This window comes from Pseudomonas sp. PS01301 (assembly GCF_029960215.1).
GTDB classification, from domain to species: domain Bacteria; phylum Pseudomonadota; class Gammaproteobacteria; order Pseudomonadales; family Pseudomonadaceae; genus Aquipseudomonas; species Aquipseudomonas coleopterorum.
In genome coordinates this window covers 1-41,977 of sequence record NZ_JASCPM010000041.1, presented here as the reverse complement: position 1 = coordinate 41,977, position 41,977 = coordinate 1, and the positions used below count along the sequence as shown (strand labels likewise).

Sequence of the window (41,977 nt, the reverse complement as noted above, 5' to 3'; positions counted from 1 at the left end):
TAGCAGCACCCCGCAATGGGGCAGGCGAGCACCGCTCCACTGTGGGAGCGGGCTCTGCCCGCGAAGGCTTCACCGCGGTACGCCTGACACACCGCAGCGCTCCTTTCGCGGGCAGAGCCCGCTCCCACAATTTGTTGGTGCTCAACAGGTTAGCAGCATCCCGCAATGAGGCAGGCTAGCACCGCTCCACTGTGGGAGCGGGCTCTGCCCGCGAAGGCTTCACCGCAGTACGCCTGACACACCGCAGCGCTCCTTTCGCGGGCAGAGCCCGCTCCCACATTTTGTCGGTGCTCCACAGGTTATCAGCACTGCGCAATGGGGCAGGCTAGCACCGCTCCCACAGATGGCTGCTCTCACATATGGTTGCTCTCACATATAGCTGCTCCCACAGATGGCGGGCTCTACAGATGGCCGGCTGCACCGATAGCCGGTCCCATAGACAGTCAGAAGCCGACCGTGGCGGAAACCAGATAGGTTCTCGGGGTAGCAAGAGTCAAACCAGGCTCGCTGTCGTCGGAGGCGCCGGCCGAGGCCCAGTAGCGTTTGTCCAGCACGTTCTCGACATTGGCGCGCAGGGTGACTGCCTTGCCCTGCACCTTGAATGCATACCGGGCACCCACATCGAAGCGCTCCCAACTGTCGATTTCCTTGCTGTTGGCCTGATCCAGGTATTGCGAGCTGGAATAGATACCGCGCCCGGTGAGGGTCAACCCGGGCAATGCCGGAACGTCCCACTCCGCCCCCAAATTGACATTGAGCTCGGGCGTGGCCGGTGCGCGGTTGCCATCGAAGGCCCCTGCGCTGGTGCCCGTCAACTCGCTGTCGATGTACATCACCCCGCCCAGCAGGCGCACGCCCGTCAGCGGTTCGCCGAACACACTCAATTCCACGCCATTGTTCTCGCGCTTGCCATTGGGGCCGAAGGTGCGGGTGAGCGCGTTGGTTTCGTACGCCGGCTGCTTGATGCGAAAAGCAGCGGCGGTGATGGCCAGGCTGCCGAGATCGTACTTCGCACCTACCTCGACCTGCCGGCTGATGAAAGGCGGGAAGATCTCGTCTTCGTTGATCGACGTGGAAGGCGCAATCTTGCCTTGGCTCAGACCTTCCAGATAGTTCGCATACAACGACAGCTCGTCGGTGAGCTTGTAGAGCACGCCCGCAGACGGTGAAAACTTTTCCTCGTCGTAAGCCGTATCGCCTTTCACCCCATCGCTCCAGTCATCCACCTTGACCCGCTGCCAGCGACCACCGAGGGTCAACAGCAGCCGATCGTCGAAGAAGCCAAGAGTGTCGGACAGGGCCACGCCGTCGAACCGGTTCTCGGTATAGACCTTGGGGTCCTGACGGGTGGGGTTGGACGGCGTCGCCGTGGCAACGGGCGCGTAGAGATTGCTGCGCCCCCTGGCGTAGCGCGCGCCGCCATTGGTGAAGTCCATGTAGAAATGACTGACAGCCAGGTTCAGCTCGTGGCTGACCGGGCCGGTCTGCAGCCACTTGCGCGCGCCCAGGGTGGCCGTGCGTACGCTTTCATCACGGGTGAAGTCGCGGGGCAGCACGTCGAAATCGCCGGCATCATTGACGACCGACACGTTGTGCCGAAGGAAATCATGATTACTCTCCCGGGCACCGACGCTGCCGTACAGCATCAACGAATCGCTCAGATCATACTCACCATTGAACGCCCCGAAGGTATCCTGGGTACGCGCCTTGCTCCAGCCCTGCGCATAGTTGTCGCGCACATGGTTGGCACCGGGCACGCGGGCATTGGCGCCGACCTGAACACGCTCCTGAGGCGCATCGGTATCACGCTCGGTATGCCCAACATCGGTAGACAGCCGCAGGCGTTCGCCGCGGAAATCCAGGCCGATCACGGCCATTTCCCGGTCCACGCTCTGCTTGTCCCAGGTAGTGTCGCCCGCCTGTTTCACCGCGTTCAGGCGCAGGCCAAACTGGTTGTCCTGGCCAAAGCGTCGGCCGATGTCCACGGCGCCACCGGCCTGGCTGTCGGAGGCATAGCTGGCGGTGAACTCGTTGATCGGCGTGTCGGTGGCGCGCTTGGGCACCACGTTGATACCGCCGCCGACGCTGCCCCGAGGGGAAATGCCGTTGATCAACTGGCTGGGCCCACGGAGGATATCCACCCGCTCGGCCATCTCCATGTCGATGGAGTACGTGGGCAGTATTCCGTATAGCCCGTTGTACGACACATCGCTGTTGAACAGGCTGAAGCCGCGGATGGTGAACTGCTCGAAACGCCCGCCGGCCGGGTTGGTGGTACGCACCGCCGGGTCGCTGGCTACCAGATCGCCCAGGGTGCGGGCCTGCTGATTTCGGGCGGTCTCGCTGGTGTAGCTGGTCATGCTGAAGGGCGTGTCCATGAAGTCACGTGCGCCGAGCAAACCTTGGGCGCCACTGCGCGCGACCTGCCCACCGGCATAGGGCTGCTCCGTCACGCTGCCTTGTGCGGCACCGGTCACGGTGGTAGGCGTGATCTCCAGCACGTCGGCACCCAAGGGCGCAGCCACGAGCGTATAGGCATCCCCCCCCACCGCTTGCAGGCGCAGACCGCTGCCGGCCAGCAGTTGAGCGAAGCCGCCCTCCACGCTGTACTCGCCGACCAGACCGGCGCTCTGCCGACCGTTGACCAAGGCAGGCGCCACCGACAGGCTGACGCCCGCCTGGCTGGCAAAGCGGGTCAGCGAGGCGGCGAGTTCGCCTCGGGGTATGTTGTAGACACGCGCCATGTCGTCGGCAAAGGCCATCTGCATGGGCATCGGTGCAAGGCCGATCAGCAGGCTGAGGGGCAAGGCGCGCGCGTAGTGCGCCGAGGATGTGCAGCCGTAACGGAGAAACGAACGAGGGGGCCGTGGGGGCATGGCTGAAGGCTCTTTGAGTGTGCTTACCTCTCCATGACAAGCGAGCGCGAAAAAGGGGACACGCGCTAGGCAGGTTTTTCCTGTGGCACCAGCGTGGCCCAATAGCGTGTGCGCCACTGGACCCGCAGCGGCAGACTGACAGCCAGCAGGTTCAGCACCTGATCCGGATCTTCCAGACGAAAACTGCCCGTGACGCGCAGCGCTTCCAGCTCCGGCTGCCAGCGCAGGATGCCGGGACGATAGCGATCCAGATCGCGCAGAAAATCCCCAAGAGGCTGGTCCAACGCAACGATCACGCCCTCGCGCCAGCCAGGCTGGCGAGGGTCGAAGCGCTCGATCGGACCTGGACCGGTGCCGGACAACTGAACGTGCTGGCCCGCGCGCAAGGTGAGCGGCGCAAAACCGGTAGGCCGCACATCGGCCTGCCCGGTGAGTACCGACAGCCGACAGAGGCCGTCGTCCTGGCGCACATTGATTTCACCCTGGTCCAGCCTCACGCTGCCAAGCGGCGTATGGATGTCGAACGGCATGGCATTGGCCAGACGCAACCGAATCTCCCCGCGCAGCAGCGTGAGTTGCCGTTGGCCAGGGTCGATATCGACCGCAGTGGCGGTATTGATGTGCAACACGCTGCCATCGGCCAAGGTCAATTGGCGTCGCTCGCCGGTGGCGGTGGCCACGTCGGCGCGCCAGGCATCGATGGGCAGCTCACGCGCAACCCACCAGGCGGCCGGCGCAGCCACGGTCAGCCCCAACAACCCCTTGAGCAGGTCGCGGCGGCCGTGGCCGGGACGATCGAGGCTGGCCATCGCCAGCGCCGGCGGCAGAACCTGGAAGCGGCCCTTGAGCGCCGCTACCCGGCGCCAGGCGGACTCATTCGCCTCGCTGGCTTGGCGCCAGCATTGCAGGCGGGCGAGGTCCTGTTCCGTGACGGCGCCAGACTCCATGCACACCCACCAGCGGGCCGCCGAGCGGGCGGCTTGGCGTGCTTCGTCACTCGGCTCGGCATTCAGCACAGTTCGGCCAGCAGGCAATGTTCGTAGGCCTGGGCCATGTAGCGCTTGACGCTGCGCTCGGTAACCTTCAAGCGCTCGGCGATTTCTCGGTAGCCCAACCCTTCGAGCTGGCTGAGCAGAAAGGCCCGGCGAACCTTGGCCGGTAAGCCATTGAGCAGTTGATCCAGAGCGTGCAGGGTTTCCAGCACCTGCCAGCGCTGTTCCGGCGCAGGTGCGACATCGGCGGGCAAGGTGGCGAGCGCGTCGAGATAGGCCTGTTCCAGACTGCGCCGACGGTAGAAATTGATCAGCAGCCGTTTGCCGACCGTCTTGAGGTAAGCACGCGGCTCCTGCAACTCGGCCACCGACTGGGAACTGGCCAGCACCCGGATGAACGTATCCTGGCTCAGGTCCGCCGCATCCCACGCACTGCCCAGGCGCCGGCTGAGCCATTGCTCCAGCCAGCTGCGATTGTCGCGATAGAGCGTCTCGAACGCCCGAGCGTCCACCCTCGCCGGCTCGACCATCATCGGCACCCTGTCAGATGTAAATGAGATCGATTGTATTTTAAAAAGGGTTTGCAGCGGAACCGTTAGTTACGCCCTCGATGCTGCATTCGGCCGCAATGCGCTCAGCCAGACAAACCGCGTGCGCCGCCGACGCGGCTCGCGCCGCTGCTACAGAGACCGCATTCCGTGCACCAGCGGCGCAAGCCACGTCCGGCAACAACGCATTCGCGTGCACCAACGGCCAACCCGCGTCCAGCATCAACGCATCCCCTGTAGCAGCGGCGCGAGCCGCGTCAGCGATCAACGCGATATTGCAGATCGATCAACCCGAGGCAGGCGCTGACTGAACGCGCCGATAGGTCGTGTGCCAACACAGAAGCAGACCCGCCCCTGCCATCAACGCGCCAACGAGGCCGATGTTGGCCACGCCCACCTGGGTGATCACCACACTGCCCAGCAACGCCCCACCGCCGATACCGACGTTGTAGATCCCCGAATGCAGCGCCATGGCCACGTCCGTGGCATCCGGGGCCAGCTCCAGGACCTTGGACTGCATCGCCAGGCTGAAGCACATGATCGAAATGCCCCAGACCACACTCACCCCACTCAGATAGGTGGCGTAGCGCGCCAACGGCAGCAACAGCATCAGACAGAGGGCCAGCAACGCGATCGACGCCACCATGAAGCCACGCGGATAGCGACCGCTGTAGCGGCTGAACACCAGCGAGCCGATCACCCCGGCACCGCCGAACAGCAACAGCAGCGTCGTGGTCATTTCCCCGCTCATCTGCGCCGCGGCTTGCACGAACGGCTCGATGTAGCTGTACGCCGTGTACTGCGCGGTGATCACCAGCGCGGTCGTCACATACAACGCCACCAGTACTGGCCGCTTGAGCAGCATCGGCAAGCTGCGCAGCGAACCCGAATTCTGGCTGGGCAGCGCCGGCAGGCTTTTCGCCAACCACAGCGCCACTAGCGTAGCCACCACGCCGATTCCCACGAATGTGGTGCGCCAGCCCAGCGCTTCACCCACCACCCGCCCCAATGGCACGCCCAGCACCATGGCCAGGCACGTGCCGGTGGCCAGCAGGCCCAGCGCCTGAGTGTGCTTGCCCGGTGGCGCCAGCCGCACCGCCAGCGATGCCGTGATCGACCAGAACAAGGCGTGGGCGAACGCGATGCCGATACGGCTGGCCAGCAGCACGCCATAGCTCCAGGCGATGCTGGACACTGCATGGCTGGCCACGAACAGGATGAACACCCCGATCAGCAACCGACGCCGCTCGATGTTGCGCGTGAGCAGCATGATCGGCAGCGACATCAGCGACACCACCCAGGCATACACCGTCAACATCAGCCCCACCTGCGCCGTCGGCATCGCAAAGCTCAGACCGATCGAGGTCAACAGCCCAACCGGCGCGAACTCCGTGGTATTGAAGATGAAAGCCGCCAGCGCCAACGCAATCACGCTGGACCAGCTGCCTGTGGGTGTATTCGAAGGCGTATTCATTGGATGGCTTCAGCGACTCTCGAAAATAGTGGGAACGGTGGCGCCTTAACAAACACCACGCATGCGTGTGCCGCCTGACCCTCAAGCCAAGCGGAGCATGCAATGAATGATTGTTATGAGTTTGAGGGGCGACGCCAGATGCGGCGGATTCTACGCCCCGCATACGGTAGGCACAATGCGGTCGCCCACCCGGCCCATTAAGTAGAAGACGATACCTGGAAACGTCGGTACACAGTTTCGGGCTTGTCCTCGGAACCAGCGATCAAGAAAATTTGTATCCCATGGGATACGGATCTATGCTGATGATGATCGCAACTAAAGATGTAATCGACACAGTCCTCCGACATTGCTACCGCCAAGCGCATGGCACAACAACTTCAGGAACAGGAACGATGAAAATCAAGCTATGGGAATGGGATAGCGCCGAACATCTCAAAACCGATCAAGACATGATCATGTACTTCGATGCTTGCATGGCCGAAGCGGGTGATGACGCGGCATTCATTGCCAAGGCGCTGGGCAACATTGCGCGCGCCAAGGGCATCGCCCAGGTGGCGAGGGACACCGGGCTGGGTCGGGAAAGTCTGTACAAGGCTCTTTCGGAGGACGGCAATCCAAGCTTCGCGACGATACTGAAGGTGACGCGTGCACTGGGTATCTCGCTGCATGCAGGGCTGCTTGCATCACCTTCCCGCCCTGCCCCCACTATCGGCTAGCGATCTGGGCGCGCGCACCCAACCGACTCAACCAGACCGAGAACAAGATCACACCACCGCCGAGGAACAGTCGTCCCAAAGGCTCGTCCTGGTTCCAGATCAGCAGGTTGAGCAGCAGGCCGACCGGCACGTGGAGATTGTTCATCACCGCCAGTGTGGCGCCCGGCACGCGGCTGGCGCCCTTGTTCCACCAATACATGCCAAGCGCCGTTGACACCAGCCCCAGGAACGCCAGCACGCTCCACTGTACCGGCGTCTGCGGCAGATTGTGGGGGTTGCCGAACAGCAGGAAGGCCGGCAGCACCACCAGCAAGGCACCGACGTAGAAGTAGCCGAAGCGTCGGTACTGTGGCTGGTCGCTGGGGTGGCGTGCCAGCAGATGCTTGTACAGCACCTGTCCGGCCGCATAGGTGAAGTTGGCCAGCTGCAGCAACAGGAAACCGATGAAGAAGTCCGGGCTGACGCGGTCGAAACGAATCACTGCAGCCCCCGCCACCGCGACCAGCGCCGCCACCAGCGCCCAACGGTTGAAACGACGGTTCAACGCGTCCTCGATCAGCGTCACGTGCACTGGCGTCAGGATGGTGAACAGCAGCACCTCCGGCACGCTCAAGACCCGAAAGCTCAGGTACAGACAGACGTAGGTGATGCCGAACTGCAGCGCGCCGATCAGCAGCATGGCGCGCAGGAAGCGCGGTTCGACCTGACGCCAGCGCGTCAGCGGCAGGAATACCAGCCCGGCGAGCAGCACCCGGGCGAGCACAGCAAAGTAGCTGTCGACGTGGCCAGCGAGGTATTCGCCGATCAAGCTGAAAGAGAAAGCCTGGATGAGGGTGACGATCAGAAGGTATTGCATGGTGCGTCCCGAATTGGCGAGGCGCGGACCTTAGCGCATGTGGGCCGGGTCAGGCCAGTGAAGCGCACCGCGGATCGCTACCGTGATTCATCAAATGAGTTGTCTTGTCCGATCATTGCTCTACCCTGTGTCGCATCTGTGCCGGTGGCTACACGCTCGGCTGGCATTGCACCTCGATTCGCAACCTGAGAATGCTGCGCTTGAAGCTGGCCACCGCGTCGGCCGACGCCCCTGCGGCGACGCTGACCCGCCGGGTCCGCACCGGCTCGGGGCCATTGCGAAAGCGCACACTGCACTGCGCCGCGCGGGCTCCGTAGTTCTGCAGGGTCACGGCGGCCATGTCGGGGGCGGTGTCGTGGGCCGTGACCAGAATGTCGGTGTCGTCGAGCTGCTTCTGCACGTCGATGGGGTAGGCGAAACACACGCCTGGCAGCAGGGCCAGCACTACAACGCAGCATTTGATCATCGAGCAGTCTCCGTGGCGGGCTGCCAGCTTAGGACACCAGGAGTCGAAGATGAAAGCGCCCCGCGTCACCCTTGAGCAATGGCGAACCCTGCAGGCCGTGGTCGACCACGGCGGCTTCGCCCAGGCTGCCGAAGCCCTGCACCGTTCGCAGTCGTCGATCAGCTACACCGTGGCGCGCATGCAGGACCAGCTCGGCGTGCCGCTGTTGCGCATCGACGGCCGCAGGGCGGTGCTCACCGACGCCGGCGCGGTGCTGTTACGCAGGTCCCGCCAACTGGTCAACCAGGCCAGCCAGTTGGAAGACCTCGCCCACCACATGGAGCAGGGCTGGGAAGCCGAAGTGCGCCTGGTGGTCGACGCAGCCTATCCCAATGCACGGCTGATCCGCGCCCTTACCGCGTTCATGCCGCAGAGCCGCGGCTGTCGCGTGCGGCTGCGCGAAGAAGTGCTGTCGGGGGTCGAGGAAGTGCTGCAGGAAGGCGTCGCCGACCTGGCGATCAGCGGCTACGGCATACCGGGCTACCTGGGCACCGAACTGAGCGCCATCGAATTCATCGCCGTGGCCCACCCCGAGCACGCCTTGCTGAGCATGGGTCGCGCGCTCAGCGTGCAGGATCTGCACGGCCACATGCAGGTGGTGATTCGCGATTCGGGCCGCCAGCAACCGCGTGACGTCGGCTGGCTGGGCGCTGAGCAGCGCTGGACGGTCGGCAGTCTGGCCACGGCGACCAGTTTCGTCGGCAGCGGCCTGGGCTTCGCTTGGTTGCCGCGGCACATGATCGAACGCGAACTGCGCGAGGGTACACTCGCCGCCTTGCCGCTTGAGCAAGGTGGCAGTCGGCACCCAACGTTCTATCTGTATTCGAACCGGGACAAGCCCTTGGGTCCGGCCACACAAATTCTCGTCGAATTGCTACGCACCTTCGACACCGCGCCCCTGGACGTGCCGATTCCGGCTCTTGAACAGGCCAATGCCCTCATGGGGCATGACGACTGACCGTCTTGCGAACATTAAGTAACATTCATTTTTTCCATCCCCGCTCGCCTGGGCCGCCCTTTGGCGGCACGCTTGCTACATTGCCCCGAACGCTTGCGCCACTTACGGCTCAAAGCCTATGCCTTCCCCCCTCAAGGACCTCGTACCGATGCTGAAGAAAATCCTCCTGACCGCCTGCTCCCTCTCCTTCGCAGGCCACCTGATGGCTGCCGATGCCCAGCACCCCCATGTGTTGCTCGACACCAGCATGGGCGCAATCGAAGTCGAACTGGACGCGGTCAAGGCGCCGATCAGCACCGCCAACTTCCTCGCCTACGTCGACAAGGGCCATTACAACAACACGGTTTTTCACCGCGTGATCCCGGGCTTCATGGTGCAAGGCGGTGGCTTCGACGCCAACATGCGTGAGAAGCCCACCCAGGCCCCGATCAAGAACGAGGCCGACAATGGTTTGCACAACGTGCGGGGAACCCTCGCGATGGCGCGCACTCAAGTAAAGGACTCGGCCACCAGCCAGTTCTTCATCAATCAGAAGGACAACGATTTCCTCGACCATGGTGGTCGCGATTTTGGCTACGCGGTCTTCGGCAAGGTGGTCAAAGGCATGGAAGTGGTCGACAACATCGCCAACACGCCGACGACCACCAAAAGCGGCATGCAGAACGTGCCCAGTGATCCGATCATGATCAAATCGGCGAAACGCGTGGACTAAGCCGCGCGCCCTGCCGGCCATGTCTCAGCCAGGACCGTCAACCCGCACAGGAGAGCACGCTTGAGCATTTATCGCCGCTTCGAACAATGGATCGATATCTTCCGCGAAGCGCCTACGGAAACGCCTCCCAACAAGGTCCTGGCCTTCTACATCTACTACCTCAAGCAGGTCTGGCCCAGCTTCGCCACGTTGCTGGTGGTCGGCCTGATCGGTGCGCTGATCGAGGTTGCGCTGTTTCGCTACCTCAGTCGCATCATCGACATGGCCCAAGGCACGCCCAACGTGCACTTTTTCAGCGACAACGCGCTGGAGCTGACCTGGATGATGGTGGTGGCGCTGGTCCTGAGGCCCATCTTCATCGGCCTGCATGACCTGCTGGTGCACCAGGCGATCAGCCCGGGCATGACCAGCCTGATCCGCTGGCAGAACCACAACTACGTGCTCAAGCAGAGCATGAACTTCTTCCACAGCGACTTCGCCGGACGCATCGCTCAGCGCATCATGCAGACCGGCAACTCCCTGCGCGACTCGGCGGTGGCGGCAGTCGATGCGCTGTGGCATGTGCTCATCTATGCGATCAGTGCCCTGGTGCTGTTCGCCGAAGCCGATTGGCGGCTGATGATTCCGCTGATCCTGTGGATCATCGCCTACGTGATTTCGCTGTACTACTTCGTTCCTCGGGTCAAGGAACGTTCGGTGGTGTCCTCCGACGCCCGCTCGAAGTTGATGGGGCGTATCGTCGACGGCTACTCCAACATCGCCACGCTCAAGCTGTTCGCCCACACCAGCATGGAGCAGCAATACGCCCGTGACGCGATCAGCGAGCAGACCGAGAAAACCCAGCTGGCCAGCCGGGTGATCACGGCCATGGATTTCGCGATCACCACCATAAACGGTCTGTTGATCGTCGGCACTACGGGCCTGGCCCTGTGGCTGTGGACGCAGTCGCTGATTTCCGTGGGGGCAATCGCTCTGGCAACGGGCCTGGTGATCCGTATCGTCAACATGTCCGGCTGGATCATGTGGGTGGTCAACGGCATCTTCGAAAACATCGGCATGGTGCAGGACGGCCTGCAGACCATCGCCCAACCGGTCAGCGTGACCGACAAGAAGGGCGCGCCACGGCTCAAGGTCGACCGCGGCAACGTGCGTTTCGAAGACGTGCATTTCCACTACCCCAAGGGCGACAGCATCATCGAGGGCCTGACCCTGGATATTCGTCCGGGCGAGAAGATCGGGTTGATCGGGCCTTCGGGTGCAGGCAAGTCGACGCTGGTCAACCTGCTGCTGCGTCTCTACGACCTGCCCAGCGGGCGCATCCTGATCGATGGCCAGGACATTGCCGACGTGACCCAGGAAAGCCTGCGCGAGCAGATCGGCCTGATCACCCAGGACACGTCGCTGCTGCACCGTTCCATCCTCGACAATCTGCGCTACGGCAAGCCCAATGCCACCGAGGAGCAGGTCTGGGAAGCGGTGCGCAAGGCGCGAGCCGATGATTTCCTGCCGTTGTTGTCCGATAGCGAAGGTCGTCGCGGTTTCGATGCCCATGTCGGCGAGCGCGGCGTGAAGCTGTCCGGTGGCCAGCGCCAGCGCATCTCCATCGCCCGCGTGCTGCTGAAGAACGCACCGATCCTGATCATGGACGAAGCGACTTCGGCGCTCGACTCCGAAGTCGAGGCGGCGATTCAGGAAAGCCTGGAAACCCTGATGAAGGGCAAGACCGTGATCGCGATCGCCCACCGCCTGTCGACCATCGCCAAGATGGATCGCCTGGTGGTGTTGCAAAAAGGCAAGGTGGTGGAGATCGGCAGCCATACCGAACTCCTGGCGCAGCAGGGCCTGTATGCACGCCTCTGGCACCATCAGACCGGCGGCTTCGTCGGGATGGATTGATCCTGGCGCTCCCATGGCTCACGGGGCCATGGGAGCCCCCTGTAGGAGCGGTCATCGGCCGCGAAGACGTCACCGCGGCTCGCCTGACACACCGTAGCGCTCCCTTCGCGGCCACTGGCCGCTCCTACAGTCAGGCACCTAGTAATGAATGACTCAGGCCTGTCGATACGGCAACGCTTCCCGCGCCTGCTCCGCGTACCTCAGCACCCCCACCCGCTCCTCTTGCAGAAAATTCTCCACCGCAGCCCGCAGCCCCGGATGCCGCAGGTAGTGCCATGACCGCGTGATCACCGGCTCGAACCCGCGGATCAACTTGTGCTCACCCTGCGCCCCGGCATCGAAACGCTGGATACCGTGGGCAATTGCATAGTCCATGCCCTGATAGAAACAGGTCTCGAAGTGCAGCCGGTCATACTCGGCCAGGCATCCCCAATAGCGACCATAGAAACTGTCGCCACCCAACAGACTGAAAGCCATCGCCACCGGCCGACGTTCGTGGGTCGCCAACACCACGCGAATCGCCTCGGGCATGCGCTCGGCCAGCAGACTGAAGAAATCACGCGTCAGGTAAGGCGAGCGCCCACGCACATGGTAGGTGTTGGCGTAGCAGGCATAGACGAAATCCCATTCGGCCTCGCTGACCTGCCCGCCCTCGCGCCATTCGAACTCGATGCCTTGCGCCCGCACCTGTTCACGTTCCTTGCGCATCTGCTTGCGCTTGCGCGAGCTGAGCGCATCGAGAAAATCCTCGAAATCCCGATAGCCGCGGTTATGCCAGTGATACTGGCAACCCAGCCGTTCCATCCAGCCTTCCTCGGCGCCGATCAGCGCATCGAAGGCAGGATCGGTGAAATTGACATGCGCACCACTGAGTCCTTCCAGCTCCAGGTACCCCGGCACACTGCGCAGCAACTCGACGCCATGCTCGGGCCGATGCATCAACAGGCGTGGGCCGCTGACCGGACTGAACGGCACCGCCCCCAGCAGCTTGGGGTAGTAGTCGATACCGGCCCGCGCGCAGGCGTCGGCCCAGCCGTGATCGAACACATACTCCCCATACGAATGCCATTTACGGTAGCTGGGCAAGGCCGCCACCAGTTGCCCCTCTTCGATCAGCACCAAGTGCTCCGGCGCCCAACCGGAGCGCTCGCCCAGACTTCCACTGTCTTCCAGCGAGCTGAGAAAGCCATGGCGCAGGAACGGTTGGGATTCGGGCAGCAGCGCGTCCCATTGCGTGGCGTCGATGGCGGACAAGCTGGCAGCAACATGCAACGGCATCGGTAGGCTCCAATGGATGAGACGTGCCGAGCAGTATCGCGCAGCCTCTGCCTGCGGTCACCCGCCAATACGGTGCCATCACTCGGCGAGCGCTCTGGATCAATGCATACCGTCTTTTCAATGTCATCACTAAGCCATTGTTCTGACATTGTTTTGTCATCACCCCTCGCAATACTTGCGCCAGTTTTTCGGGGTCTGCCACGCCATCTGCCAGGCGTGTCCGAAAGCACTTTCAGGTTCGGCGCTTGCCGGCCTTTTTTTGCGATAGGGAGAATGTCATGCTTCGTGTTTCAACACTCACCAAGGTCAGCCTGAGCGCCACCGTTCTGATGGCCATCAGCAGCCAGGCCAGTGCTGCGGTCGATGCCAAGCTGCTCGACATGCTGCGCGCCAACGGCTCGATCAACGCCGCGCAATACGCCGAATTGAAGACCGAGCTGGACAGTGAGAAACAGGCCCAACAAGTGGCTGCCGCCGAACAATCGAAGAAGATGAGCGCATTCGACCAGAAAGTCGCCTGGGCCGCGAAGACCCAGATCAAGGGCGACGTGCGCCTGCGTCATGAAAGCATCAACGTCGACGGCGAACGTGATGGTTCCAGCGGCGATCGCAACCAGGACCGCCAGCGCATCCGCGCACGTCTGGGCGTCTACAGCGAGATCAACCCGCAGGTCGATGCCGGTATCCGCGTCGCCACCGGCAGCAGCGCCGATGCCCGCTCCACCAACCAGAGCCTGGATGGCGCCTTCAGCAAGAAATCCATCTGGCTCGATCAGGCCTACCTGGACTGGCACCCAACGGCCGTCAAGGACCTGCACCTGATCGGCGGCAAGATGAGCCAACCTTGGGTCAGCATGGGCGACGTGATCTGGGACGGCGACATCAACCCCGAGGGTGTGGCCGCCACCTACAAGCTGCCATTGGGCGGCGCCGAACTGTTCGGCAGCACCGGCTACTACGTGCTGACCGACAACATCGACGGTGAAGGTCGTCAGTTCGAACATGACCTGCGCATGTACACCGGCCAGGCCGGCGCGCGCTTCGCGCTGGGCGACAACGTCAAGATGACCCTGGGCGGCAGCGTCTATTCCTACGACAACGACAACGCGACCAACGCCGCTGCCGTACTGGCCGTCAACGGCAACGCCTCGACCGAATTCACCCTGTACGAAGGCTTCGGTCAACTGGACATCACCGGCCTGCCCCTGCCGCTGTCGATCTATGGCCAGTACGTGGTCAACGGCGATGCCGAAGCCACCGCCACCGTCGGCAAGCAGGACACCGCATGGCTGACCGGCTTCAAGACCAAGTTCGCCGGTTTCGGCCTGGACTACAACTACCGCGACGTGCAACGCAATGCCGTGGTGGGCGCATTCACCGACTCCGACTTCGCCAACGGTTTCACCGGCTCGCGCGGCCACAAGGTCAAGCTGGGCTACGAGATCGACAAGAACTTCGCCGTCGGTGCCACCTACTTCCTCGCCGAATCCGATGTCGCCAGTCGTACCCGTACCGATGCCGACGTGAACACCCTGCAGCTGGACCTGGAAGCCAAGTTCTAAGCCTGCTCTCCTCGCTTCAGACAAAAGGCGCAAGCTGCGAGTGCATCGCAGGTTGCGCCTTTTTCATTGCCACTGCCGCCGTCGATCAGCGCTTGCGCAGAATCACGCTACCAATCGAATAGCCTGCACCGAACGAGCTCAGCACGCCGAGCGAACCCGCTGCCAGGTCGTCCTGATGGGTATGCAAGGCGATCACCGAGCCGGCCGAACTGGTGTTGGCATAGCGGTCGAGAATCACCGGCGCCTCCTCGACGCTGGCATCGCGGCCCAGCAGCTTCTTCACGATCAAGTGGTTCATGCTCAGGTTGGCCTGGTGCAGCCAGAACCGCCTGACGGCCTGCACGGCAATGTCGTTCTGCGCCAGGTGGGCGGCGATCAGCTCGGCGACCATCGGGCAGACTTCCTTGAACACCTTGCGGCCTTCCTGGACGAACAGTTTGTCCTCTCCACCAGGCCCCAGCGCCTCCGCCCGATTCAGAAAACCGAAGTTGTTGCGGATGTTGTTGGAAAACTGGGTCTGCAGACGAGTGCTGACGATGTCGAACTGATGCGCCGATGTAGCCAGGTCCGCACGCTCCACCAACACGGCAGTGGCCGCATCGCCGAAGATGAAGTGGCTGTCGCGGTCGCGGAAATTCAGGTGCCCGGTGCAGATCTCCGGGCTCACCACCAGCACCGCCCGCGCCTGTCCCAACTGCACGCTGTTGCTCGCTTGCTGGATACCGAAGGTGGCCGACGAACACGCCACGTTCATGTCGAAACCGAAGCCCTGGATACCCAGCGCCTGTTGCACCTCGATGGCCACCGCCGGGTAAGGCCGTTGCAGGTTGGAACAGGCAACGATCACTGCGTCGACGTCGGCAGCCGTGCGACCGGCGCGTTGCAGCGCCTGCTCCGCTGCAGCCACGGCCATCTGGCACAGAATCGACTGCTCTTCGTTGCTGCGCTCGGGCAGGTTGGGTTTCATCCGCTGCGGATCGAGAATGCCCGCCTTGTCCATGACGAAGCGGCTCTTGATGCCGCTGGCTTTCTCGATGAAGGCCGCGCTGGAGGGGGCCAGTGCCTGCACGTCGCCGCGCTCGATGGCCGCAGCGTTGTCCTGGTTGAAGGCGGCTACATAAGTGTTGAAAGACTCGACCAGCTCCTCGTTGGAGATGCTCTGGGCCGGTGTGTACAGGCCGGTGCCGCTGATGACGACGTTATGCACGGTCGTTCCTCTATTGTTAGGGGCAACTCAATCAGATGAATGCCACGCAAGCCCGAGTCGAAAGACCGGGCCGCACTCAGGCGTCCACTGCACTCCACTGCTTGCTCAAGCGCTTGTCCGACACGGGCACCTTGGTGCCCAACTGTTGCGCGAACAACGACACTCGATACTCCTCCAGCAGCCAGCGGTATACCTCCAGCTGTGGATCACGCTTGCCCTCCTGGCTATGCTTGTTCAGGCGTGTCTGATAATGGCTCCAGAGATTGGCCAACTCGCCGCTCCAGACCCGATCTTTCTGCACCTGACTCGGCAGTTTCTCCAAGCGTAGCTCGACCGCCTTGAGCAGGCGCGGCATTTCCTTGAGCCAGGCTGCCGGGGTATCGCGTACGAAACCGGGATAGACCAGATGGCTCAACTGCTGCTTGATATCGTTCAGCGCCACGGCATGGGTCAGATCGATCTTGCCCTTGAAGCGCTTTTGCAAGCCATGCCACAACTTGAGGATATCCAAAGTCAGGCGCGCCAGGCGTTCGGCGTGCTCTGCCCAGGCGCCACGCTTGCGCTCGGCCAGTGCTGCCAGGGCCACACCGTCGCGCGGCAGGCTCGCTTCACCTTCCAGCACGCAACTGTCCAGGCTGGCCAGCAGGATGTCCTCGACGAGGGCTTCGACACGGCCGAGTTCGCGGTACAGCAGGCCCAGTTCGGTCTGGCCCGGCAACTTGCTGCGCAGGAACTTGGCCGGTTCTGCCAGTTGCTGCAGCAGCAGCCGCTGCAGGGCGCGTCGGTGCTGGTACTCGGCTTCGGCGCTGGTCGAGAACCGCCCTTCCTTGACCGTGCCGCCTTCCTCGACCAAGGCCGGGTAGACCGTCATCGACAGTCCGGCGATGTTCTGCTGGGTGGTCTGTTCGACCTTGGCGAACGCCTTGGCCTGCACCGGTTGCTGGCTCTTCGCGGTATTCGGCACCGCCAATGCCGCACTGCTGGCCTCGGCGAAACGCGCGGTGAGCTCGGCCAGATCACGTCCTTCACCGAGAAATTTGCCTTGGCCGTCGAGCACTTCGATGTTCATGCGCAGATGGCTGTCGACCTGCTGCGCGGCCTCGGCCCATGCCTCGTCGCTGACCCGCGCGCCTGTCATGCGCAGCAGTTCGCGTCCCAGAGCCTGGGGCAAAGAGCCTTCGCCGAAGGTCAGACGTGCAAGAGCCGCGCGAACGAAGTCCGGCACCGGCACGAAGTTCTTGCGCAGCGCCTTGGGCAGGTTGCGCACCAGGGAAATGCACTTGGCCTCCAGCAACCCCGGCACCAGCCATTCCAGGCGCTCGCCCGGCAAGGCCGGCAGCAGCGGCGCGGGCACGCGCAGGGTGACGCCGTCGCGGGGGTGATTGGGCTCGAAGTGGTAGCTCAGCTGCAGGCTCAGATCGCCCAGACGCAGGGTGTCAGGATACTGCGCGGCAGTGACTTCGCTGGCCTCGCGGGCCAGTACGTCCTCTTCGCGCATGATCAGAAGATCGGGGTTCTTCTGGCTGTTGACCTTGTACCAGCTGTCGAAAGTCGCCGTCTGGTGGATCTCGGCTGGCAGGCGCGCCTCGTAGAACCCGTAGAGGGTTTCTTCGTCGGCCAGAATGTCGCGTCGCCGGGCCTTGGCCTCCAGCTCGTCGAGCTGCTCGAGCAGCTGGCGGTTGGCCGTCAGGCACTTGGCCCGCGACTGGATCTCGCCGCGCACCAGCCCTTCGCGAATGAACAGCTCGCGCGACGCCACCGGATCGATGGGCCCGAAATGCACCGGGCGACGGCCGACCACGATCATGCCGTAGAGGGTGATCTGCTCGAACGCCACCACCTGACCGCGCTTCTTCTCCCAATGCGGCTCGAAATGGTTTTTCTTGATCAGGTGCCCGGCCAGCGGCTCGATCCAGTCCGGCTCGATCTTGGCGACCATGCGCGCATACAGCTTGGTCGTCTCGACCAGCTCGGCGGCCATCAGCCACTGCGGCTTCTTGCGCCCCATGCCCGACGACGGATGCACCCAGAAACGACGCTGTCGCGCGCCCAGATAGTCGCCGTCTTCGGTTTTCTGGCCGATCTGGCTGAGCAGGCCGGACAACACCGCCTTGTGAAACTTGGGATAGTCCGCGGCGTCCTTGTTCACCTGCAGTTGCAGGTCACGGCAGATCAGGCTCAGTTGACGGTGTGCATCACGCCACTCGCGCAGGCGCAGGTAATTGAGGAACTGTTTGCGGCACCAGTTGCGCAAGGCACTGGAGCCCAGTTCCTGACGCTGGGTTTCGAAACCACGCCACAGATTGACCAGCGCGGCGAAATCCGAGTCGGCATCCTTCCACTGCGCGTGGGCCTGATCGGCCGCCTGCTGCCGCTCGGGCGGACGCTCGCGCGGATCCTGCACCGAGAGCACGCTGGCGATGATCAGCACTTCCTGCAAACTGCCCTGACGCGCGCCTTCGAGCAGCATGCGCCCCAGCCGTGGATCGATCGGCAAGCGCGCCAACTGTCGGCCCATCGGCGTCAGCTGGTTCTCGCGGTTGACCGCAGACAGCTCCTGCAGCAGGTTGAAGCCGTCGCTGATGGCCTTGCCGTCCGGTGGCTCGATGAACGGGAAGCGGTCGATTTCACCCAGGCGCAGGTGCAGCATCTGCAGGATCACCGCCGCCAGGTTGGTGCGCAGAATCTCGGGATCGGTGAATTCGGGGCGCGAGAGAAAATCCTCTTCGCTGTACAGGCGGATGCAGATGCCGGGCTCGACTCGGCCACAGCGACCCTTGCGCTGATTGGCGCTGGCCTGGGACACCGCCTCGATCGGCAGACGCTGGACCTTGGCCCGGTAGCTGTAGCGACTGATGCGCGCTGTACCGCTGTCGATCACGTAGCGGATGCCGGGCACGGTCAGCGAGGTCTCCGCCACGTTGGTGGCCAGCACCACGCGGCGCCCGGGATGGGACTGGAAAATACGCTGCTGCTCGGCCGGCGACAGGCGCGCGTACAGCGGCAGGATTTCCGTGTGCCGCAGCTGAGCCTTGCGCAGCATGTCGGCAGCATCGCGGATCTCGCGTTCGCCGGGCAGGAACACCAGCACGTCGCCCGGCGTCTTGCGCTCGCTGCGCTCGAACGCGGCGATTTCGTCGAGCGCCGCCAGAATCGCCTGGTCGACGGTCAGATCGTTCTCGATCTGGTTGCCTTCTTCGTCCTGCTCGGCCGTCAGCGGTCGGTACCAGGTGTCGACCGGGAAGGTGCGCCCGGACACCTCGATGATCGGCGCGTCGTCGAAATGCTCGGAGAAGCGCTGCAGATCGATGGTGGCCGACGTGATGATGACCTTGAGGTCGGGACGCCGTGGCAGCAGGGTCTTCAGGTAGCCCAACAGGAAATCGATGTTCAGGCTGCGCTCGTGGGCTTCGTCGACGATGATGGTGTCGTAGCGTTCGAGAAAACGATCGTGCTGGGTCTCGGCCAGCAGGATGCCATCGGTCATCAGCTTGACCAGGGTATTGGCATCGCTCTGATCTTCGAAACGCACCTGGTAACCCACCAACCCGCCCAGCGGCGTCGCCAGTTCCTCGGCGACACGACTGGCCACGCTGCGCGCAGCGATCCGGCGTGGCTGGGTATGGGCGATCAGGCCATGCTGGCCGCGGCCCAGTTCCAGGCAGATCTTGGGCAACTGGGTGGTCTTGCCCGACCCGGTTTCGCCGGCAATGATCAGCACCTGATGCTCGGCGAGCACCTTCTTGATTTCATCGCGCTTGACGGCAATGGGCAGACTGTCGTCGTAGCGCACGGTCGGCACACTCAGCCGACGCGCCTCGACGCGAGCGAACGAAGCCTGGACTTTTTCGACCCACTGACCAAGCTTTGCCTCGTCGGGCCGTTTGCGCAGTTCATGCAACTGCCGGCGCAGGCGGTGACGATCGCCAATCATGGCCTGGTCGAGGTTTTTCAGAAGCTGGTCAATCGAAGCGGTTTGGTCGGTCATCAGGTACGCAGAGGTCTTGGTGGGGTACGTCGAAGGTCACACCCCGCAATTGTCGCAGATTTGCGGGGGTTGTGTCGGTAGCACCCGGCACCCGGCAGGGATCAAGCCGATTTCTTGATGCCCAGTTTCTTCAGTTCTTCATCGCGCAGCTCGCGGCGCAGGATCTTGCCCACGTTGGTGGTCGGCAGCACATCACGGAATTCAACCGTGCGCGGAACCTTGTAGGCAGTGACGTTGGCGCGCATATGCTCCATGACCTTTTCCTTGGTCAGGGTGACACCAGGTTTGGCCACGACGAAGATCTTGATCGACTCGCCGGACTTTTCGTCCGGTATGCCGATGGCGGCGCACTGCAGCACGCCCGGCAAGGTGGCGAGGACGTCCTCGAGTTCGTTGGGGTACACGTTGAAGCCCGAGACCAGGATCATGTCCTTCTTGCGATCGACGATGCGCATGTAGCCATCGGGCTGGATCACCGCAATGTCGCCGGTCTTCAGCCAGCCCTGCGCATCGAGGATCTCGGCCGTGGCTTCCTGGCGCTGCCAATAGCCCTTCATGACCTGCGGGCCCTTGATGCACAACTCGCCGATCTCACCCAATGGCAGTTCTTCGCCTGCATCGTTGATGATCTTGGCCAGAGTGGACGGCACGGGAATGCCGATGGTACCGATCTGGATGCGCTGGTTGGGGTTGACCGTCGCCACCGGGCTGGTTTCGGTCATGCCGTAACCTTCGCAGATGGCGCAGCCAGTCACTTCTTTCCAGCGCTCGGCGGCGGCCAGTTGCAGGGCCATGCCGCCCGACAGCGTGACTTTCAGCGCCGAGAAGTCCAGCTTGCGAAACGCCTCGTTGTTGCACAGGGCCACGAACAGCGTGTTGAGCCCGACGAAGCCGCTGAACTTCCACTTCGACAGTTCCTTGACCATCGCCTGCAAGTCGCGCGGGTTGCTGATCAGCACGTTGTGGTTGCCGATCAGCATCATGGCCATGCAGTGAAAGGTGAAGGCATAGATATGGTAGAGCGGCAGCGGCGTGATCAGGATTTCGCAGCCTTCGTCGAGGTTGGAACCCATCAAGGCCTTGCACTGCAGCATGTTGGCCACCAGGTTGCGATGGGTGAGCATCGCCCCCTTCGCCACGCCGGTGGTGCCGCCGGTGTACTGCAACACGGCCACTTCCGAGCTGGCCGGGTTGGCCTCGTTGACAGTTTGGCCGCGCCCCTTGCACAACACATCGTTGAACTTCACTGCCCGTGGCAGATGATAGGCCGGGACCATTTTCTTCACGTACTTGATCACGCTGTTGACCAGCAGACGCTTGAGCGGCGGCAGCAGGTCGGCGACTTCAGTGACGATGACATGGCGGACGGCCGTCTTGGGGACGACCTTTTCCGCCAGGTGCGCCATGTTGGCCAGGCACACCAGGGCCTTGGCGCCGGAGTCCTTGAACTGGTGCTCCATTTCCCGCGCGGTATACAGCGGGTTGGTGTTGACCACCACCAGGCCTGCGCGAATCGCACCGAAGACCGCCACCGGATACTGCAGGACGTTGGGCAACTGCACCGCAATGCGATCACCCGGCACCAGGTCGGTGTTCTGCTGCAGATAGGCGGCGAAGGCTCCCGATAGCTCGTAAAGCTCACCGTAGGTGAGGGTCCTGCCCAGGTTGCTGAACGCCGGCTTGTCGGCGAAGCGCTGGCAGGACTGCTTGAGCACCGCCTGGATATTGGGATACATGTCTGGATCGATATCCGCCGCGATTCCAGCCGGATACTTATCCTTCCAGAAATTTTCGATCATGGAAGCCCACTCCTCCAGCGCCAGCGAATCTTCACCGCATTCGATGCGATTATTATTGATATGTCAGCACGACCCATACAGGTCCGAATGCCGAAAAGCGCGCCGAGAGTAGCAGCTTTGCCATGAGGCGACTAGAGGCTGAAGGTGGCCAGGCGGTAACCATTGTGACCGGATTGGCAGTTCCAGTCACAGCGGATCCAGGTTGTATTCGGGCTCGCTGGCGCCCCTCTGCAACGCCCGCCACAACCCCTGTTCGGTGCATCAACCGACGCGCAGTTCACGTCGCAGGATCTTGCCCACGGGTGTCATCGGCAAGGCGTCGCGCAGGACGATTTCCCGTGGCAGCTTGTAGCCGGTGAAGTTGGCCTTGCAGTAGGCCATCAGCTCAGCCGTGGTCAGCTGTGGATCACGGGCCACCACGAACAGCTTGACCGCCTCGCCGGAGCGCTCGTCCGCTACCCCGATGGCCGCGCAATTGGCCACCTGAGGATGCGCCATGACCACGTCCTCGATTTCGTTCGGATAGACGTTGAAACCCGAAACGATGATCAGGTCCTTCTTGCGGTCGACGATGCGCACGTAGCCATCGGGATCGATGACGGCGATGTCGCCGGTCTTGAACCAGCCGTGCGCGTCCAGCGCCTCGGCGGTCGCCTCGGGCTGCTGCCAATAGCCGCGCATCACCTGCGGACCCTGGATGCACAGCTCGCCACGCTCGCCCAGCGGCAACTCGGCCCCTTGGTCGTCGATCACCTTCAGCCCGGTGCCGACCACGGGAATGCCCACGCTGCCGATGCGCGCGCTCTGGCCATAGGGATTTGTGCAGGCCACCGGCGACGTCTCGGTCAGGCCGTAGCCTTCGACGATGCGGCAGCCGGTCAGGCTTTCCCAGCGCTCGGCCGTGGCCTTGACCAGCGCCGTACCACCGGAGTTGGTGACCTTGAGATGGGAGAAGTCCAGGGATCGAAACTCGGCATGCTCCATCAATGCCACAAACAGCGTGTTCAGGCCCAGCAAGGCGGTGAACTTCCATTTCTTCAGCTCCTTGATGAAGGCGCCGATATCGCGGGGGTTGGTGATCAGCACGTTATGGTTGCCGGTGACCATCATGCACAGGCAGTTCGCCGTGAACGCGTACACGTGGTAGAGCGGCAGCGGCGCGATCATCACCTCGTGGCCTTCGCGCAGGATCGTCTGGCCCTGCTCGTCGAGCTGGCGGAAACAGGCCCTCACCTGCAGCATGTTGGCGACCAGATTGCCATGAGTGAGCATGGCACCCTTGGCCAGCCCGGTGGTGCCGCCGGTGTATTGCAGCACCGCGAGGTCATCGAGGGTCGGCGTCACCGGACGGGGTGACGACCCCGCGCCTTGCGCCAGAATCGTCTTGAAGGGTATCGCCTGGGGCAAATGGTAGGCAGGGACGCGCTTCTTGACCTTGCTCACCAGCGTGTTGACCAGCCAGCCCTTGGCAGCGGGCATCAGGTCGCCCAGACGGGCTTCGATCAGGTATTCCAGCTTCGTGTCCTGCAGCACCTGCTCGACCTTGTCGCCGAACAGGTTGAGGTAGACCAGCGCCCGTGCCCCGGAATCGGAGAACTGATGGCGCATTTCGCGCGCGGTGTATAAAGGGTTGGTATTGACCACCACTAGGCCGGCGCGCAATGCACCGAACACCGCAATGGGGTATTGCAGGACGTTGGGCAACTGCACCGCGATGCGGTCGCCGGGGACCAGGTCGGTGTGCTGCTGCAACCAGCTGGCGAAAGCGGCGCAGTGCCGGTCGAGCTGGGCATAGCTCAGGGTCACGCCCATGTTGCTGAAGGCCGGACGTTGGGCGAAGGTGGTACAGGAGCGGTCGAACACATCGACAATGGAGGTGAATTCACCGACCGCAAGAGTGTGGGGCACGCCCGGCGGGCGCTTGTCGTTCCAGAAATCAGGATGCATTATTATTGTCCTCTGATTCGAAGCCCGCCCGGCCATTGCGCCTGCGGTATGCTGCCGACGTTAGCAGCTGCCGCAACCGACGCAAATGCGCACGACCCTCCTGTTAACATCGTGAATCTATTTGACGCGGCACCGGTCCCGTCAAGCCAAGGAACCCGCACCCCCATGACCCAAGTCAGCAATACTCCGTACGAAGCGCTCGAAGTCGGCCAGACCGCCAGCTTCAGCAAGACCGTGCAGGAGCGCGACATCCAGCTGTTCGCCGCGATGTCGGGAGACCACAACCCGATTCACCTGGACGCCGAGTTCGCCGCCGCCAGCATGTTCAAGGAGCGCATCGCCCATGGCATGTTCAGCGGTGCATTGATCAGCGCCGCTGTCGCCTGCGAGCTGCCCGGACCGGGCACCATCTACCTGGGTCAGCAGATGAGCTTCCAGAAACCGGTGAAACTGGGCGACACCTTGACCGTGCGCCTGGAAATCCTCGAAAAGCTGCCCAAGTTCCGTGTCCGCATCGCCACTCGCGTGTTCAATCAGCGCGATGAGCTGGTCGTCGACGGCGAAGCTGAAATCCTTGCGCCACGCAAGCAGCAGACCGTCACCCTGGTCAGCCCGCCACCCATCACCATCGGCTGAACGCGACCCACAAAAAAGGGGCGACCCTGGTCGCCCCTTTCGTTGATCAGCCACCGCTCACCGGTCACTGTAGGAATCTCTCCAGATGTACAGCGCAACGCCGACCGTGAGCAAGGTCGCGAGGCCGAAGGTCAGTGCCCCGGCAAAAAAAATGTCATCGAACATTATCGCTGGTCGTTCCCGCATCCACTCGAAACGTCACCCTACGCGGGCACGCCGTTGCCTGGATTGACCTGGGTCAACGCTTCTTCGGCTTCTTGGTCTTTTTCCTGGACTTGGCCGGGTCCAGAGGCAGCGCCTGTTCGAAGGCCTGACGCATCTCGTTGAGGCGCTTGTCCTTGAGGTCGTGGATACGCTTGCCGCGTTCGCTGGCGAAATCGATCAGGTTGTCGTCTTGGCTCATGGCGGTGTCGAATCGGTGGCGAAAAGGATCGTTCATGATGCAGCGCGCGAACGGCCCTGACTAGACCTGGATGTCGACCCACAGTCCCTGGCGCGGCGGGTCCTCGACCAAGGGGGCCACCGGTACCGTGTTGTCGGCGTTGAGCGAGTCGCCCGGCACCGGCGCGTGCTCGTCCGGATCCGGTGGTCGGCCTTCGCGCTGACGCCGTCGCTGCTCCTCGCGCAGCACCAGCGCCGCTTGATCGGCATCGTGATGACGCAGATCGATGGCATTGTCATTGGAGCCTGGCTGAGCCGGCGCCACAGGTGCGATGCTCGGCGTTGGCTTGACCGGGTCGAGTTGCGAGGTCACCGGCACGACGCTGATCGGAATCAGGGGCGGAATCATGAGGGAGGTCTCCTAATCCCAGGTTGTCGGCAGCCGCGGCGGCAACTTGAGACATTTTGTCGCAGTCATGCAGGCCATGACAAAGCGCCCCCCACTGGCTGGCGGCATCGCAGTCCCTGACAAGAGGTGAAAAAATCCCCTCGCGCCTTTATAGTGTTCGGTCTTCGTTTCACTTCCAGTAGCCGAGCCCCATGTCCGAGCCACGCAAGATTCTCGTCACCAGCGCCCTGCCCTATGCCAACGGTTCCATCCACCTTGGCCACATGCTGGAGTACATCCAGACCGATATGTGGGTGCGCTTCCAGAAGCATCGCGGCAATCAGTGCGTCTATGTCTGCGCAGACGACGCCCATGGCTCGGCCATCATGCTGCGTGCGGAAAAGGAAGGCATCACGCCCGAGCAACTGATCGCCAACGTCAAGGCCGAGCACAGCGCCGACTTCGCCGACTTCCTGGTGGACTTCGACAATTTCCACTCTACCCACAGTGAAGAAAACCGCGAGCTGTCCAGCGAGATCTACCTGAAGCTGCGCGAGGCCGGCCATATCGCCCAGCGCTCGGTCACCCAGTATTTCGACCCGCAGAAGCAGATGTTCCTCGCCGACCGTTTCATCAAAGGCACCTGCCCCAAGTGTGCAGCGCCCGACCAGTACGGTGATAACTGCGAGAAATGCGGCGCTACCTACGCGCCCACCGAGCTCAAGGACCCGAAATCGGCGATCTCGGGCGCCACGCCCGTACTCAAGGACTCCCAGCACTTCTTCTTCAAGCTGCCCGACTTCCAGCAGATGCTCGAAGGCTGGACCCGCAGTGGCACCTTGCAGGACGCTGTGGCCAACAAGATCGCCGAATGGCTCGATGCGGGCCTGCAGGAGTGGGATATTTCCCGCGATGCACCGTATTTTGGCTTCGAGATTCCAGGCGAACCCGGCAAATACTTCTATGTGTGGCTGGACGCGCCGATCGGCTACATGGCCAGCTTCAAGAACCTCTGCGCCCGCCGTCCGGAACTGGACTTCGATGCTTACTGGGCCAAGGATTCCACGGCCGAGCTTTACCACTTCATCGGCAAGGACATCATCAATTTCCATGCGCTGTTCTGGCCAGCCATGCTCGAAGGCGCCGGCTACCGCAAGCCGACCGCGCTCAACGTGCACGGCTTCCTGACGGTCAACGGCGAAAAGATGTCCAAGTCCCGTGGCACGTTCATCAAGGCCCGTACCTACCTGGATCACCTGGCGCCCGAGTACCTGCGCTACTACTTCGCGTCCAAGCTGGGCCGTGGCGTGGACGATCTGGACGTCAACCTCGACGACTTCGTGCAGAAGGTCAATTCCGACCTCGTCGGCAAGGTGGTCAACATCGCCAGCCGTTGTGCCGGTTTCGTCCACAAGGGCAACAACGGCGTATTGGTCGCCGCGAATGCCGCACCGGAGCTGACCCAGGCATTCCTGGACGCAACGCCCAGCATCGCCGAAGCCTACGAAGTGCGCGACTTCGCCCGCGCCATGCGCGAAATCATGGCCTTGGCCGACCGTGCCAATGCCTGGATCGCCGAGAAAGCACCTTGGTCGCTGGCCAAGCAGGAAGGCCGCGCCGACGAAGTGCAGGCCGTCTGCGCAGTGGGTATCAACCTGTTCCGCCAGCTGATCATCCTCCTCAAGCCGGTCCTGCCCGAGCTCGCACGGGACGCCGAACGCTTCCTCAATGTCGAGCCACTGACCTGGAACGACCACACTACCTGGCTCGCCGAGCACTCGCTCAACCCGTTCCAGGCATTGATGACCCGCATCGACCCGGTCAAGGTGCAGGCCATGACCGACGCTTCCAAGCAGGACCTGGCCGCTGCTCAGGATCCTGCCGTAGCTGCCACTGGTAACGGTGAGCTGGCCAAGGAGCCATTGGCTGCCGAAATCGATTTCGATGCGTTCGCCGCAGTCGATTTGCGCGTTGCCCTGATTCTCAAGGCCGAGGCGGTCGAAGGCGCGGACAAGCTGCTGCGTCTGACCCTGGACATCGGTGATGAACAACGCAACGTCTTCTCCGGGATCAAGAGCGCCTATCCGGACCCGGCTGCGCTGGAGGGTCGACTGACGATGATGATTGCCAACCTCAAGCCTCGCAAGATGCGCTTCGGCGTCTCCGAGGGCATGGTCATGGCCGCAGGCCCTGGCGGCGAGGAGATCTACCTGCTCAGCCCCGACAGCGGTGCCAAGCCGGGCCAGCGTATCAAGTAAGCCAAGGCTCACGCGCCCTGCCGCTTGTCTTCATCGCAAGACGAGCGGCGGGATCGCCGCCATCTCACCATCGACACATGCCTCCCTTTGCATTCCGGCCTTCCATGAACCTGATCGAACGCATTGACGCATTGCTGCCACAGACTCAGTGCGGCAAATGTGGCCATGCTGGCTGCCGGCCCTACGCAGCCGGCATCGTGGCCGGCGAGCCGATCAACCGTTGCCCGCCGGGGGGTACGGCAACCATCGCTGCCTTGGCGCAGCTGCTTGAGGTACCGGTGCTGGCGCCGGACCCGACCCATGGTACGGCCCCCGCCCAGATCGCCTACATCCGCGAAGCTGAATGCATCGGCTGCACCAAGTGCATCCAGGCCTGTCCGGTGGACGCCATTCTCGGCGCCGCGAAGTTGATGCACAGCGTGCTGGTCGACGAATGCACCGGTTGCGACCTGTGCGTTGCACCCTGCCCTGTCGATTGCATCGAAATGCGCCCCTCACCAGCGTCAGCGTTCACTTCGTTGGCGAGCGACCCCGGCTGCAGCACGCAACAGCAACGTGTGCGTCTGCACAAGCGCGATCGCGCCCGCCAACGCTACGAAGCCCGGAACCAGCGCCTGCAAAAAGTCCAGGCGGCACGGCAGGCCGAGCGATCACACAGGCCGCAGCGACCGGCTACCCTCGCGGTGCCGCCGTCCCCGGCCTTGTCGGCGATCGAGCGGATCAAGGCAGCGAAGGCGGCCAAGGCGAGCACTGGCGACGCAGCCTTGAAACAGGCGAAAATCGCCGTGGCCATGAGCCGTGCGCAGTTGGCGAAAACCCAGAAGGCTTTCGTGACACCGCCCACGTTCGAGCAGTACCTCATACTCGACGCTCTGAGCCGCGAACATGAGGCCGCTGAAGAGCGGCTCACAGCGCTTCAATCACTCTAGCCCCGCCCGCGAAGGACGAATCCGGCCCATGAACGCCACGAAACGCCAGGAAATCTTCCGCCGGCTTCACGAAGACAACCCTGAGCCCAAGACTGAACTGGCCTATGGTTCACCCTTCGAATTGCTGATCGCGGTGATTCTTTCTGCGCAATCCACCGACGTCGGTGTGAACAAGGCGACTGCGAAGCTGTTTCCCGTCGCGCCGACGCCCCAGGCGATGCATGCGCTGGGTGTCGAGGGGCTATCGAGCTACATCAAGACCATCGGTCTCTACAACAGCAAGGCCCGCAATGTCATCGAGACCTGTCGCTTGCTCGTCGAAAGGCACGGCGGCGAGGTGCCACAAACCCGCGAGGCCCTCGAAGCGCTTCCAGGGGTCGGCCGCAAGACCGCCAACGTGGTGCTCAATACGGCGTTTCGACAACTGACCATGGCCGTCGACACGCACATATTCCGCGTTAGCAACCGGACCGGAATCGCCCCCGGCAAGAACGTGGTGGAAGTTGAACGGAAACTGATGAAGTTCGTCCCTCGGCCTTACCTGCTCGACTCGCATCACTGGCTGATCCTGCACGGGCGTTACGTCTGCCAGGCACGCAAGCCCCGCTGCGGCAGCTGTCGCATCGAAGACCTGTGTGAATACAAGCACAAGACCAGCGACGATTGAGGTTGCCTGTAAGAGCTCGGCTCTCGATTGAAAAAATCTTTTTTACGCCGTCTTCGAATATCGCTATAAGGTCCGCCATTGGCAGCACATGCCTGGAGCTGATGTCATGAGTACCGATAAAGAAGTGCTGGAAACGGAAGACGACTTCATCACCGCTGAGAGTGAAGAAGCCGAGCCCGTCGTCGAGCCCGTCAAGAGCAATCTGAGCAAGCGCCGTACGATCGATAACCTGCTCGAGGAAAGACGTCTGCAACGGCAGTTGGCTGACTACGATTTCGATCTATAGGCCACACGGCCTGCCTGCAGATCAGGCCAACCCATTGCGCTGAGCCAACTCGATCAGATCGACGAGCGACCGGGCATTGAGCTTCTGCAGCAAGCGCGTCTTGTAGGTGCTCACGGTCTTGTTGCTCAGAAACATGCCATCGGCGATCTGCTTGTTCGATTTGCCCTTGGCCAGTTGCTGCAACACCATCATTTCTCGCCCCGACAGGCGATCCACCATGTCGGCCTCCGAGGCATTGCCCAGGCTCGCTCGCACCGAGTGCAAGGCCTGGTTGGGGAAATAGCTGTAACCGGACAGTACCGCCTTGATCGCGCTGAGCAACTCGGTGAGATCCTGCTGCTTGCACACATAACCCGCCGCACCCGCCTGCATGCAGCGCATGGAAAAATGCCCCGGCGCCTGCGAGGTCAGCACCATCACCTTGAGCTGGGGTTCGCTCACCGTCAGCCGACTGATCACTTCCAGCCCGTCGAGCTTGGGAATCCCGATGTCGAGGATGACGATGTCCGGGGCATGGTCACGGGCCAGTTGCAGCGCATCGACACCATTGTCGGTCTCGGCCACCACCTCGTAGCCATGGCGCTCCATCAGCAGCCGCACGGCGAGGCGGATGACCGGATGATCGTCCACGATCAGCACTTTATTCATGGGAGGATCCAATTTTTCGCGGTTCGAATTCTAGAGCCCGCACATTACCCCAGACACCTGCCGTCTTCGACGATTCAGAATCCGGGCAGGCAATAACTAAGACACTTCCTACAATGACAGGAGAATATTCCTACATATTGAGCCTGTGAAAATTCTTGTACAGTGCCTGACGGCTTCGAGCTCTGCTTATGAAACTAAGGAGCAGGAGCATTGCATAATTGCCCTGCCGCTTCAATTGAGCCGTGCCCTGTAAACCGGCCAAGCTGTTGCAGGATAAATACCACCTGGAAACACTCGCCATTTCGGACGCAAAGCGCCGCGCCAGAGCCTTCACGACGGCTCCTGACGCCTTCTGCCCACTCAGGGTCCGGCGGCTTTGTCGGTTGGATAATTATGCATCCTGCGCAGCCCGGCGAGCCTACTACTATCGGTGGCCAAGCAACCATCGGCCCATGCGGCCCTGCGAGGCATTCGTGGCCCACAAGAAAATCACCCGTCCCAATCCGCTCGGCATCATCGCCTTGTTCACGGCGATGGTCGAGGCATCCGCCTTGGCCAGCCTGCCCTTTCTGGATGAAACCAGCCAGACGATCTATATATGGTTTCTGGTGGGCTTTCCAACTTTCCTGGCCATTCTTTTTTTCGCCACGCTCAACTTCAATCGCCGAGCGCTTTACTCGCCATCGGACTTCGAAAGTTCGGCTTACTTCATGGAAAGTCTGGATACCGAAGTGGACGTTCATAAACATCATGTCGACAATCGGGTGACGCTGGCGCACAACGACTTGCACATCATCGACACCAGTACCCTGCCAACGCGAGCGCGCATGACGGCCAATCTTGAACGGCTGGCCAGTGCGCTCGAGACGCGCACGCACGCCAGACCTCTGCTGATCGTGCTGGTAGGACAGACTCCCCCGCCCCCCTTGTCCAATGCGCTGGCAGCGCGATTGGCCAGGCTCAATTGCCAGGTCGCGGCGTTGCAACCGAACCGACTGAAGTGGACGGTACTGTTGGGATAATAAAAAACCCCGGTCGAGACCGGGGTTTTCGGGACACGCCTGGCGGGTGTCGCGACCGCTGCTGTGAAAACAGTTGTCAGAACAACGTGCGGCCCTTGTTCGCGGCAATGCGCATACGCAAGGCGTTGAGCTTGATGAAGCCCGCCGCGTCGGCCTGGTTGTAGGCGCCGCCGTCTTCCTCGAAGGTCGCGATATTGGCGTCGAACAGCGAGTCATCGGACTTGCGGCCAGTGACGATCACGTTGCCCTTGTACAGCTTGAGCCGGACCACGCCGTTCACGTTGACCTGCGAGGCGTCGATCATCTGCTGCAGCATCACGCGCTCAGGGCTCCACCAGTAGCCGGTGTAGATCAAGCTGGCGTACTTGGGCATCAGCTCGTCCTTGAGGTGCGCCACTTCGCGATCCAGGGTAATGGATTCGATGGCACGGTGGGCGCGCAGCATGATGGTGCCGCCTGGGGTTTCGTAGCAACCCCGGGACTTCATCCCCACATAGCGGTTCTCGACGATGTCCAGCCGGCCAATGCCGTGCTCGCCGCCAATACGGTTCAGGGTGGCCAGCACGGTGGCAGGTGTCATCTCGACGCCGTCCAGCGCGACGATGTCGCCGTTGCGGTAGGTCAGCTCCAGATACTGCGGGGTATTCGGGGCGTTCTCCGGCGAGACCGTCCAACGCCACATGTCTTCTTCGTGCTCGGTCCAGGTGTCTTCGAGCACGCCGCCTTCATAGGAGATGTGCAACAGGTTGGCGTCCATCGAGTACGGCGACTTCTTCTTGCCGTGGCGCTCGATCGGAATGTTGTGCTTCTCGGCGTAGTCCATCAGCTTTTCACGCGAGAGCAGGTCCCACTCGCGCCATGGCGCGATGACCTTGACGCCCGGCTTGAGCGCATAGGCACCCAGCTCGAAACGCACCTGGTCATTGCCCTTGCCGGTGGCGCCGTGAGAGATGGCATCTGCACCGGTTTCGTTGGCGATTTCGATCAAGCGCTTGGCGATCAACGGCCGTGCGATGGAGGTGCCCAGCAGGTATTCGCCTTCGTACACGGTGTTGGCACGGAACATCGGGAACACGAAGTCGCGCACGAACTCTTCGCGCAGGTCGTCGATGTAGATTTCCTTGACGCCCATGGCCTGCGCCTTGGCGCGTGCCGGCTCGACCTCTTCGCCCTGGCCGAGATCGGCAGTGAAGGTCACTACTTCACAGTTATAAGTGTCCTGCAGCCACTTGAGGATCACCGAAGTGTCCAGGCCGCCGGAATACGCCAGAACGACCTTGTTTACGTCCGCCATGCCATCACTCCACGGGGTTCTACGGAAAGCCGTCGATTCTACCGCCCAAGGCTACGAATTTACAGGGGCGCGACAGCTTTGGTTGAACACGCGACAGTCACAATGGTTTCGCTGGCGGCTTGTCGGTGGCCAGAACGGCGGGCGAATCGGCGGCCGGGGCAGCGCTTGGCGGCGCCTCCACACGAGCCAACTCGATGCTCACGCGACGGTTTCGGGCCCGATTGGCAGCATTGCTGTTGGCCACCAGCGGATAGCTTTCGCCGTGAAAGCGCAAGGTGATCTGGCTTTCGCTCAGGCCATGGGCCAACAGGTAGTCCTGAACGGCCAGCGCCCGGCGCCTGGACAGGTCGCGGTTCACCAGACGGTTGCCGCTATTGTCCGAATGGCCGTCGAGCTGCACGTGATTGACGCTGGGATCGGCTTTCATGAAGGCCAGAAGCTTGTCCAGACGCGCCTTGGCCGGCGCGTCGAGTTCGAGACCGCGGGGAAATCCCACTTCGCTCAGGCGAATCTGGTCGTAGTTCATCGGCAACAGCTTCGCCGCACAGGCCTGGTACTCGCCGAAAGCCTGGCCGAAGCGTGCCGACAACAGGCGGATCTCCACCGGCTGTCCGCCGGATTGGCTGCGTATCAGGGTCATGCGCCCTTCCAGCAGCCCATTCATCAGACCACTGGCCTGGCTTTGCGAGCTGGTCAGCAGGGCTTCGCCATGGCCCAGCCGGACGCTGCCCAGGTTGATGTCGCCGCGGCCCGGCTGCCAGGGTGCTGCAGCAGCCAGAAGGGTCGCAGAGCCTGTTCCCAGCAGACGGCTGGCGGAGTTGAGGCGAAATACCGCCTGCTCACCCGCACGCCGCACGAATTCCGCCGAGCCGAAATTGGCAACCGGCTGGCCCAACCTGCACTCGAACTGATCGCCCGCCACTTTCCACTCGACGTTCTCCAGACGCGTCTGGAAATTCATCGCCAGGGCCGGAAGGCTGGCAAACACACTGAGCAGGGCAAGATAACGCTGGCGCACGACAGGCTCCACGGGTTCTAACAGGGTACTTCCAAGGTATCGGACATGGCCTGCAAAACTTGATAGCGGATGCCGTGGGCGGCGTTTTCCGGTAGCATTCGCGGCGAGTTCGAACCGCCTGGAATCCCCAATGTCCGACCGCCTGACCCTTCTGCGTCCCGACGACTGGCACATACATCTTCGTGATGGTGCCGTGCTGCCGCATACCGTGGCCGATGTATCGCGGATCTTCGCCCGCGCCATCGTCATGCCCAACCTGGTACCGCCGGTGCGCACCGCCGTCGACGCCGATGCCTATCGCCAGCGCATCCTGGCCGCACGCCCCGCAGGCAGCGCCTTCGAACCGCTGATGACCTTGTACCTGACCGACCGCACCAGTGCCGCCGACATCCGTGCCGCCGCCGCTTGCGGATTCGTCAAGGCGGCCAAGATGTACCCGGCCGGCGCCACCACCAATTCCGATTCCGGGGTCACCAGCCTGGACAACATCACGGAGGCGCTCGAAGCGCTCAGCGATGCCGGGATGCCCCTGCTGATTCACGGCGAAGTCACTCGTGGTGACGTCGACGTGTTCGATCGCGAGAAAATCTTCATCGACGAGCACATGCGCCGGTTGGTGGAGCGCTTCCCGACGCTCAAGGTCGTCTTCGAGCACATCACCACCGCTGAGGCCGCCGAGTTCGTCAAGGCCGCCCCGGCCAATGTCGCCGCGACCATCACGCCTCAGCACCTGCTGTACAACCGCAATCACATGCTGGTGGGCGGAATCCGGCCGCACTTCTATTGCCTGCCGATCCTCAAGCGCAATACCCATCAGGTCGCCCTGCTCGACGCCGCCACCAGCGGCAGCGGCAAGTTCTTCCTGGGTACCGATTCGGCGCCCCATGCCCAGCATGCGAAAGAAGCCGCTTGCGGCTGCGCCGGTTGCTACAGTGCCTACGCCGGCATCGAGCTGTATGCCGAGGCGTTCGAGCAGCGCAATGCCCTGGACAAACTCGAGGGCTTCGCCAGCCTGCACGGCCCGGACTTCTACGGCCTGCCCCGCAACACCGACACCATTACCCTGGTCCGCGACGAGTGGACCGCCCCAACCAGCCTGCCCTTCGGTGAGCAGGTCGTCATTCCGCTGCGCGCCGGTGAAAAACTGCGCTGGCGCCTGCTGGAGAAAGATGCGTGAGTGAAGACAACTACGACGACGAAGACACGGGCAATGCGGGTACGGGCTCGCGCCATCCCATGGCCGCCCGTTTTCGTGGCTACCTGCCGGTAGTCGTGGACGTGGAGACTGGCGGCTTCAACAGCGCTACCGATGCCTTGCTGGAGATCGCCGCGACCACGATCGGCATGGACGAGAAGGGTTTCGTGTTTCCCGACCACACCTACTTCTTCCGCGTCGAACCGTTCGAAGGGGCCAACATCGAGGCCGCGGCGCTGGAGTTCACCGGTATCAAGCTGGATCACCCCCTGCGCATGGCCGTCAGCGAGGAGACAGCGCTGACCGACATCTTCCGCGGCATCCGCAAGGCGCTGAAAGCCAACGGTTGCAAGCGCGCGATTCTGGTCGGCCACAACAGCAGCTTCGACCTCGGCTTCCTCAACGCTGCAGTCGCGCGTACCGACATGAAGCGCAACCCGTTCCATCCCTTCTCCAGCTTCGACACCGCCACCCTGGCAGGCCTTGCCTACGGTCAGACCGTTCTGGCAAAAGCATGCCAGGCCGCGGATATCGACTTCGACGGCCGCGAAGCCCATTCCGCGCGATATGACACGGAAAAGACTGCCGAGTTGTTCTGCGGCATCGTCAACCGCTGGAAGCAGATGGGCGGCTGGCAGGACTTCAACGATTGAGCACCTGCGCAGGAGCTGCCGGCAACGGCCGGCGCTCCTGCACCGTTCATCGCTTGTCACAAGCGTAGTCGCGAGTTGTTTTGACAAGCATTCTCATTAACATTAGGATCGTCCGCACTGAAACCAACACAGCGGCGGTTCTTACGTATGTATGTCTGTCTTTGCCAGGGTGTCACCGATGGTCAGATTCGCGATGCAATCTACGAAGGCTGCTGCAGCTATCGTGATGTGCGCGAAACCCTCGGCGTTGCCACTCAATGCGGTAAATGTGCCTGCCTTGCCAAGGAAGTGGTACGCGATACGCTGACGCAAATCCAGACTGCCCAGGCATCCACCCTGTCCTACCCCGTGGAATTTACACCTGCCTGAAGCACCCCCCTTTTGAGAAACCGGGCCATGCCCGGTTTTTTTATGTCTGAAATACAATGACTTAGCAACAAACGCGGAACTCAGTCATTCTTATTCCGATTAATTTTCATATAGTATTCAATAACTTAGGTTTGACATGGCAACTTCCTGAGGCCAAACTTCGCGCTATTACTCCTATTCCCGCGCAGGCTCTCCGACCATGAAAGGCGAAATCAGCGTCATCCAGCATCTCAACAGAATCCTCGGAAACGAGCTGGTCGCCATCAACCAATACTTTCTGCATGCCCGCATGTACGAAGATTGGGGTCTGAACAAGCTGGGCAAGCACGAGTACAAGGCCTCGATCGATGCCATGAAGTACGCCGACAAGCTGATCAAGCGCATTCTCTTCCTGGAGGGGATTCCCAACCTTCAGGAACTGGGCAAGATCCTGATCGGTGAACACGCCAGCGAAATGCTCGGCTGCGACCTGAAAATCGAATACAAGGGTCTTGTCGATTTGAAAGGCGCCATCGCTCACTGCGAGACCTCGGGTGACTTCGGTAGCCGTGAAATGCTCGAAGACATCCTCGAAGGCAAGGAAGAGCAGATCGATTGGCTGGAAACCCAGCTGAGCCTCATCGACAAGGTTGGAATCGAGAACTACCTGCAGTCGAGCATGGGCGAAGAAGACTGATCCCACTGCGCTGCCGAAGCGGCACCATGAAAAAGCCCCGCGCTGCGTGAACAGGCGGGGCTTTTTTCGTTCCTGGCCGACTTGAATGTCGGCCACTCACGGGATCAGGCGTCGGCTTTGGGCTGAGCGGCCTTGGCCGAAGCTTCCTTGACCAGGGTCTGCAATTCACCGTTGGCAGCCATTTCGGCCACGATGTCGCTGCCGCCTACCAGTTCACCGGCTACCCACAGCTGCGGGAAGGTCGGCCAGTTGGCGTACTTGGGCAGGTTGGCGCGAATTTCAGGGTTCTGCAGGATGTCGACGTAGGCGAATTTTTCGCCACAGGCCATGATTGCCTGCGAAGCCTTGGCCGAGAAACCGCACTGAGGCGCGTTCGGCGAGCCTTTCATGTAAAGCAGGATTGTGTTGTTGGCAATCTGCTCTTTGATCGTTTCGATAATATCCATGGAGCACCTCGCTCGGCTTGTCTATCCGACACTGTCGTCGGCACGGTGAGGCATTGTAACGGAAAGCCGAGCGCAACGCTCGGGCTCTTGCAGCGCGGGGCGTTGGGAGAAGAGCTTGCGGTGGTCGACCGATTCAGTTCATCGGCACAGAAGAAGGCAATGCCTGCATCTGGATTTCCAGCACCGTCTCGACTTCTTCCTGGGCAACATGCACGCCGGTCAGTTCGCCGATGAGTCGCCAGTGGTCGTCCAGTCCGGTACTGATGGTCGCCATGCGATCGATCATGTGTTTGCCGGCCGAGCGTGTGACCTCGTCGGAACTGCGCAGCAGCTCGAACGACATGGAGGTCATGGACGCCGTCAGGTGGGTCAGGGTGCGGGCGGTCAGACCCAGCAGCTCCAGCAGTTGTTGTTCTTTCGATTCCATTCCGCAAACTCCGTGTGCTTCTCAATACGCATTTATAACTCACAGACGATGTTTAGGAAACGTCAGATGGTCGGCGGAAACATCCAGCGATCGAAACCTTCCGAAACTTGTGCGTGCCGGTTAAAACTTCAGCGGCTATTGGTAAAAGGCGACAGTTCCTTATAGGATGGCGCCTTCCCTTATTTCGTCGCCCCGTGCGGCTTTCGCCGCAGGTCTCACTCGTTTTTCCGAAAAACCTGTTTTCGAGCACCTGCGGTCCGTGGCAAAAGGTAGTCAATGATGAGCGCAAGGCACTTTCTCTCCCTTATGGATTGCACGCCCGAAGAGCTAATCAGCATCATTCGTCGAGGCATCGAGCTCAAGGACCTGCGCCAGCGCAGCGTGCTGTTCGAGCCTTTGAAGAACCGCGTACTGGGCATGATCTTCGAGAAGTCGTCGACGCGCACCCGTCTGTCTTTCGAAGCCGGCATGATCCAGCTCGGTGGCCAGGCCATATTCCTGTCCCCGCGCGACACGCAGCTGGGCCGTGGCGAGTCCATCGCCGATTGCGCCATCGTCATGTCGCGCATGCTCGATGCGGTGATGATCCGCACCTTCGCCCACCATACACTGACCGAGTTCGCGGCCAATTCGCGCGTACCGGTGATCAACGGTCTGTCCGATGACCTGCACCCCTGCCAGCTGCTGGCCGACATGCAGACGTTTCTCGAACACCGCGGCGCCATCCAGGGCAAGACCGTGGCGTGGATCGGTGATGGCAACAACATGTGCCACAGCTATATAGAAGCGGCCATCCAGTTCGATTTCCAGCTGCGCATTGCCTGCCCCGAAGGTTTCGAGCCGGACGCACGCTTCGTGGCCATGGCGCCGGAGCGCGTCAGCGTGGTCCGCGATCCTCGCGAAGCCGTGCGTGGCGCCCATCTGGTGAGCACCGATGTCTGGACGTCCATGGGCCAGGAAGAGGAAACCGCACGGCGTCTGAAACTGTTCAAGCCCTTCCAGGTGACCCGCGAACTGCTCGACCTGGCGGCCGATGATGCGCTGTTCATGCACTGCCTGCCGGCCCACCGTGGCGAGGAGATCAGCCACGATGTGCTCGACGATCCCCGCGCCGTGGCCTGGGACCAGGCCGAGAATCGCCTGCATGCGCAGAAAGCGCTGCTGGAATTTCTGGTCGCTCCGGGATATCGCCCTGAATGAGCACCGCATTGCTGCTCGAACTGCGCAACCTGGCGTGCGGCTATGGCGCTCAGCGTGTGGTGCAGAACCTCAACCTGCACCTCAACGCGGGCGACATTGGCTGCCTGCTCGGCTCTTCCGGTTGCGGCAAGACCACGACCCTGCGCGCCATTGCCGGCTTCGAATCGGTCCATGAAGGCGAGATCACCCTCGACGGCGAGGTCATTTCCCGGCCCGGCCATACCCTGGCTCCGGAAAAGCGTCGAATCGGCATGGTCTTTCAGGACTATGCACTGTTCCCCCATCTGACCGTTGCCCAGAACATCGCCTTCGGCATCCGCAAGCACCCCCGGCAGGCACAGGTGATCGGCGACATGCTCGCACTGGTCAACCTTGGCGGGCTGGATAAGCGCTATCCCCATGAGTTGTCGGGAGGCCAGCAGCAGCGTGTCGCGCTGGCCCGGGCTCTGGCACCGGAGCCGCAACTGCTGTTGCTGGACGAGCCGTTCTCCAACCTCGACGTCGAGCTGCGCCGGCGCCTGAGCCATGAGGTGCGCGACATTCTCAAGCGCCGTGGCACCAGCGCCATCCTGGTCACCCACGATCAGGAAGAGGCCTTCGCCGTCAGCGACCACGTCGGAGTGTTCAAGGAGGGTCGGCTGGAGCAGTGGGATACGCCGTACAATCTGTATCACGAACCCGCCTCGCCGTTCGTGGCGAGCTTCATCGGCCAGGGTTATTTCATTCGGGGTCAGTTGGTGGATCCGGAAACGGTGACCACCGAGCTGGGCGTGCTGCGTGGCAACCGCGCCTACACGTGGCCTGCTGGCAGCGCCGTCGACCTGCTGCTGCGTCCCGATGACATCGTGCATGCGCCCGACAGCTCACTCAAGGCGCGCATCGTCGGCAAGAGCTTCCAGGGTGCGGCAACCCTGTATCAATTGCATCTGCCCACCGGTAGCCAGCTCGAAGCCGTGTTTCCCAGTCACCTGGATTACCTGCCAGGCGCCGAGGTGGGCATTCAGGTCGCCGCCGACCATCTGGTGCTGTTCCCCGCAGCAGGCAGCGTGCCGGTGCTGAGCGAGCCGCGTCGACACGCCTGACACACCTGGCAAATCACGGGCAATAAAAAAGGGCGCTCCACCAAGCGCCCTTTCTTCTACAGCTCAAGCGTTATTGCAGACGGGTCTGCGCAGATCCGTTGATCGGGATGCGCTTGGCCTTGGCCTCTTCAGGCACGACACGCAGCAGGTCGATGTTGAGCAAACCGTTGTTCAACGCCGCGGCCTTGACCTCGATATGGTCGGCGAGGCGGAACGACAGCTTGAACGCGCGCTGGGCGATGCCTTGGTGCAGGTAGGTCACGTCGGTGGTCTCGGCCTCGCGCTTGCCACCGCTGACGGTCAGAACGCCCTTTTCGACTTGCAGCTCCAGGTCTTCTTCCTGGAAGCCTGCGGCGGCGATGACGATCCGGTACTGATCATCGGCGTGCTTTTCGACGTTGTAGGGTGGGTAGCTGCTGGCCGACTCATTGCGTGCGGCAGACTCGAACAGATCGTTGAAACGATCGAAGCCCACGGAGTGGCGGAACAGTGGAGCAAGGGAAAATGCAGTAGCCATTTGTTTCTCCTGAATCTCAGCGAGTGATTGTCTCCGCGACCCGAATTCGGCATCGCGTAACCCATAGATAGGGACCAGCCAAACGCTTTCAAGAGCTTCCAGGAAAATTTTTCTTGCGCAGTGCGAAGAGTTTTCTTGTGACCTGCTGACTCGCTAGCCCGGCTGCAGCAGGCGCTCGACCGCGTCACAATCCTGTTCGCGGCGCACAAGGGTGAACAGCTCGGACGCCTCGGGGTAGGTGCGGGTCAGCATGGCCAGCCACTGCTTCAGCCGGCCCGGTGCCTGTCTTGGTGTGAGCTGCGCACGGGCCTGGCGCCAGAATTCGCGGATCAGCGGCAGCAGCTCGGCCCAGGTCATGTCTGGCAGCTCGATGCCCTGCTCCGCAGCGGCGATCTGCCGCGCCAGGTCGGGCTTGGATACCAGCCCACGACCGAGCATGAAGTCCTTGGCACCGCTGACTTCACGGCAGCGCTGCCAGTCGGCGACGGTCCAGATGTCGCCATTGGCATAGACCGGCACCTTCACCACGTCCTGGACCTTGGCGACCCATTCCCAATGCGCTGGCGGCTTGTAACCGTCGACCTTGGTCCGCGCATGCACGACCAACACCTCGGCGCCACCTTCAGCCAGTGCCGTGGCGCACTCGATGGCGCTGTCGGGGGTGTCGAAACCCAGGCGCATCTTGGCCGTCACGGGAATGTGCGCAGGCACCGTAGCGCGCACTTCACGCAGGATGCGATGGAGCAGTTCCGGCTCCTTGAGCAGCACTGCCCCGCCACGCGACTTGTTCACCGTCTTGGCCGGGCAGCCGAAATTCAGATCGATTACTGGCGCACCGAGAGTACAGGCGAACGCGGCGTTGTCGGCGAGCGCCACCGGGTCCGAACCCAGCAACTGCACACGCAACGGCACGCCAGCGCGTGTTTTGGCATCGGTCAGCAGCTCTGGGCCGAACTTGTGGTAGTAGGCCGCAGTGAGCACGCGTTCGTTGACGCGGATGAACTCGGTAACGCACCAGTCGATGCCGCCGACCTGGGTCAGGACGTCGCGCAGGATATCGTCGACCAAGCCTTCCATGGGCGCCAAGGCTAATTGCATGAGGTGTTTCTCGGACAGGGGCGTGAAAGGGAGCGGATTCTAGCAGAAAGCCCGCGCGCGGACGGGCTCTCTAGGGTCTGTGTGAAAAGTCTTCAGACGAAGGTCAGGCAAGGCGAAAACAGCCGAGGAAGCGGAGTTTACCGGTTGTAAATGAGCATTCCGAGGCTGATTTCAACGCAGCATCACCGAGTATCAAGGCTTTTCACACAGAGCCTAGGATTGGAGGACTATGGCTTGACCATACCCATCCAGAAACTCGGCCGGCATGCGTTTGGGCTTGCCGCTGGACAGCTCGATGCAGACGAAGGTGGTACGTGCCCTCAGCACAACCGCGCCGTCACGGGGACGCCGCAATTGGAAATGGCGCGTCATCTTCAGACGTCGGTCCCAGTCGAGGATCCAAGTGCCCAATTCCAGCTCATCGCCTTCGTGGGCGCTGGCGAGATAGTCGATTTCATGGCGGACGACGGCCATGGCGCGATCGAGTTGTCGATAGGTCGCAAGATCCAGACCCAGGTGCTGCGAATGCTGCCAGGCACAACGTTCGAGCCAGGTGACGTAGACGGCGTTGTTGGCGTGTCCGAGGCCGTCGATGTCGTCGGGCTGGACTGTCAGGGCTATGACGAAGGGGGCGGGCCGATCCCAGTTCATGGGCGCTCCTGGAGAATTAGGAACAGGCGGATATGGCGAGGGCAGAAAAACAAAAGGCTCATTCAATAATCGAATGAGCCTTATAAGTCCCGCAGAGCGGGTAATCGTGGCGTCCCCTAGGGGACTCGAACCCCTGTTACCGCCGTGAAAGGGCGGTGTCCTAGGCCACTAGACGAAGGGGACGCAAAACCTTCAGTCGAGCCCGCTAACGCGAACTCTGGCAAATTGGTGGAGCTAAACGGGATCGAACCGTTGACCTCTTGCATGCCATGCAAGCGCTCTCCCAGCTGAGCTATAGCCCCGAATTTATCGCCCTGCGGCGGAATACCGACTTCACTCGGCATTCTTTACTCTTTGTAGCTGTACAACTGGCGTCCCCTAGGGGACTCGAACCCCTGTTACCGCCGTGAAAGGGCGGTGTCCTAGGCCACTAGACGAAGGGGACATACCTTCTACCAAGATCAGTCTGGAACTGATCGGCTCGTTGTCAACCTGCGACATCAAGCCTGGAATTTGGTGGAGCTAAACGGGATCGAACCGTTGACCTCTTGCATGCCATGCAAGCGCTCTCCCAGCTGAGCTATAGCCCCAAACAGTGTGTTGCTGTGTGGACGGGGCGCATATTAAGACGACCTCGCCAGGGTGTCAAACTTATTTTTAGAATTATTTAGAAGTTTTTTATCGCGATTACAGGGACTTACCGGTTTTGCTGGGTTTGGGCGAGGAGCGACGCGGCTTGCGCCGCTGCTACAGGGATCGTGGTGCATCGGATGCACATGCGGTGTGCCTGGCCCGCGATCTTCTGTAGCAGCGGCGCAAGCC

At 61.9% G+C, this 41,977-nt stretch carries 37 protein-coding genes, 4 tRNA genes and 1 pseudogene; 17 read left to right on the top strand and 25 right to left on the bottom strand.

Going from position 1 to position 41,977, the window contains the following annotated elements:
• Window positions 1-443: 443 nt before the first annotated feature.
• From QMX89_RS18355 to QMX89_RS18340, 4 genes are all read right to left on the bottom strand, one after another.
• The gene (locus QMX89_RS18355) at window positions 444-2,774 is read right to left on the bottom strand and encodes a TonB-dependent receptor (RefSeq protein WP_282349295.1); all 2,331 of its coding nucleotides are present in this window, start codon (window positions 2,772-2,774) and stop codon (window positions 444-446) included.
• Window positions 2,775-2,941: 167 nt separating this feature from the next.
• The gene (locus QMX89_RS18350; protein ID WP_282349294.1) at window positions 2,942-3,889 is read right to left on the bottom strand and encodes a FecR domain-containing protein; all 948 of its coding nucleotides are present in this window, start codon (window positions 3,887-3,889) and stop codon (window positions 2,942-2,944) included.
• Window positions 3,886-4,398 (bottom strand): sigma-70 family RNA polymerase sigma factor, encoded by a 513-nt coding sequence (locus tag QMX89_RS18345; RefSeq protein ID WP_282349293.1) that lies wholly within the window; start codon window positions 4,396-4,398, stop codon window positions 3,886-3,888. Before QMX89_RS18345 ends, QMX89_RS18350 begins: the two co-directional genes overlap by 4 nt.
• 304 nt (window positions 4,399-4,702) lie before the next feature.
• On the bottom strand, window positions 4,703-5,890 hold the full coding sequence (locus QMX89_RS18340; protein WP_282349291.1) for a sugar transporter: 1,188 nt from the start codon (window positions 5,888-5,890) through the stop codon (window positions 4,703-4,705).
• A gap of 392 nt (window positions 5,891-6,282) precedes the next feature.
• Here QMX89_RS18340 and QMX89_RS18335 point away from each other — a divergent pair, with 392 nt between their 5' ends.
• Window positions 6,283-6,606 (top strand): addiction module antidote protein, encoded by a 324-nt coding sequence (locus tag QMX89_RS18335; protein WP_282349289.1) that lies wholly within the window; start codon window positions 6,283-6,285, stop codon window positions 6,604-6,606.
• On the opposite strand, the gene QMX89_RS18330 is transcribed toward QMX89_RS18335, so the two are convergent.
• Both QMX89_RS18330 and QMX89_RS18325 read right to left on the bottom strand, forming a co-directional pair.
• A complete protein-coding gene (locus QMX89_RS18330; protein WP_282349288.1) occupies window positions 6,596-7,462 on the bottom strand; it encodes a carboxylate/amino acid/amine transporter in 867 nt (288 codons plus the stop codon). The two genes, QMX89_RS18335 and QMX89_RS18330, sit on opposite strands and share 11 nt — an antisense overlap.
• Before the next feature lie 148 nt (window positions 7,463-7,610).
• On the bottom strand, window positions 7,611-7,928 hold the full coding sequence (locus tag QMX89_RS18325) for a hypothetical protein (protein WP_056843301.1): 318 nt from the start codon (window positions 7,926-7,928) through the stop codon (window positions 7,611-7,613).
• 49 nt (window positions 7,929-7,977) lie between these two features.
• Between QMX89_RS18325 and QMX89_RS18320 the strand changes: the two genes are divergently transcribed.
• The 3 genes from QMX89_RS18320 (at window position 7,978) to QMX89_RS18310 (ending at window position 11,533) form a co-directional block, all read left to right on the top strand.
• Window positions 7,978-8,925: a LysR family transcriptional regulator gene (locus QMX89_RS18320; RefSeq protein WP_282349286.1), complete on the top strand. Its 948-nt coding sequence runs from the start codon at window positions 7,978-7,980 to the stop codon at window positions 8,923-8,925.
• Between the two features lie 148 nt (window positions 8,926-9,073).
• Window positions 9,074-9,637 (top strand): peptidylprolyl isomerase, encoded by a 564-nt coding sequence (locus QMX89_RS18315; RefSeq protein WP_049861099.1) that lies wholly within the window; start codon window positions 9,074-9,076, stop codon window positions 9,635-9,637.
• Between the two features lie 66 nt (window positions 9,638-9,703).
• Complete coding sequence (locus QMX89_RS18310) at window positions 9,704-11,533, top strand: ABC transporter ATP-binding protein (protein ID WP_049861144.1); 1,830 nt, start codon at window positions 9,704-9,706, stop codon at window positions 11,531-11,533.
• Window positions 11,534-11,686: 153 nt separating this feature from the next.
• Here the strand turns inward: QMX89_RS18310 and QMX89_RS18305 are convergent, their stop codons facing one another.
• Window positions 11,687-12,811, bottom strand: coding sequence for a GNAT family N-acetyltransferase (locus QMX89_RS18305; protein ID WP_282349285.1), 1,125 nt, complete (start codon window positions 12,809-12,811; stop codon window positions 11,687-11,689).
• A 278-nt stretch (window positions 12,812-13,089) separates the two neighbouring features.
• On the opposite strand from QMX89_RS18305, the gene QMX89_RS18300 reads away from it, so the two are divergent.
• The gene (locus QMX89_RS18300; protein WP_282349284.1) at window positions 13,090-14,373 is read left to right on the top strand and encodes a putative porin; all 1,284 of its coding nucleotides are present in this window, start codon (window positions 13,090-13,092) and stop codon (window positions 14,371-14,373) included.
• Window positions 14,374-14,458: 85 nt separating this feature from the next.
• On the opposite strand, the gene QMX89_RS18295 is transcribed toward QMX89_RS18300, so the two are convergent.
• From QMX89_RS18295 to fadD2, 4 genes are all read right to left on the bottom strand, one after another.
• Window positions 14,459-15,580: a beta-ketoacyl-ACP synthase III gene (locus QMX89_RS18295; RefSeq protein ID WP_049861102.1), complete on the bottom strand. Its 1,122-nt coding sequence runs from the start codon at window positions 15,578-15,580 to the stop codon at window positions 14,459-14,461.
• A gap of 76 nt (window positions 15,581-15,656) precedes the next feature.
• Complete coding sequence (gene hrpA, locus QMX89_RS18290) at window positions 15,657-19,568, bottom strand: ATP-dependent RNA helicase HrpA (protein ID WP_282349283.1); 3,912 nt, start codon at window positions 19,566-19,568, stop codon at window positions 15,657-15,659.
• Between the two features lie 101 nt (window positions 19,569-19,669).
• A complete protein-coding gene (fadD1, locus tag QMX89_RS18285; RefSeq protein WP_282349282.1) occupies window positions 19,670-21,367 on the bottom strand; it encodes a long-chain-fatty-acid--CoA ligase FadD1 in 1,698 nt (565 codons plus the stop codon).
• A gap of 261 nt (window positions 21,368-21,628) precedes the next feature.
• Entirely contained in the window at window positions 21,629-23,314 is a 1,686-nt protein-coding gene (gene fadD2 / locus QMX89_RS18280) for a long-chain-fatty-acid--CoA ligase FadD2 (protein WP_282349281.1), read from the bottom strand.
• Between the two features lie 165 nt (window positions 23,315-23,479).
• Here fadD2 and QMX89_RS18275 point away from each other — a divergent pair, with 165 nt between their 5' ends.
• Window positions 23,480-23,950 carry a MaoC family dehydratase gene (locus QMX89_RS18275; RefSeq protein ID WP_049861106.1) on the top strand — a complete coding sequence of 157 codons (471 nt, stop codon included), beginning with the start codon at window positions 23,480-23,482 and terminating at the stop codon, window positions 23,948-23,950.
• Between the two features lie 238 nt (window positions 23,951-24,188).
• On the opposite strand, the gene QMX89_RS18270 is transcribed toward QMX89_RS18275, so the two are convergent.
• Both QMX89_RS18270 and QMX89_RS18265 read right to left on the bottom strand, forming a co-directional pair.
• Window positions 24,189-24,389, bottom strand: a complete 201-nt coding sequence (locus QMX89_RS18270; protein WP_049861107.1) for a hypothetical protein — start codon at window positions 24,387-24,389, stop codon at window positions 24,189-24,191.
• 24 nt (window positions 24,390-24,413) lie between these two features.
• Window positions 24,414-24,740 carry a hypothetical protein gene (locus tag QMX89_RS18265; protein ID WP_049861108.1) on the bottom strand — a complete coding sequence of 109 codons (327 nt, stop codon included), beginning with the start codon at window positions 24,738-24,740 and terminating at the stop codon, window positions 24,414-24,416.
• Between the two features lie 191 nt (window positions 24,741-24,931).
• On the opposite strand from QMX89_RS18265, the gene metG reads away from it, so the two are divergent.
• The 4 genes and pseudogenes from metG (at window position 24,932) to QMX89_RS18245 (ending at window position 28,859) form a co-directional block, all read left to right on the top strand.
• Window positions 24,932-26,977, top strand: a complete 2,046-nt coding sequence (gene metG, locus QMX89_RS18260; RefSeq protein ID WP_282349279.1) for a methionine--tRNA ligase — start codon at window positions 24,932-24,934, stop codon at window positions 26,975-26,977.
• Between the two features lie 104 nt (window positions 26,978-27,081).
• Window positions 27,082-27,900 (top strand): annotated as a pseudogene (locus QMX89_RS18255) (RnfABCDGE type electron transport complex subunit B); the annotation flags it as partial.
• A gap of 34 nt (window positions 27,901-27,934) precedes the next feature.
• Window positions 27,935-28,573 (top strand): endonuclease III, encoded by a 639-nt coding sequence (gene nth / locus QMX89_RS18250; RefSeq protein ID WP_049861111.1) that lies wholly within the window; start codon window positions 27,935-27,937, stop codon window positions 28,571-28,573.
• 106 nt (window positions 28,574-28,679) lie between these two features.
• Window positions 28,680-28,859: a hypothetical protein gene (locus tag QMX89_RS18245; protein ID WP_049861112.1), complete on the top strand. Its 180-nt coding sequence runs from the start codon at window positions 28,680-28,682 to the stop codon at window positions 28,857-28,859.
• Window positions 28,860-28,880: 21 nt separating this feature from the next.
• Here QMX89_RS18245 and QMX89_RS18240 read toward each other — a convergent pair whose 3' ends face one another.
• Entirely contained in the window at window positions 28,881-29,507 is a 627-nt protein-coding gene (locus tag QMX89_RS18240) for a response regulator transcription factor (RefSeq protein ID WP_049861113.1), read from the bottom strand.
• 473 nt (window positions 29,508-29,980) lie between these two features.
• On the opposite strand from QMX89_RS18240, the gene QMX89_RS18235 reads away from it, so the two are divergent.
• A complete protein-coding gene (locus tag QMX89_RS18235; protein WP_282349278.1) occupies window positions 29,981-30,529 on the top strand; it encodes a hypothetical protein in 549 nt (182 codons plus the stop codon).
• Between the two features lie 76 nt (window positions 30,530-30,605).
• Here QMX89_RS18235 and QMX89_RS18230 read toward each other — a convergent pair whose 3' ends face one another.
• Window positions 30,606-31,823 carry an argininosuccinate synthase gene (locus QMX89_RS18230; RefSeq protein ID WP_049861116.1) on the bottom strand — a complete coding sequence of 406 codons (1,218 nt, stop codon included), beginning with the start codon at window positions 31,821-31,823 and terminating at the stop codon, window positions 30,606-30,608.
• A 97-nt stretch (window positions 31,824-31,920) separates the two neighbouring features.
• Complete coding sequence (locus tag QMX89_RS18225) at window positions 31,921-32,841, bottom strand: OmpA family protein (protein ID WP_282349277.1); 921 nt, start codon at window positions 32,839-32,841, stop codon at window positions 31,921-31,923.
• 130 nt (window positions 32,842-32,971) lie between these two features.
• Here QMX89_RS18225 and pyrC point away from each other — a divergent pair, with 130 nt between their 5' ends.
• The 4 genes from pyrC to bfr all read left to right on the top strand — a co-directional run bounded on the left by pyrC (window position 32,972) and on the right by bfr (window position 35,734).
• Window positions 32,972-34,018 carry a dihydroorotase gene (gene pyrC, locus QMX89_RS18220; protein WP_049861118.1) on the top strand — a complete coding sequence of 349 codons (1,047 nt, stop codon included), beginning with the start codon at window positions 32,972-32,974 and terminating at the stop codon, window positions 34,016-34,018.
• Complete coding sequence (rnt, locus tag QMX89_RS18215) at window positions 34,015-34,689, top strand: ribonuclease T (protein ID WP_049861119.1); 675 nt, start codon at window positions 34,015-34,017, stop codon at window positions 34,687-34,689. Before pyrC ends, rnt begins: the two co-directional genes overlap by 4 nt.
• Before the next feature lie 147 nt (window positions 34,690-34,836).
• Window positions 34,837-35,058: a bacterioferritin-associated ferredoxin gene (locus tag QMX89_RS18210; RefSeq protein ID WP_049861120.1), complete on the top strand. Its 222-nt coding sequence runs from the start codon at window positions 34,837-34,839 to the stop codon at window positions 35,056-35,058.
• A gap of 199 nt (window positions 35,059-35,257) precedes the next feature.
• Window positions 35,258-35,734, top strand: coding sequence for a bacterioferritin (bfr, locus tag QMX89_RS18205; protein ID WP_282349276.1), 477 nt, complete (start codon window positions 35,258-35,260; stop codon window positions 35,732-35,734).
• Between the two features lie 104 nt (window positions 35,735-35,838).
• Here the strand turns inward: bfr and grxD are convergent, their stop codons facing one another.
• Both grxD and QMX89_RS18195 read right to left on the bottom strand, forming a co-directional pair.
• Window positions 35,839-36,180: a Grx4 family monothiol glutaredoxin gene (gene grxD / locus QMX89_RS18200; protein ID WP_049861122.1), complete on the bottom strand. Its 342-nt coding sequence runs from the start codon at window positions 36,178-36,180 to the stop codon at window positions 35,839-35,841.
• Between the two features lie 133 nt (window positions 36,181-36,313).
• Complete coding sequence (locus tag QMX89_RS18195) at window positions 36,314-36,607, bottom strand: hypothetical protein (protein ID WP_049861123.1); 294 nt, start codon at window positions 36,605-36,607, stop codon at window positions 36,314-36,316.
• A gap of 279 nt (window positions 36,608-36,886) precedes the next feature.
• Here QMX89_RS18195 and argF point away from each other — a divergent pair, with 279 nt between their 5' ends.
• Both argF and QMX89_RS18185 read left to right on the top strand, forming a co-directional pair.
• Window positions 36,887-37,807 carry an ornithine carbamoyltransferase gene (argF, locus tag QMX89_RS18190; RefSeq protein WP_282349275.1) on the top strand — a complete coding sequence of 307 codons (921 nt, stop codon included), beginning with the start codon at window positions 36,887-36,889 and terminating at the stop codon, window positions 37,805-37,807.
• Window positions 37,804-38,889: an ABC transporter ATP-binding protein gene (locus QMX89_RS18185; RefSeq protein WP_282349274.1), complete on the top strand. Its 1,086-nt coding sequence runs from the start codon at window positions 37,804-37,806 to the stop codon at window positions 38,887-38,889. Before argF ends, QMX89_RS18185 begins: the two co-directional genes overlap by 4 nt.
• A 70-nt stretch (window positions 38,890-38,959) precedes the next feature.
• On the opposite strand, the gene QMX89_RS18180 is transcribed toward QMX89_RS18185, so the two are convergent.
• The 7 genes from QMX89_RS18180 to QMX89_RS18150 form a co-directional block, all read right to left on the bottom strand.
• Window positions 38,960-39,406, bottom strand: coding sequence for an Hsp20 family protein (locus QMX89_RS18180; RefSeq protein ID WP_122741626.1), 447 nt, complete (start codon window positions 39,404-39,406; stop codon window positions 38,960-38,962).
• A 153-nt stretch (window positions 39,407-39,559) separates the two neighbouring features.
• Window positions 39,560-40,504, bottom strand: coding sequence for a tRNA-dihydrouridine synthase (locus QMX89_RS18175; RefSeq protein ID WP_049861127.1), 945 nt, complete (start codon window positions 40,502-40,504; stop codon window positions 39,560-39,562).
• A 213-nt stretch (window positions 40,505-40,717) separates the two neighbouring features.
• The gene (locus tag QMX89_RS18170) at window positions 40,718-41,155 is read right to left on the bottom strand and encodes a thioesterase family protein (RefSeq protein ID WP_122741624.1); all 438 of its coding nucleotides are present in this window, start codon (window positions 41,153-41,155) and stop codon (window positions 40,718-40,720) included.
• Between the two features lie 107 nt (window positions 41,156-41,262).
• Window positions 41,263-41,338 (bottom strand) — tRNA-Glu (locus QMX89_RS18165).
• Window positions 41,339-41,381: 43 nt separating this feature from the next.
• Window positions 41,382-41,457 (bottom strand) — tRNA-Ala (locus QMX89_RS18160).
• A 67-nt stretch (window positions 41,458-41,524) separates the two neighbouring features.
• Window positions 41,525-41,600, bottom strand: a tRNA-Glu gene (locus tag QMX89_RS18155).
• Between the two features lie 69 nt (window positions 41,601-41,669).
• A tRNA-Ala gene (locus QMX89_RS18150) sits at window positions 41,670-41,745 on the bottom strand.
• Window positions 41,746-41,977 lie beyond the last annotated feature (232 nt).

What these genes read in the sequence shown, in the direction of transcription:
- QMX89_RS18355 (WP_282349295.1), bottom strand. Translation starts at nt 2,774, where the DNA reads ATGCCCATGCAGATGGCCTTTGCCGACGACATGGCGCGTGTCTACAAC.
- QMX89_RS18345 (WP_282349293.1), bottom strand. Translation starts at nt 4,398, where the DNA reads ATGGTCGAGCCGGCGAGGGTGGACGCTCGGGCGTTCGAGACGCTCTAT.
- QMX89_RS18340 (WP_282349291.1), bottom strand. Translation starts at nt 5,890, where the DNA reads ATGAATACGCCTTCGAATACACCCACAGGCAGCTGGTCCAGCGTGATT.
- QMX89_RS18335 (WP_282349289.1), top strand. Translation starts at nt 6,283, where the DNA reads ATGAAAATCAAGCTATGGGAATGGGATAGCGCCGAACATCTCAAAACC.
- QMX89_RS18330 (WP_282349288.1), bottom strand. Translation starts at nt 7,462, where the DNA reads ATGCAATACCTTCTGATCGTCACCCTCATCCAGGCTTTCTCTTTCAGC.
- QMX89_RS18325 (WP_056843301.1), bottom strand. Translation starts at nt 7,928, where the DNA reads ATGATCAAATGCTGCGTTGTAGTGCTGGCCCTGCTGCCAGGCGTGTGT.
- QMX89_RS18320 (WP_282349286.1), top strand. Translation starts at nt 7,978, where the DNA reads ATGAAAGCGCCCCGCGTCACCCTTGAGCAATGGCGAACCCTGCAGGCC.
- QMX89_RS18315 (WP_049861099.1), top strand. Translation starts at nt 9,074, where the DNA reads ATGCTGAAGAAAATCCTCCTGACCGCCTGCTCCCTCTCCTTCGCAGGC.
- QMX89_RS18305 (WP_282349285.1), bottom strand. Translation starts at nt 12,811, where the DNA reads ATGCCGTTGCATGTTGCTGCCAGCTTGTCCGCCATCGACGCCACGCAA.
- QMX89_RS18300 (WP_282349284.1), top strand. Translation starts at nt 13,090, where the DNA reads ATGCTTCGTGTTTCAACACTCACCAAGGTCAGCCTGAGCGCCACCGTT.
- hrpA (WP_282349283.1), bottom strand. Translation starts at nt 19,568, where the DNA reads ATGACCGACCAAACCGCTTCGATTGACCAGCTTCTGAAAAACCTCGAC.
- fadD1 (WP_282349282.1), bottom strand. Translation starts at nt 21,367, where the DNA reads ATGATCGAAAATTTCTGGAAGGATAAGTATCCGGCTGGAATCGCGGCG.
- fadD2 (WP_282349281.1), bottom strand. Translation starts at nt 23,314, where the DNA reads ATGCATCCTGATTTCTGGAACGACAAGCGCCCGCCGGGCGTGCCCCAC.
- QMX89_RS18275 (WP_049861106.1), top strand. Translation starts at nt 23,480, where the DNA reads ATGACCCAAGTCAGCAATACTCCGTACGAAGCGCTCGAAGTCGGCCAG.
- QMX89_RS18270 (WP_049861107.1), bottom strand. Translation starts at nt 24,389, where the DNA reads ATGAACGATCCTTTTCGCCACCGATTCGACACCGCCATGAGCCAAGAC.
- QMX89_RS18265 (WP_049861108.1), bottom strand. Translation starts at nt 24,740, where the DNA reads ATGATTCCGCCCCTGATTCCGATCAGCGTCGTGCCGGTGACCTCGCAA.
- metG (WP_282349279.1), top strand. Translation starts at nt 24,932, where the DNA reads ATGTCCGAGCCACGCAAGATTCTCGTCACCAGCGCCCTGCCCTATGCC.
- nth (WP_049861111.1), top strand. Translation starts at nt 27,935, where the DNA reads ATGAACGCCACGAAACGCCAGGAAATCTTCCGCCGGCTTCACGAAGAC.
- QMX89_RS18245 (WP_049861112.1), top strand. Translation starts at nt 28,680, where the DNA reads ATGAGTACCGATAAAGAAGTGCTGGAAACGGAAGACGACTTCATCACC.
- QMX89_RS18240 (WP_049861113.1), bottom strand. Translation starts at nt 29,507, where the DNA reads ATGAATAAAGTGCTGATCGTGGACGATCATCCGGTCATCCGCCTCGCC.
- QMX89_RS18230 (WP_049861116.1), bottom strand. Translation starts at nt 31,823, where the DNA reads ATGGCGGACGTAAACAAGGTCGTTCTGGCGTATTCCGGCGGCCTGGAC.
- pyrC (WP_049861118.1), top strand. Translation starts at nt 32,972, where the DNA reads ATGTCCGACCGCCTGACCCTTCTGCGTCCCGACGACTGGCACATACAT.
- QMX89_RS18210 (WP_049861120.1), top strand. Translation starts at nt 34,837, where the DNA reads ATGTATGTCTGTCTTTGCCAGGGTGTCACCGATGGTCAGATTCGCGAT.
- bfr (WP_282349276.1), top strand. Translation starts at nt 35,258, where the DNA reads ATGAAAGGCGAAATCAGCGTCATCCAGCATCTCAACAGAATCCTCGGA.
- grxD (WP_049861122.1), bottom strand. Translation starts at nt 36,180, where the DNA reads ATGGATATTATCGAAACGATCAAAGAGCAGATTGCCAACAACACAATC.
- QMX89_RS18195 (WP_049861123.1), bottom strand. Translation starts at nt 36,607, where the DNA reads ATGGAATCGAAAGAACAACAACTGCTGGAGCTGCTGGGTCTGACCGCC.
- argF (WP_282349275.1), top strand. Translation starts at nt 36,887, where the DNA reads ATGAGCGCAAGGCACTTTCTCTCCCTTATGGATTGCACGCCCGAAGAG.
- QMX89_RS18185 (WP_282349274.1), top strand. Translation starts at nt 37,804, where the DNA reads ATGAGCACCGCATTGCTGCTCGAACTGCGCAACCTGGCGTGCGGCTAT.
- QMX89_RS18180 (WP_122741626.1), bottom strand. Translation starts at nt 39,406, where the DNA reads ATGGCTACTGCATTTTCCCTTGCTCCACTGTTCCGCCACTCCGTGGGC.
- QMX89_RS18175 (WP_049861127.1), bottom strand. Translation starts at nt 40,504, where the DNA reads ATGCAATTAGCCTTGGCGCCCATGGAAGGCTTGGTCGACGATATCCTG.
- QMX89_RS18170 (WP_122741624.1), bottom strand. Translation starts at nt 41,155, where the DNA reads ATGAACTGGGATCGGCCCGCCCCCTTCGTCATAGCCCTGACAGTCCAG.